Raw genomic sequence first — 48,712 nt, 5'->3', positions numbered from 1 at the left:
TTTGATTCTATAGTTCCTGTGTTGATAATGTTTTCTATGGAGCCACCATTTTCTAGTTTTATACCAGCATGATTACTATAATTACCATTAGATATTATAGTTCCTGAATTTTCAAGAGTTTGTATGATGCCACCAAGTACAAATATGCCAGAAGAGTTACCATTGATAGTTCCATTATTATTAAAACTATTTATAGTTCCGCTAGATAAGCTTACACCTTCACTTCCACTAATAAATCCATTATTGTTAAAGGTTTGTATATTAACTCCGCTAACTATGTTAACACCTTTACCATTATTACTTTTAATAGTTCCACTATTAGCAAAACTTGATATATTAATATTACTAAAATAAATACTTTCGCCAGCATCAGAGTGAATAGTTCCACTATTATTAAAATTATTAATAGTAGATTTATTATCAGAATTTCCCCAAACTGTTATACCAAATTTAGAAGAACCATTGCCTATGATACCTTGATTGTCAAAGGTTTCTATGGTAACACCGTTATTTTTATTTGCTCCTAGTTGAACGCTAGCAGCATTGCTTCCACCTATAAGAGTTCCTTGGTTTAAAAAGGTAGTTGTTGAAGAACTTTGAGTGAAATTGACCGCTTGTTTCCCACCATCAGAAATAGTAATAGTTCCACTATTTCCTATAACTAGAGTATTGCCGGTGCTACTTATGGTATGAGTATCATTTTGCAATGTATTTATACTTGTGCTAGTTCCACTTTGAGAACTATAAACACTTGCTGATCTAGTTTTAACATTTTTATTTATTTCATCATAAGTTTTTATTTCAGAATTTAATTTAGCATTAGCACAACTTGCCAAAAAAGAAATAGTAGCTAAAGATAAAACTATCTTTTTAGAATTTAAACAGGGTTCTTTGCCCTCTCCTATAGGTATTTTAGTTAATGTGATATTTTTCATAAGATTTTCCTCCCTTTATAATTTGTTCTATATATTATATTTTTTAAAAATAATATAAAATACAAAAATAAAATAGCGGAATAATAAAATATTTATACTTAAAATATTATTAAATACTTATTATTATAAAACTATATGGTTTGAATTTGTATTTTATTTTAAAGTTAGATTAAGAGTAAATTTTTTTAGACTTTTATTGTTTTGTGTGTTTAGATTATAATCACTTCATTTTCTAAGTTTGTGCCAAATTCTTCAAAGACTTTTTTTCTAGCCAATTCGATAAGAAAAAACGCATCTTCAAAACTTGCATTTTTTTTATTGATTAAAAAATTTGCGTGTTTATCGCTTAACATAGCATCTCCTTTGCTAAATCCTTTAAGTCCTACAGCTTCGATTAAACGTCCTGCAAAGTCGTTTTTCGGATTTTTAAAGATAGAGCCAAAGCTTGGTCCACTAGGTTGGTTGCTTCTTGCATTTTTTAAAGCTTCATCTTTAAGGGTATCAAAGCCAAAGTTTAGTTTAAATTCAGCCCAAAAAAAAGGCATATTTAAAGGACAAAAACGATAATCAAAATTTATATTTGCTCTTAGAATTTCACCTTCAGAAGTGGCAATTTTGATTAAATTTTGACTGATACACTCTCCTTTAAGTCCTGCATTCATTTTCAAAAGCCCGCCAAGTGTACCAGGAATTTTGCTTAAATACTCAAAACCCTTAAGATTGTTTTCTTTGGCAAAACGATACATTTTGCTTGATTTTGTTTTGCAGCCTATGCGAAGATGTATAAAATCTTTATTTTGATCTAAAATTTGTATAAAATCAAAACTATCTCCTAAAATTCCTATATTTTTAGGTTTTGGGCTGACTAAAAGGTTATTTGCGCCGCCTATTAAAAAACCATCAAAATCACAAATTTGATCCAAAACCAAAACTTCAAATTTATTTCCTATACGCACAGAAGAGTATTTTTTAAAATCAATGATCATTTGATAAAAGTTGGAATTTGATTTAGTATGTTTTCGGTAAAGTCAATCATAGTTGTAGTCATCCAAGGCATTAAAAAGATTAAAATAACTACAACCAGGATGATTTTAGGAACAAAAGAAAGTGTCATTTCGTTAATCTGTGTAGTTGCTTGAAAAATACTGATTACAAGCCCTGCAATAAGCCCTGCTAAAAGCATAGGCAAGGAAAGTAAAAGTGTGATTTTAAAGGTTTGCACTCCAAGAGCAACCAAGGTACTTTCATCCATTTTTATCCTTTTTAAGAATTTCTAGCTTCTTCGTATTCGCTAGGGATAAGATAATCATTTACATGTATGATTTTATCATAAAATTTATAATCATATCCTAGTTTAAAAAGCGTATCTACAGCTAAAAGTTGAGTTTGATTCATGCTAATGGAGTTTTTATTGGCATATAGATTAAGATAAGTATCCAGTTTTTCTTCATCAACACGGATAAGTTTTCTTTCTATAAGCATAGGGGTTAAAATTTTACGATTTGCATCGGCGATTTTTACAGCATTGGTTAAATCCTTTTCGATCTTAATCGCATCGCTTAAAGGCAAAGAGCGACGCAAAGCCATTCCACCTAAAGGCAAAGGTAAATTTTCTTTAGCAAATTCAAGCCATATATCCCAAAGTTCTGCTTCCACGCAAAGACTTTGATCAAATTCTAAAATGCTTTCATGGATCAAAACTCCTGCATCTACTTCACCACTTAAAATTGCATTTTCAATATCTAAAAAATTCTTATAAATAATTCTAGCTTCAGGGTATTTCATACGAAAAATCAAAGCATTGGTGGTATTTGCTCCACTCAAAGCGACTTTAAAATTTCTTTTTAAATGCGTGTCTTTTTTCTTGATGAGTTTTGGCCCATAACCTTCGCCAAAACTCACTGCTGTGCGTAAAAGCGCATACTCAGAAGCAATTAAAGGATAAAGCCCAAAAGAAATAGCCGTAGTATCAAATTCATTTTTCAAAGCAAATTCATTTAAAGTTTGTATATCTAAAGCTGTATTTTCATAAGCAAAATCATTCCCTATCCACCCAAATTTAATAGCCATATACATAAAAATATCATCAGCATCAGGAGAATGCGCAATAGTAATTTTTTTCATCTATGCTTCCTTTAAATCTTTGCTTTAATTCTAGCAAAATAAACCATTATTTAATTTTATTTTGTTAAAATTCTAACTAAAAATTTAGAAATTTCAAGGAAAGTTATGGATGATAATAAAAGAAAATCCCTAGATGCTGCCCTAAAAAGTTTAGATAAAACCTTTGGAAAAGGCACTATCTTAAGACTAGGGGATAAAGAAGTTGAGCAAATCGATAGCATAGGCACAGGTTCAGTTGGGCTTGATCTTGCTTTAGGTATAGGCGGTGTTCCAAAAGGAAGAATTATAGAAATTTATGGGCCTGAAAGTTCAGGTAAAACCACTCTAACTTTACACATTATCGCAGAATGCCAAAAAGCAGGTGGAGTTTGTGCTTTTATCGATGCAGAACATGCGCTTGATGTAAAATATGCTAAAAATTTAGGTGTAAATACAGATGATTTGTATGTTTCTCAGCCTGATTTTGGAGAGCAAGCCTTAGAAATTGTAGAAACTATAGCAAGAAGTGGTGCAGTAGATCTTATCGTAGTAGATAGTGTTGCAGCACTTACCCCAAAAGCAGAAATTGAAGGCGATATGGGCGATCAACATGTAGGACTTCAAGCAAGACTTATGTCTCAAGCTCTAAGAAAACTTACAGGTATAGTTCATAAAATGAATACCACAGTAATTTTCATCAACCAAATTCGTATGAAAATCGGTGCTATGGGTTATGGTACTCCTGAAACCACAACAGGTGGAAATGCGTTAAAATTTTATGCTTCTGTGCGTTTAGATGTTAGAAAAGTAGCAACCTTAAAACAAAACGAAGAACCTATAGGAAATCGTGTAAAAGTAAAAGTAGTTAAAAATAAAGTTGCTCCTCCATTCAGACAAGCTGAATTTGATGTGATGTTTGGAGAGGGTTTAAGCCGTGAAGGTGAGTTGATTGATTACGGTGTAAAACTTGATATCGTAGATAAAAGTGGCGCGTGGTTCTCTTATAAAGATAAAAAACTTGGACAAGGTAGAGAAAACTCAAAAGCTTTCTTAAAAGAAAACCCTGAAATTGCAGATGAAATCACAAAAGCGATTCAAAATTCTATGGGAATAGAAGGTATGTTCAGCGGTAGCGAAGATGACGAAGGAGAAGAATAATGTTAGTAATTGAAGATGTTAGAGCCTATGAAGTTCTTGATAGCAGAGGAAATCCAACTGTAAAAGCCGAAGTTACGTTAAGCGATGGAAGTGTAGGTGCGGCCATAGTTCCAAGTGGTGCAAGTACAGGTTCAAAAGAGGCTTTAGAATTGCGTGATAATGATGAAAGATTTGGCGGAAAAGGCGTTTTAAAAGCTGTTGCAAATGTCAATGAAACCATTGCAGATGAAATTTTAGGGCTAGATGCTTTTAATCAAACTCAACTTGATGATACTTTGCGTGAGCTTGATGGAACAAAGAACTATTCAAATTTAGGTGCAAATGCGACTTTAGGCGTATCTATGGCAACAGCTCGTGCGGCTGCGGCTGCTTTGGGAATGCCTTTGTATCGCTACTTAGGTGGTGCAAATGCGAGCATTTTACCTGTACCAATGTGTAATATCATAAATGGCGGTGCTCATGCAAACAACAATGTAGATTTTCAAGAATTTATGATCATGCCTTTTGGTTTTACTAGTTTTAAAGAAGCTTTGCGTTCAGTTTGTGAAATTTATGCGATATTAAAAAAAGAACTCGCAAATTCTGGACATTCTACAGCTTTAGGTGATGAAGGCGGTTTTGCTCCAAATTTAGCTAATAACACAGAACCTATCGATCTTTTAATGACTTGTATCAAAAAAGCAGGTTATGAAAATCGTGTAAAAATTGCTCTTGATGTAGCAAGTACAGAATTTTTCAAAGATGGTAAATACCACATGGAAGGCAAGGCTTTTTCAAGCGAGGATTTGATCGAACGCTATGTAGAACTTTGTGCAAAATATCCAATTTGCAGTATCGAAGATGGCTTAGCTGAAAATGACTTTGAAGGTTGGATTAAGCTTACTGAAAAATTGGGCAATAAAATTCAGCTTGTAGGCGATGATTTGTTTGTAACTAATGAAGATATTTTAAGAGAAGGCATCATCAAAAAAATGGCAAATGCTGTGCTTATTAAACCAAATCAAATCGGAACTATTACCCAAACTATGAGAACTGTGCGTTTAGCACAAAGAAATAACTATAAATGCGTGATGAGTCATAGAAGCGGCGAAAGTGAAGATGCTTTTATAGCAGATTTTGCCGTAGCTTTAAATACAGGACAAATCAAAACAGGAGCCCTAGCAAGAGGCGAAAGAACTGCAAAATACAATCGCTTGCTTGAAATTGAACTTGAAAGTGATGAATACTTAGGAGAAAAGCTCTGAGCGATTTACTTAAAGAATACGACGAAAGCACAAGAAAAAAAAGTTTTTATACCCATGTTATAAAAATGATTTTTTGGGCTTTTCTTGTTGTAATTGGAGCGATTTATTTTGGCAATATGTTTTTTGGACAGTATTCTTTAGATACTTTATTGAGCTTAGAAAATACCAAAGAAGAGCTTAATAAAAAGATTATTTTGCTCAAAGAACAAAATGCTAAAGCACAAAAAGATTATTTTGAATTAAAAGGATTATACCCAAATGAAAACTAGAATTTTAGCAATATTTTTTATTTTTACCTCTCTTTTATATGCTGATGAAAATCCTTTCAAGACAGATCAAAATATAACCTTGGTTGCTCCACCTGAATTTCAAAAAGAGGAAGTTAAATTTAATTCTAGTGCAAGAATTTTAAAAAGCATTACTTTTAATTATATCAATTTAGACGGAAGTGAAGATAAGATCGATTTAGATGTCAATAAAAGTATTGATTGGCACGATACTTATACTATATCAAGATTTAAAAGCCCTGATCCTTCAAAAGTACTTGATGTTTCAGTTACTATACCTGAAAAAAATAGTTCTAAACAAGAATCAAACTCAACAGCCAATGTTGAAATACCTTTACAGGTTGCAAAGATTTATGATTTTATTTCTTACGCGGTTTATAAAAACAAAATAAAACTTAACACTAGTGATGAAATGATCACAGATTTTTCAGTAGGAAATCCAAGCAAAATCGTTATAGATTTTAGATCTAAAATGATTAGCTCTACAAAAAACATACGCCTTAGCAATTCTATTTTTAAACGCATAGACTTTGGATCTCATAAAGGATATTATCGACTTGTAATATATCTTGATGGAACTTATAATTATAATATTCAAAAAGATGCAACTGGATATATGATTAATCTGCTTTGATGAGATTTATTTTTTTAATATGTTGTGCTTGTTTAGTTTTTGCTAATGAAATTTTACTTCTTAGCAAATTCGATAAGCAAGATTTTAACTCTAAAGATTTTAATGCTTATTTGATGAGCGAAAAACTTGATGGAGTGCGTGGAATTTGGGATGGAAAATATCTAAAAACTCGCCAAAATTACCAAATAAAAACTCCTGACTTTTTTACAAAAAATTTCCCTCCTTTTGCTATTGATGGTGAGCTTTGGATAGCAAGAAATAAATTTGATGAAATTTCAGCTTTAATTCGTAGCGGAGATAGCAATTTGACCTTATGGAAGGAAGTAACTTATAATATTTTTGATGTACCAAATGCTTGTGAAGAATTTCAAATTTCTACTTGCACTCTTAAAAATCGTTTGGCTGTTTTAGAAGAGTATTTGCAAAAATATCCTAGTGCCTATATAAAAATTATTCCTCAAATTCCAGTTGAAAATCAAAATAATTTAAATCAATTTTACGAAAGCATTATAAAAAATCAAGGTGAAGGTATTGTCATACGCAAAAATTTAAGTCCTTATGAAAAAGGCAGAAGTAAAAATGCTATGAAATTAAAACCCTATGATGATGCAGAGTGTGAGTTAGTAGGATTTCGCAAGGGCAAGGGTAAATTTGAAAATCAAGTAGGTGCCTTACTTTGTAAAATGCCTAATGGACAAATCATTAAAATAGGCAGTGGTTTAAAAGATGAAGATAGAAAAAATCCTCCAAAAATTGGTAGTATTGTGACTTATAAATTTAATGGATTAACCAAAAATTCCTTACCTCGCTTTCCGGTGTTTTTAAGAATAAGAGATGAAAATCCTTGACTTTAAAATTATTTTGTGATAAAATATTTCCTTTTATTTATTCGGGGTGTAGCGCAGTCTGGTTAGCGCACTTGGTTTGGGACCAAGGGGCCGAAGGTTCGAATCCTTTCACCCCGACCATTTTTTATAAATTTATACAAAATGGTGAGTGTAGCTCAGTCGGTTAGAGCATCAGATTGTGGTCCTGAGGGTCGTGGGTTCAATTCCCATCACTCACCCCACTAGCGCTCGTAGCTCAACTGGATAGAGCGACAGACTTCGGATCTGTAGGTTATGGGTTCGATTCCTATCGGGCGCACCACCAAGATTTTATATGCGTTCATAGCTCAGCTGGATAGAGCAACGGCCTTCTAAGCCGTAGGTCAGAGGTTCGAATCCTCTTGGGCGTACCACTTTAGCGGATGTGGTGAAATTGGCAGACACGCCAGACTTAGGATCTGGTGCAGCAATGCGTGAAGGTTCAAGTCCTTTCATCCGCACCACTTACTTTTATCATTTTCAAACAAGAGTTGATCTCTCATAAATTTTTTACTTCATTTTAAAATTTCTTATGATTACTAGATAAAATGCAAATTTAATTTAGATAAATTTAAAAATTATCTTGCAAAAGATTTGAAAAATAATTAAAATATACAAAATTCAATTCAAGGAGATAAAATGAAAAAATTAGGTTTAGCTTTAGCAGCTTTAGTTGCTTTAAATGTGTCAGCATTTGCAGATTTGATAGTTATCAATAAAAAAGATTTAGTTCCAGTTTCAGCAAGCGAAATGCAAAACAAATATTTCCAAGAGAGTGTAAAATCAACTTTAGGTGAGCCACTTTTTAAAAAGGCAACTTTTTATGAAGCAGATATTGTTGCAAAAGTTGATCCAAGAACTTATAATTCAACTCAAGCTATAATACAAAAAATATATTCAGATAAAAGCAATTATGTTTATTATAAACAAGTTCTTATATTAACTAGTGATGGTAAAAGAGCTAGATTATCTACTCTTTCTTGTGAAATTGCAAGTTTTGATAAGAAGGGGTATTTATGTGGAAGCACAGCTGATCATAATTATTCTATTAAGTAAATATTGCAAATAAAAATCCGCCTTGAGTTTTCACTCTTGGCGGAAATCCAACTTTAGGACATACTATGAAGCGACATAGTAAGCGTCTTAAAGTAGCATTATATCTAAATTTTAGGTTTTTAAGTTAAAAATTTCTAGTTTTTTAAATCGTTTTATCTTTTATATCTTTGCTGTAAAGACAAAATCAGCACTCATTAAAAATCTTTTCTTGATTAAATTTTTGTAAATTTATTTTTAGTGTTAAAAATGTGATGATATTAACTTTATAAAAGTATTATTATATATTTTTTACTTAGGATAGCGATTATGAAAAAAACAATTTTAACCATTCTTTTTTTACTCACTCTTACGCAGGCTAAGGAAATACAAGTTTATGAAAGTCCTACTTGTGGCTGTTGTGATCTTTGGGCTGATTATATGAAAGCTAAGGGTTATGAGGTTAGTGTTCATAAAACCAATGATTTTCTTAAAATCAAAGAAAAAATGGGTATAAAAGATGAGTATCAAAGTTGCCATACGGGTGTGATCGAAGGCTATGCTATTGAAGGGCATGTTCCTGAAAGTGCTGTAAGCTGGTTGCTTGAAAACAAACCTAAAGATGTTATAGGAATTTCAGCTCCTGGCATGCCGCAAGGAAGCCCAGGAATGGAACAAGGTTATAGTGAAAAATATCCTGTAATTTTGATGAAAAAAGATGGAAGCTATGAGCTTTATGGATATTTTATAGGAGATAAAAAGCTTTAAAGTAAATTTTTAGCTTTTTACTTTTTTGATTTCTTTTTCAAGTATGCTATAAGGAGTTAAGCCTATGAATTTTTCATCCATTTTTCCTTCTTTGAAAAAACTAAGCACAGGCACTCCATATATTTCCCCAATGGCACTTGAAAGGTATTTAGCTGCTCTTTTTTCATAAAACATTGCTAAATTAGATAAACCTTTTTCATCAGCCCAAGCTTTTGCATCGTTTGCATCGTTTGCATCGCCTAAAACCACAAAGATATTAAAATCATAATTTTTAGCCAAATTCTGTAAAATAGGAATTTGTTCTTTACAAACTCCACAATCTTTTGTGAAAAATACTAAGGCAAAATTTTGTGCTTTATCATTTATTTTTAGGCTTTTTTCAAAACCATTGTAGGCAAAATTATAGGTTTTATCACTATTTAAAGCTTTAAAATTTTCTCCACTATCACAAGCTACAAAAAATAAAGCTATGATTAAAGCAAAGAAATAAGCTTGGATTCGAAAAATTCCCATGGTTTTTCTCCTAAAATTCTATCTTTTATCATCCCATCTTTAATGATGATGGTAGTAGGGGTTGCAAACACAGCATAACGATCATTGGTGATTTTAAGATCGTCTTTTAAAACTTTTACATTTTTAAAGTCAAATTGTTCGGCTAAAACCTTAACCACATTGACATTATCGATGGAATTTATAGCATAAACACTGATTTTATTGGGATGATTTTGTATGAATTCATCTAAAGAAGGGAGTTCTTTTAAGCAAGAAGGGCAGCCATTTTGAAAAAAGACCAAAACTTTTAAACTTGTATTATCATCAGCAAGTTTTACAGCTTTTCCTAAGGTATCTTTAGCTGAAATTTCAGCGCTTTTTTCTCCAACTTTTCCAGTATCTTTTGAATTTTCAAAAGAACAAGCATTGAGCAAGAACAAAATGCTTAAGATTAAAAGGCTTTTTTTCATTTTAACACCCCATGTTGTAAGATAAGGGTTCGATCTGCGAATTTGGCTAAATCAGGATTGTGTGTGATTAAAACTATGGTTTTGCCTTCATTTTTTAATTTTTGCAAGGTTTGAAGAACGATTTGTTCATTGGCTTCATCTAAATTTCCTGTGGGTTCATCTGCGAGTAAAAGCTCTGGGTTGTTGATCAAAGCTCTTGCTATACAAACTCTTTGTTGTTCTCCGCCACTTAATTGGCTAGGTAAATGAGTGAGTCTATGTGAAAGTCCTACTTTTTCAAGAACCATTTTAGCATCTTCTTCATCTACGCTTGAGTGATAATACTGAGAGAGCATAACATTTTCTAAGGCGTTAAGATAGGGGATAAGATGAAATTGTTGAAAGACAAGTCCTATTTTTTCACGACGCAAGGTGATTTTTTGCTCTTCATCCATTTGCTCTAGGTTTTCATTGTCTAAGATATACTCCCCAGAGCTTGGAGTATCCATGAGTGATAGTATGTTTAAAAGTGTTGATTTTCCACTTCCTGATGGACCCATGATGGCAAGCCATTCTCCTTCATAGACGCTTAAGTTGATATTGTTTAAGGCTTTAACTTTGCCAAATTCTTTATTTAAATTGTTTATTTTAATAAGTTCTTTTTTCATCATTCACCTTTCAAATTTTCACACACATTGATTTTTAATGCTCTTTTTATAGGAAAAAATGCAGCCAAAAAGGCAAAAATCAAAGAAATGATTAAGGCTATAAAAACAGCTATAAATCTAAAATCAATACTAGAATTAAAAATCAAATAACCAAAGACATTGGCTAAAAATATCCCACAAAAAGCTCCGATTAAACTAGCAAAAAAACTTACTATAAAGCATTCACTAGCAAAAAGTTTAAAAATTTCACTTTTTTTTGCACCCAAGGCTAAACGCAGTGCGATTTCTTTTTTGCGAGAAAATATAATAGAACTTAAGGTCGTATTAACGCTAGTAGTGACTATGATCAATACTACAAGTATGATTAAAAACATTAAAGCTTTGATTTTTCCAAGTACTAAACCTTCGCTTAAGGATACTGAAGATATAGGTTTTGCATCGATGAATTCATTGTTGATTGCTTGTGTTTTGGCTTTAACTTCATCAAAATTTCCATAAACTACAGCATTAGCATAGTTAATACCGGCTCTATCGCTTAAATTTTGCACCACGCTTAAAGGGGCTAAAACAATGCTATCAAATTCATCATTGCTTGAAAGTATGCCTTTTATGGTAAGTTTTATGCTTTTTCCGTTGTTTGGATTGTAAATTTGAAGTTCATTGCCTGTTTTTAGGCCTAGTTGCTTGGCTAAATTAACCCCTAAAAAGGCTGAATTTTCATCAAAATCATTTAGAGAAAAGCTTCCTTCTTTAACTTCTAAAAAAGGTTTAGTGATTTTTAAAGCTCTAAAATCAGTGCCTAAAACCACTCCGCTTGTACTGCCTAAATTTAAAAAATCATACAAAAAAGGAGTTAAAGCTCTAGCCTTTAAATTTTCTTTTACTTTTTCATACTCAGCATTGGAGATAAAATTTTCATCCTGTTTAGGGCTTATCATTACATTTGCTCCATAGGCTTTTAATTCTTTAGAAAGTTTGGTGTCAATATCAAAATAAATATTTAAAAAAGCTGAGCAAGTAAGTGCTCCTATAAAAACACTTAAAACTATTATAAAAAGTCTTTGATAAGAAAAGCTAATGCTTTTAAAAAGCTCATTAAGGAAAAACTTATCTACCATAAAGCACTCCTGCAGCTGAAAGTTGTGTGATATTTTTGATAGGAAGCAAGCAACCTAGTAAGGCAATAAGTCCTGCAAAAATAAAGCTTAAAGGTAAAGCTATAAAGGCTATATCAATAAAATATCCAAAAATGCTAAGGCTGATGATTTGAGAAAGGGCTGTGCCAAAAATAAATCCAAATAAAGCAGCAAATAAAGCTACGATTAAATTTTCACTAGCAAAGATGAGATAAATTTGAAAAGTATTAGCACCAAGTACTTTTAAAAGTCCTATTTCTTTCTTTCTGCGATGAATTTCAGAACTCATTAGACTTGAAATCGCAATGCTTGCAACAATAAGACAAATAATGCAAGTAATGCCCATTAGGGATTGGATCTTTTTAACCACCAAGCTTTGAGCATCACTTATAGCATTTAGAGCTTTTGCATCAGCACCTGGTAAGCCATCGCTAATTTGACTAGCGATTGAGCCTACATAGGCTGAGCAATACCATTTGTCATATTCTAACTGATCTAATTTTTCTTCTCCCATGCGACGCACTTTTTCAGAAAGGGCTGATTCAGGTATGGTAAAAGCTCTTACTTCTGCACTTGAGTAAAGCCCTTGTTTGTTGAGTAAATCTTGAGCTAAATTTAAAGGAGCGATGATTTTATTTGACATTTTAGGATTGGCATGAAGTAAAATGCCTACGATTTTTACTTCTTTGCTTTGATTGTTTTCTCCTATGAGTTTGATAGTATCTCCTAATTTTAGTTTATTGTTTTTAGCAAAGTCTTCGCCTAGCATGATTTCATTGCTATCATCTTTTGCCCATTCTCCTTGCACTGCTAAATAAGGATAAAGACTTTTTATACCTGTGATAAAATCATCATCATCTTTAATTTTTATGGCTTTTTGAAAATAAGTGCCATAAATAAGTGCTTTTTGCTGGGAGTTTTCAATGGTGATTTTACCTTCTAAAAAAGGAGCAAGTGCGGTGATGTTGTTACGCCAATAAATGTCTTTAATCATATATAAATTTTTTTCTTCTAGGTAGTTTTTGTTTTTTAAGGGTTCATAAAGTTCATTACCTATTTCTATACTAAGACTTGAGCCTTTGGGTAAAACAAGGATATTAGAGCCATAGCTTTTGAGTTGTTTAGTTACTTCATCGCCTATACTTAGGGTAATATTTAGCATAGTAGAGAGCAAAAGCGTGGCTAAAAAACAAGTAAGAAAGGCTAAAAATTTTTGAATTTTGTTTTTAAATATAGAGTTAAAAATCATTTTAGCCAACATCGTTTCTCCTTTGGATTAAAAACTTCGCTTCATTTTCTTCTACATATTTTGTAGGATCTTTTTTAAATTCTTCATAGTTGTTTTGATTTGAAAAATAATAAGTAATCCCTTTATAACTATAAGAAAAAGGAGCTTGGGTGTTTATAACCTTTGTTTTTGATACAGGATCTTGCACTTCAATTTCTTTGATTTGACTAAAATAATTAGATCCTGCTATTACATCTTTAACATCTATGGTAATTTTTTTACCATCGTATTCGTATTTGAGTGGGATAGGATTGCAACCCCCGCTTTTGCCTACACTAGGCAAGAAAATACGCACATTGCAAGAAATGCAAATGAGTTGTCCATCTTTTTTGATATAGCCCATATCTCCACAAATCATACAAGCATCAAAAACAGCTACAGGAGAATCCCTATCTTCTCTTTTGTTGATAAGAAAAAACCTTATCACTTTGCCTTCAGCGCTGATATAAGCAAAGCGGTGGAGTTTGTTGTCCCTTAAAAGAGCTATATCAAAGATAAATTTGCCATTCTTATCGGGTAAAATTTCTTTAGGCTCATCTATGGTTAAAGGCTTAGAGCTTACCATAAAAAAGTATAAAATAATGCAAAAACTTATAACACAGGAGATAAAAACACTGGAAAAATAACGATTAATAAGACTTGTTTTAGCTTCGTTTTTGCGATAATTTATATCTAAAATTTGTTTTTTGCTTATATTTTTTTTGCGAATTTTTAAGCTTAAGAATGCTAAAAAAGCGATGAAAATTAAATAAACATAAATTCCAAAAACACCAAAATAATTACTTTTTCCTACAAAACTCACCAAAAAAGTATGAGTTTCTATGATGGAATTTCGCATTAAAGTAAGCAAGATATTGGCTAGAGCTTTATCGCTTTCTATAAGGATAAGCAGTAAAAACAGCATAAAGCTTGTTTTTTGATTAAAATTTTTTTGCCATTTTAAAAAGAAGAAAATCAAAATACAAACAAGCAAGGCTAAAGCAATAAAACCTAAAGAACTTATACCTTCGCTATCGATTAAAGAGCTAGTAAAAATAGGGAAATCTTGACTTAAAAAATAATAATGCAAAGCGGTGCAAAAACTTAAAATTCCCAATAAGATAAAATTTAAAATTTCAATTTTTTTCCAAAAATAAAATATAAAGCTTACTAGCAATAAACCTATAAAAACAAAATCAAAATTAAAGATTAAATTTTCAGTTTTTAAAAATTGTGCTGCGATAAAAAAAGCAAAATATCCAAATAAAAAGCCCAAAAAAACTACTAAAAAACTTTTAAAAATATATTTTTTATCAGGAGTGATAAAGGCCATTAAAATACTTAGCGGTAAAACACTGATAAGAAAATGCACAAAATATATACTCATAATTTACTCTTTAAACATTGTTATTTTAATTTTTCAAATAAAAATAAAAATATTTAAACACTCGGAAAATCCGAGTGTAAAATCATTTTGGCGTGCCTGTGTATTTGAATTTATAATCTACTTTAAAAGGTTCAAACCACTTACCCACGCCTGTTTCTTCATCAACATGGCGTCCAAAACCTTGTTTTTCTGGATTTGAGATATAAAAAGTAAGTTCATAATTTCCTACGCCAAAGCCACCTTTTTTATCTTTTTCCATAGCGATATTTGCGCCATAGTGAGGACCATCATCAGCCACCATAGGCATCAAAGTTCCGCGTTTAATCGCACCTGTGTCGGTATTTTTAAGTTCATAGGCTATGGTTAAATAAGGCATCCAAAAACCTTCTGGAAAACCATTTGGATTGTTTTTAAGTGCGTGAATATCAGCTTCTAGGTGAATATCTGCTAAAGACGCAGCTAAATCAATACCTCTTGGTTCCATTTCAATAGGTTGTAAATAAACAGCGGCTATTTCCATACCATTAAGTTCTTTTGGATCACCGATTGGCACTTCGCCTGCAAATAAATTTGTGCTAATAACCGCAGCTGCAGCAACTACTGATAAAACTTTTTTTATCATGATTTCACTCCTTTTTTTGAAATTTGTTTTGTTATCAAAATGCCAATAATTAGCATGATCAAAACTATAAATTGAGGGATTAAAGTCTCATAGTAAGGATAAATTCCAAGCCATAAAATCGGTTCAAAATTCATAGGTATAAGACTAGGAATGATGATTTTTCCTTCTATGAGTTCAGCTATGCCTTTGCCTGTAAAAACAAAAACCATGTAAAAAATAATGTAAGAAGTGATATAGAAAAATTGTTTTACAGGTATGCGAATGGCTCCTGCTTTTAAAAGAAAATATAAAACAATAAGTATTAAAATTCCAAGTCCAAGCCCACCAAAAACAGCACTAAAATCAGTGCTTGTTTTAGCATCAAAAAGCAAGGCTTGATAAAAAAGCACAGTTTCTGCACCTTCTCTATAAACAGCTAAAAATACGGTGATCCAAAGGGTTTTTGCGCTATTATTTGATATGGCATCTATAGCACCTTGTTTGATAAAGCTTGTCCATTTTTTATTTTGTGCGTTTGAAAGCAGCCAAAAGCCCACATAAAAGAGTAGCAATACGGCTATAAGCATGGTAATACCCTCTATAAGCTCTCTACTTTGTCCTGCGTTTTCTTTAAACAGCCAAGAAACTCCAAAAGCGGTAACAAAACTTAAAATCACTCCTGTAAAAAGAGCGCTATAGGCGATATTTAGGCGATTTTTATTACCACTTTGCACAAGATAAGAAACAATGGCTACAACGATAATCAAAGCTTCCAATCCTTCACGGATAATAATGCCTAAAGCCCATATAAATAGCGAATAAGGAGTAGAATCTTGAATTTTGTCCACGCTGCTTGCTATGAGTTGTTCTAAGTCATTAAAAGTGGCTTCAAGCTCTTTTTTATCTGCGCTTGCTTTAATCAGTGCCACACCTTTGGAAAATAAACTTTCTATTTTAAGTTTTAAGCCGCTATCTACAGCACCGATTTTATTTTCCATACCGCTTGCTTCAAAAATATCTAGATAAATTCCTTGTAAATCATCTACTATAGAAGTGCTAAAGCCATCATAATTTTTTAAAATTCCATCTAAAGCAAGTTTGATATCATTAGAAACTTTGGCATAATCTTTGCCTTTTGTTTCATCATTAAAGCCTGAAATTTGCAAACTTGAAAGTTCTGAATTTGGAATTTGCAAGAAAACATCAAAAATTTGTTCTTCTATGTTATCTAAGCCATCTCTTAAGCCTTTTTCATCTATTTTTGTATCGTTGATTTGGCGTATAAGGGTGCGTATGGCTTGTTGAATTTTTTGATCGTTTCCTGCTTTGGTAAATTTATTTACTAAAATTTCTACTTTGGTATTGCGATAATCACTAAATAAGGCATCATTTAAAAAATCTTTACTAGCTTGGTAGTTTTTTTCTTTAAAAGCATTAGCTGCCTGTGAAAATTTGGTAGAGATATTATCTAGTATAAATTGCAATCTTGCGTCCATTGCAGCGGCAGCTTGTAAATCAGCGCTTGCATTATCATCTGTAAGTTTGCTTGTGTCGTCGTTTGCAGGTATAGGAGCTTGGGTGGTTAAAGAACTTTGTGCTAAATCTTTTTTATCCACGCCCATCATTTGTGCGATTAAAGCTTCTGCATCAGCTTCGCGTTTGGCATTGGCTTCTAGGCTTGATTTTTCAGCTTTAGCCTTATCATAGTTTGTATCGCTTGCTTCTGCTTTTAAACGATATCCATTTTGTAAGATTGGGGCTACTTCATCAAGATCATAATAAAGGCTATCCACTAAAGCATTAATTTGTGTCAAAGGAGCTTCATCTTTATACATGCGACGCAAATTTACAAATTTACGCTCCATGGTGATGGCTTTTCTTCCTATGTTTCTTCCTATAGGGCCTTCCATATTTTCAAAATGTTGAAAATACGCATCTTCACTAAGCTTTTTAGCACCTAGATTATCGCCCTTTTTGTAAGTTTCTATGCTTTGTTTTAGCATATCTTTGATAAGATTTGCTTCATTAATATAATCATCTACTCTAGCAAAAGCTGAGCTTGATAAAAAAATACTTATAATTAAAAATATAATTTTAAAAATTTTCATTATCATTATCCTTGGTTTTTGATAAAAATAATATTTATTATCAAAATAAATAATGGCTAGTATAATATTAAAAATCTTAAATAGAACTAAAAAATAAGCTTTTGTATCGATAATATTTTTTATTAATTATATTTAAGATATATTTTAATAAATTTTTAAATATATCTTATTTTTGTGATTTAATATGGGTTATTTTTAAGTATCGCAAGGCTTTCTTCTAAGCTATGCACTTTGGGATATTGTTTTTGTATTTTTAATTTTTCCTTTTTTAGTGTTAATAAAAATCAAAAAATCATTTATTGTGTATTCTTCAAGGAGATGGTTATAGCATATTTTAGATTAAGTAGATATATCCAAAAGTTTATCTTTTTTGTTGGTATCTGTGTTTGTAGAATCGCTATTGTCTTTATTTGCTTCTTCTTTCTCAGCTTTAGCTTCTACTTTTTCTTTTTTTTCTTGAGATTTTAAAGAAAAATCTATAGTTTGCCTATTTACTTCACTTTTGCCAAAATTTGTGGTATCCATAACGCCACAAGGTGTTACCAGTATCATTTCATTAACCTCTTAGTTTACAATGTTTACTAAACTTAAGATATTTTTTTCATTTTTTTCTTAAGTTGTAATTTTTGATTATATTATAAATATTATAAAATAAGATAAAACTTAAATTTATTGAAGTAAAATTTTATCTATTTAATTTGCTTCTAAAAGTATCAACCATTTATATTTTGCTTATTGCTTCATAGTGTAAAATTTTTTAAAATAGGATTTTATTTTAAAAAATTTATGATTTTTAATTCCAGATATTGGTTTCCTTAAAAATTTTAAAAAGTTTAGTAAAAAATATTAAGTTTTAAAAATATCATCCGATTTAAATAAAGTCTTAAGACTCAATCTAAAAGGAGGATGATATGGTTTCAGATGTTTCTATGGGTAATGCTAATTTAATGACTGCTGTTAATACTTCAGTTTTGAAAAAATCTATGGACACAAACGAGGCATTGATGAATGAACTCATCGAAGGTATGGAAGGTGTCTCTCAAGCCTCCGCTCCACAAGTTTCTAGCTCTAGTGGTTTGGATATTTACGCTTAAATATCTTAAGAACAAGCTTAAGAACTTGTTGGTATCTTGGGCTTGTTTTTTTAAATAATTATTTCTTTAGTATTTTTTCGTTATAATTTTGCCATTTTATTTATCGTATTAAATTTTTATAATATTTATTTAGGAGCAAGGATGCAAATGATAAAGAAGATGGTTTTAAGTGAAACTTTCCCTGGTATTTTGCTTATATTTTTTACATTTTTAGCCTTATTGTGTAAAAATTCTTCTTTAAGTGTTATTTATACAGATTTTTTTCATGCTAATTTTACAGTAGGATTTGATCATTTTCAAATTTCAAAATCGTTGGATTTATGGATAAATGATGGTTTGATAGCTATATTTTTTCTATGTATAGGGCTTGAGTTAAAATATGAAATTTTACGCGGACAGCTTAAAAATATAAGAGCTGTATCTTTACCTATATTTGGAGCTTTGGGGGGTATGATTACTCCTGCTTTAATTTTTGCTGCTATTAATTATTCCCATGATTTTGCTATGAAAGGTTGGGCAATACCTACAGCAACCGATATAGCTTTTGCAGTAGGCATTTTGATGCTTTTAGGAAATAAAATTCCTACAAGTTTAAAGCTTTTTTTACTTTCTTTAGCTATTTTTGATGATTTGGGCGCTATTGTTATTATTGCTTTATTTTATACAGACCAGCTTTCAGCTTTGGCGATTATTATTTGTTTGTTTTGTATATTTGCTCTGCTTTTGTTAAATTATTATCACATCACCCATCTTTCTTTGTATGTGTTAGTAGGTGTTGTATTATGGATAGCTATGCTTAAAAGTGGAGTACATGCGACTTTGGCTGGTGTGATCATTTCTTTATTTATACCACTTGATACAAAAAATAAAAAACCTTATTTGCATGAAGTTCTTAAGGATTTAAATCCTTGGGTGGTTTATTTTATCTTGCCTTTATTTGCTTTTGCTAATGCTGGGATTGATATCAGAGATATGCATCTTGGTTCGGTATTTTCGCCTGTAAGCCTTGGAATTATTCTAGGATTATTTTTAGGAAAGCAACTAGGTGTTTTTACTTTTTGTTTTATTGCTATCAAACTTAAGCTTGCAAAACTACCTGAAAATATTAAATATGGAAAATTTTATGGTATATGTATTTTAACAGGCATTGGTTTTACGATGAGTTTGTTTATTGATGGTTTGGCTTATAAAAATAGTGATATTTTTGAACATGCGGATAAACTTGCTATTTTAATAGCTAGTTTTTTAAGTGCCATTGTTGGTTTTATTTATCTTAAGATTGTTAAATGAATAATATAGTACATAAATTAAAAACTTTAGTTTTAAACGAGGCTTTTGGTGGTGTTTTACTTATAGTTTGTACTTTGCTTGCTTTGCTTGTACAAAATGGATCTTTTAGCGAACATTATCGAGAATTTCTAAATTTAAAAGTCGGATTTAGTGTAGGTGAATTTGAGCTTAATAAACCTTTTTTGCTTTGGATAAATGATGGGCTTATATCTATATTTTTCTTTGCTATAGGGCTTGAGCTTAAGAAGGAATTTTTGCATGGGGATTTTAAAAATCCTAAAAATATTGTTTTACCTTTTATGGCTGCTTTAGGGGGTATACTCATACCAGCAATGTTGTTTGCTTTGGTGAATATAGGAGATGCTTATACCTTAAAAGGTTGGGCTATACCTACAGCTACAGATACAGCGTTTGCCTTAGCGATTTTAATGATGTGTGGTAAGCATATTCCATCAAGTTTAAAAATTTTCTTACTTTCTTTGGCTATTTTTGATGATGTGGGTGCTATTTTAATTATAGCTATTTTTTATACGACAAAATTATCAATAGTTGCTTTTGTCGTTGCAGGAATTGCTATTTTGGTAATGCTTGTTTTAAATATTTTAGGAATAACAAGAAAGTCTTTTTATTTTATTTGCTCAGTTATTCTTTGGATTAGTGTTTTAAAAAGTGGTGTGCATGCAACTTTAGCTGGAATCATAACAGCATTTTTTATACCGATGCAAACTAAAAATGGAGAAGCATTTTTAGAAGAAATCTATGAAAGTCTAAAATTTTGGCTCGCTTTTGTTATCTTGCCTTTATTTGCTTTTGCTAACGCTGGGGTAAATTTATCCAATATCGATATGGGAGCAATTTTTTCAGGTGTAAGTATAGGTATTTTTTTGGGGCTTTTTGTGGGTAAACAAGTGGGTGTATTTTTGTTTTCTTATTTGGCAATCCGCTTTAAATTTGCAGCCTTGCCCCAAGGTTCAAATTTGAAACAACTTTATGGGGTTTGTATACTTACAGGTATCGGTTTTACAATGAGTTTGTTTATCGATGGTTTGGCGTATGAAGTCAGTGATATTTTTAATTATGCAGATAATTTAGCTATTCTCATAGCTTCATTTTGTTCTGGGATTTGGGGTTTTATTTATCTTAAATTCTTTGCTACTCGATCTTAAGGGGACTGATGAGACATATTTTTTTCATCATCGCGATTGTATTCTTTATAAGTGGATGTAGTTTTTATCAGAATTTAAACTATACTCGCCCGATTTATAATACAAATAAAGAAACAAAACTTAAGACTATAGCAAATGAATGGAAAAAAACTCCTTATGTTTTAGGTGGAACTACTAAAAAAGGTGCTGATTGTTCAGGATTTACGCAGAGTGCATTAGCTCAGCTTAATATACGCATACCTCGCACTACAAAAACTCAATTAGGTTCTGGGAGAAAAGTTTCTAAATCAAAATTGCAAACAGGAGATTTGGTATTTTTTAAGACAGGTAGAGGGCCAAATGGTATGCATGTTGGTATTTATACGAGCAAGGGAAAATTTATACATTTATCTACTAAAGGTGGAGTAAAAGAAGTCGAGTTAAATAGTTCTTATTGGAAGGCTCGTTATATAGGAGCAAGAAGGTATTAAAGTGAAAATAGGTGTATTTGATAGCGGAGTAGGGGGGCTTAGTGTTTTAAAATCTCTTTATGAAGCTAGACTTTTTGATGAAATTATCTATTATGGAGATACCGCAAGAGTTCCTTACGGGGTAAAAGATAAAGATACTATTATCAAGTTCTGTCTTGAAGCATTGGAATTTTTTGAACAATTTCAAATTGATATGCTTATCATTGCATGTAATACTGCTAGTGCTTATGCTTTAGATGCTTTAAAAGCAAAAGCACATTTTCCAGTATATGGCGTAATTGATGCAGGGGTTGAAGCAACGATAAAAGCTTTACATGATAAAAATAAAGAAATTTTAGTCATTGCAACAAAAGCAACCATTAAATCAGAAGAATACCAAAAGCGTTTATTATCTCAAGGATATACAAATATAAATGCTTTAGCTACAGGGCTTTTTGTGCCTATGGTTGAAGAAGGTATTTTTGAAGGAGATTTTTTGCAAAGTGCTATGGAGTATTATTTTAAAAATATCACAACTCCAGATGCTTTGATACTCGCTTGTACTCATTTCCCTTTACTAGGTCGTTCTTTAAGTAAGTATTTTGGCGATAAAACAAAATTAATTCATTCAGGAGATGCTATAGTTGAATTTCTTAAAGAAAGAGAAAATATAGATTTGAAAAATCATAAAGCAAGATTGCATTTTTATGCTTCAAGCGATGTTGAATCTTTAAAAAATACTGCTAAAATTTGGCTAAATTTATAAGGAAATAAAATGATAGAATTGAAAAAACCAGATGAAATAGAAAAATTAAGAATAGCAAATCAAATTGTAGCAAAAACTTTAAATTTTTTAGAGAATGAAATTAAAATAGGAATGAGTTTAAAACAAATTGATAAAATGGCAGAAGATTATATTTTAAGCCTTGGTGCCAAGCCATCATTTAAGGGGCTTTATGGTTTTCCAGGTGCCATTTGTACATCTTTAAATCAAGTTTGTATCCATGGAATTCCAGATGATAAAATTATCAAAGAGGGTGATATTTTAGGTCTTGATGTGGGAAGTTTGATTGATGGGTATTATGGGGATGCAGCAAGAACTATTGCTATAGGAGAAGTTTCACCCACTGATAAAGCTTTAATCTCTTGTGCTAAAGACGCGTTATATCATGCTATAGATATTATTCATGATGGAATGCGTTTTAAGGAACTTTCAGCTGCTTTAGGCGAATTTATCCATGCAAGAGGTTTTGTCCCGCTTCGTGGATATTGTGGACATGGTATAGGACGAAAGCCCCATGGAGAGCCTGAAATTTTAAACTATTTAGAAAAAGGTGCGAGTGCAAAAAGTGGCCCTAAAATTAAAAATGGAATGGTGTTTTGCATAGAGCCTATGATATGCCAAAAAGATGGAACACCAAAACATTATAATGGAAAATGGGATGCTGGAAGTATTGATGGGCTTAATGCGGCTCATTATGAACATTGTGTTGCTGTGATTAATGGGCGTGCTGAAATTCTTTCTATGATATGATATTAAATTATAAAAATAATATTTTTTTCTTAAAATCCTAAAAATTTAAAATTTTTTAAATAATATTGTAGTAATATTCTTTAATAATTTAAGTTACTAAATAATATTTTTATCATATATTAAGTGTTATTAGAATAAAGTGTCACATCGTATTAAACTAAAACATAAATATGGTTTAGATAATTTAATAAAAATTGTTAAATTATCTAAATATTTATTTTAGTTTAAAGAGATCTTTTAAGATCTCGTTTGGGTTAGGCTATTTCCCTCCCCCTTTTTATTCGTAGCCTAACTCTCTTTTAGAGTTTGGAAAATCTCTTTAAGCTAAAATATATTATATTCGCTTAAAGAGAACAAATGATTACTATTCTTATTTAAATAAATTTTTAAAATCCATTGTAGAGTTATAAATTCCAGCATTATCCATAGTTTCGCCCATGGTGATTGCGGTTGCTAACTCTGATAGAATGATTTTTATTTCATCTCTTTTATCTTGTATATAGGCCAATACACCTTCGTAATTACTTGTTTGAAGAATTAAAAGTGGATTAGCAATTTCAAATTCAAAAAGTTTTTTACCAACATAAACATTGAAAATATTTCCAAAAAGGGCTGTTCCCATGAAAGAGCAGTTTTGTATAAGTTGTGATGCTGTGGCATCAAGAGTTCTTTTTTGCATATCATCTGAATTTTCATCTATTCTTTCTAGAATGCTTTTTTCTATTTTTTTTAAAGACATATCAAGTACTTGAAGTGCTCCTATAAAATCATTTGCATCATTGATTTGAGAGCAAATTTGATTTGCTTTAAATTCATTCACGCTTTGAATTTCGCCTAAGTGTTTTTTAAATATATCTAAATCACTTTTCATTGTTTACCTTTCAAAAATATTGCTAAATATTTAAAAAGCAAAAAGTGTTCCTAAATTAGGATAAATTAGAATTTACCCAAAAAACAATCTCATTTCCAATTTTATTTAAGGCTTTTTGAAAAGCATTATAAGTAGAGCGGATATCTTTTTTTTCTATTTTTTCTTTAGTATTGAAAATTTTATGAGCTATTATTTGATTATTTTCAAGATTTATGAAATTTACGCTTATAGAAATTTGAGCGTAGTTTTCATTGTTGTTAAGAATTTGTTCAAAAGAGTTAATCCTGCTTTCAAGGGCATAATCCGCATTTAAAGAGCTTGTTGAAGAAAGTAAGGTTGTAAAAATATTGCTTTGTTCAAATTTTGACAAAATTAAAAAAGAATAAAGATTGCTTGGTAAGTCTCCCCAGAAATAATGTGCGTATTTGTTGCTAAAACCATTATCTATATAAACAATAGCTCGCGAGTTTAAATACAAAGGTGCATTTGCATTGCGAATTTTAAGAATTTTACCGGTTTTTTTAAAAAAAATATTTGAGTCTATTCCTTCATCTTTTAATATGATATTTTCATTTTTGTTGATGGTTTCGTGTCTTAAAGAGCATCCGCATAATATAAAAGTAAAAGTCAAAATATAGAATAATTGCTTTAGCATTATTTTTCTCCTGGTCCTAGTTTAGGTTTAGTTTCTTTAAAAATCAAATCAGCAGGGCTATTTTGTAAATTTTCTATTAGAATATTGCTTTCAATTAAAACTCGTTTAAAAAGCTCTAAATTTTGCATCAAAGATGCTTTAATATCATCATAAGTGTTTAATTTTTCATCAGCTTTTTTTATGAAATTTTTTAAAATCATCGTGCTTTCTTTTATGTCTTTAAGACTGGAGTTGAAATTTTGCGCACTAAGGCTTATATTATCAGCCATTTTTCCTATTTTTAAACTTGTGTTTGAAAGATTAAGGCTTAAATTTTTAGAATTAGCATTTAAATTTGCACTTAATTCTGCTAGATTTTGCAAAAAGATTTCTAGATTTTTAAGATTTTTTTCGCTTAAAAGTTCTTTTGATTTATCATCGGCCGTTTTAACCAAAGAAAAAATATGTTCACTTTGTCTGTCTATGGTTGCTAAAAAACTTTCTTTAAAAGGAATGACTGGAAGTTTTCCCTGTATAGATACTAAATCTTTGCTATTTTTGCTTCCGCCTTGAAGTTGGACAAATTTAAGTCCTGTGATACCTTGAAGTTGCAAAGTAGCAAAGGTGTCTTCTTTTATAGGGGTATTGTTTTTGACCTTAATGCGTATGTTAACGCCGAGTTCATCTTGATTGTAAATGCTGATTTCTTCTACGCTACCTACTTCCACGCCCAAAAGCCTTACGGGTGCTTTTATGCCAAGTCCTGCAACGGATTCTTGTGTGTGAATTTCATAATACTTAAAACTTTCTTCTTTAGAGTATCCACCAAGCCAAAGTATGAAACCAAGACTTGCAAAAAATACTCCAAAAACAAAAAGTCCTACAAAAAAATAATTTGCTCTATTTTCCACTTTTACTCCATAAATCTTTTAAAAAGTCGTTTATTTTGCAGGCGTAATTCTTCATAAGTACCGCAAAATCCAACTTTTTTATTTTCTAAAATGATAAAGCGATCGAGTAAATTTTTCATACTTTCTTTATCATGTGTAACCAAAATGATATTTAAATCAAAACTTTTTTTTAATTCTAAAACCAAATCGTCAAATTCGCGACTACTATGAGGGTCAAGTCCTGAGGTAGGTTCATCTAAAAAAAGTAACTTACTATCAAGTGCTAAAGCTCTAGCAATTACCACTCTTTTTTGCATACCACCACTAAGTTCGCTTGGAAATTGTTTTAAAACACTTTCGTTTAAACCTACCATTTTTAACTTCATTAAAACCAGTTCTTGTATGCTATTTTCATCTAAATGAGTGTATTCTTTTAAAGGAATGGCGATATTTTCATAAACATTAAAAAAGCTAAAAAGTGCAGCAAACTGAAAAACTACACCCCATTTTTTACGCAAAGCAAGTGCATCTTCTTCGTTGATATTTTTAAGCTTATAGCCTAAAATTTCATATTCTCCACCATCAAAATGTTCAAGCATAAGCATTTGTTTTAAAAGGACGGATTTTCCACTTCCGCTACCTCCTAAAATACCAAAAATTTCGTTTTTTTTGATTTCAAAACTTACGCCATCATGGACGATTTTTTCTCCAAATTTTGTAATGATATTTTGCGCTTTAATAACCATTTAAATTCCTGCAGAAGTTAAAATAACAGAGAATAAAGCATCAAAAGCTATCACCCAAAAAATAGCATTTACAACGCTTTTTGTGGTATAAATTCCTATGCTTTGTGTAGTGTTTTTTACCTCAAAACCACGAAAACAAGCAATAAGCCCTATTAAAAATCCAAAAATAGGTGCTTTTGCAAGTCCTATAAAGATATGTTTTATATCTACAGCTTCTCTAAAGCGTCTTAAAAATTCGGCAAAAGAAATATCAAGATTTAATTTTGCAACCATCATTCCGCCTATAATACTGATCGCATCGCTAATGGCAACGATTAAAGGCATAGCCACTACCAAAGCCATAACACGTGGAATAATAATAAATTCAAAAGAACGAAAACCCATAGTATTCATAGCTGCAATTTCATCAGTAATTTTCATCACTCCAATTTGTGCGGTATAAGAGCTTGCACTTCTTCCTGCGATCACTATGGCAGCGATTAAAGGTGCAAGTTCTCTAGTGGCTGAAATTCCCATCAAATCTACTATGAAAATATTGGCTCCAAATTGTGCGAGTTGATAAGCGGCCTGATAGGCTAAAACCACTCCTACTAAAAGAGCGGTTAAAATAACTATAGGCAAAGCTTTAAAAGCAGAATTTTCTATATGATATAAAAAAGCAATAAAGCGAAAATTTTTAGGATTTTTAAGGCATAAAAAAAGACTTGTGAAAAAAGCTCCTGTGAAATTGATGAATTTTCTTAAAATTTTTAAAAGTTCCAAACTTAATTTTCCAAGATCGATAAAGTATTCACTGAAATTTTTATGTGATTTTTTTGTTTTGCTTAGTCTTTGGTAGTTTTTTTCACAAAGTTCAAAAAGGGTTTGAAAGCGTGAATTTAAGCCTTCTTTGGTGATTTTAATATTTTTATCTTTAAGATCATTTTCCAAAGCAAGGAAAAATCTCACTCCAGCGGTATCGATTGCTTTTAGATCTTTAAAATCAAAAATCACTTCCTTGCTTTGGATCAAAGCTAAAAAATCTTTTATTTTTAACTTATAAATGCTTGTTTTATCCCAAATTCCAAAGATAAAAAGAGTGTTATTTTGAAATTTGAAATTTGTATTCATTTTATTTGCTAAGGATAAAATTTACAAGCTTTGAAACGCTAAAGCCAAAGTGTTCAAACACATCTTTGTCTTTGCCACTTTCTCCAAAACTTTCTATGCCATACACTTTATGGCAAAATTTATAAAGTTCATTAGAGTGTGCTGCTTCAACGCCTATAACTTCACCTTTTAACAATCTTTCTTGATAAGCTTTATCTTGTTTTTCAAAAAGTTCAAAACAAGGCATAGAAACAACATTACAAGCAAAACCTTGTTTTTCAAGTTCATTCGCACTTTCTAAACAAAGCCAAACTTCACTTCCGCTCGCTAAAAGTGTAAATTTAGCATCTTTGCTTTCTTTGAGTAAATACGCTCCATTTTTTACATCTCCAAAAACAGGTTCATTTAGGGCTTTGAGTTTTTGGCGTGAAAGTACAAAAGCACTTGGAATACCTGCATTTAGAGCTATTTGCCAAGCTTTGACATTTTCTACCCCATCAGCAGGTCTAAAGGTTAAAAAATTTGGCATAGCTCTAAAAGTGCTAAGTTGTTCTATAGGCTGGTGTGTTGGCCCATCTTCGCCCACGCCTATGCTATCGTGCGTGAAAATAAAAAAATGTTTGATTTTCATTAGAGCTGCTATTCTTGCGGCAGGTTTTAAGTACTCACTAAAGATGAAAAAAGTTGCTGAAAATGGTAAGAAAATTCCATATCTTGCAAAAGCATTGTTAATCGCTGCCATAGCGTGTTCTCTGATACCAAAATGGATATTTTTACCTTCTATAAAGTCTCCCATACCGTGAAGTTCTGTTTTATTTGAAGGGCCTAAATCCGCACTTCCACCTAAAAATCCTTCTAAATTTTTAGCTAAAACATTTAAAATTTCACCATTGCTATCTCTTGTAGCAAGATCTTTTCCTTTAAAATCAGGATAAACTATCTTACTAAAATCGGGATTTAATAGCCTTTCTAAAAGTTCTTTTTTACCACTTTTTTCAAGCTTATCTTTCCATTTTGCTTCTTCTAAATCCCCAAGTTCTACAGCACTTTCAAAGCGGATTTTGCTTGCTTGTGGGATATGAAAACTGATATTTGGATCAAAACCTGCTTGTGCTTTGGCTTTTTTAATCACTTCTTCGCCCAAAGGTGCACCATGGCTTTTATGACTGCCTTCAAGCTCTCCTGCACCCTTTGCTATAGTTGTTTTTGCGATGATAAGACAAGGTTTTGTGGATTTTTTAGCTTGTTCTAAGGCTTTATTGATTTCTTCATAATCGTGTCCATTTATACTTAAAACTTCAAATCCTTGTGCTTCAAAACGCATTTTTACATTTTCATTAAAGGCTAAACCTACATCGCCTTCTATAGAGATATTGTTGCTATCGTAAATGAGTATGAAATTATCAAGTTTGTGAAGTCCTGCTAAAGAACAAGCTTCATAAGAAATGCCTTCTTGTAAATCTCCATCTCCACAAAGACAATAAATTTTATGATCGATTAAATCACTACCTAGTAAATTTTGTGCTTTTTTTGCTGCCATAGCAAAGCCTACGGCATTGGCAACGCCTTGTCCTAAAGGGCCTGTAGCGATTTCTACTCCAAGAGTTGAAATTTCAGGGTGTCCAGGGGTTTTAGCATGAAGTTGGCGGAAATTTTTAAGATCTTCCAAGCTTAAATCATAGCCACTTAAATGTAAAAAACTATAAAGCAAAGCACTTGCATGTCCACCTGAAAATATAAGTCTATCACGGTTTAGCCAAGTGGGATTTTTAGGATTGTGCTTTAAATGATAACTTAAAACACTTAAAATATCTGCTAAGCCCAAAGGTGCACCTGGGTGTCCTGAGTTTGCTTTTTGCACCATATCGGCACTTAAAAATCTTAGAGTATTTGCCTGTTCTTGTAAAATTTGAATGTCCATTTTTTGCCTTTATAAGTATTGAATTATTAAATTTTGTATCATTTGTGCGAGTTTTTCATTAAGTTTTTCTAAGTCTTGTTCGCATTCACTAAGAAGATTTTCTTTTGTTTTTATGGCTTGTTCAAGTCCAAGCAAATTGACAAAAGAATTTTTATGAATATCGTTGTTAGTAGGCTTTCCGCTTTGTTCTTGACTTGTAGTTACATCGATAATATCATCATTGATTTGAAAAATCAGTCCTAGTTTTAAACCAAGTTTGTAAATTTGATTGCTTTCTTCGTTGTTAAGTTCGCAAATTTCACAACCCATTTTTAAAGCTGCAGCGATTAATCTTGCGGTTTTGTGTGTATGTAAAAACTCAAGTTCATTTAAACTCAGTCTTTTGTCTTCAAAAAAACAATCAATAGCTTGTCCTATGACCATTCCATTAAGCCCTGCATTAAAGGCAAGGGTTTTGATGAGTTTGATTTTGATTTCATCTTTTAAATGAGCATGACTTAGAACTAAAAAAGCTTCAGTATTTAAAGCATCGCCCACTAAGATGGCTGTAGTTTCATCGTAGCTTTTGTGTAAGGTTGGAATTCCTCGTCTAAAATCCGCATTATCCATAGCGGGTAAATCATCGTGTATGAGTGAATAAGTATGGATAAATTCCAAAGCCAAAGCCACATCTAAAGCTTGATTTAAAAGTTCAGGTTTATTGCTTTGTACTACGCTTAAAAGCAATTGTGCACGAAAATGCTTTCCTCCTGCTTTTAGCATAAGGGCTAAAGCTTCATTAAAAAAAGGATGAAAGCTTTCAACCTTAGGTAGATTTTTTTCTAAGTGATGGATAAAAAGTTCTTTTAAATTCACTTAGTAAGCCTTATGAAAAATTGAAATTTACCATCGCCACCTGAGTTGGCATTTCCGCCTAGTTCATTGTTGAAATTTGATAAAGGTAATTTAGTACTTTTGCGTTCAATTAAGATGCTAAAGTCATTACCAGCGCTTAAAATATTTTGTAATTCTTTAAAATTATTTAAAATAATATTATTAACGCGTAAAATTTTATCTCCTACCATAAATCCTGCATTTGATGCTTTTGATTTTGGATCTATTTTGGTTACAATAAGACTAGTATTAACCGTTAAACCAAGATTGCTTGTGAAATTTGTAATTTTTGGTTTTGGTTTAGAATCAGGAAGGTTAAATTTGCTCAAATCTTTTGCAAAAACTTCAGTAGAAATATTTAAATCCATATTATCACGCAACACTTGAAAATAAAGAGTGCTTCCGCGATCTGCAAAAAGAATTTTTTCATTGAGTTTTCTTAAATCATTGGCGGGCAAGCCATCAACACTTATAACTTGATCGTTGATTAAAAATTGTGGATTTTTTCTTACATTGTTAACATAAATTTTATTTTCTCGAACAACAAAATCAACGCCAATATCCCCCCAATAAACATCGTTATATTTCATAAAATGTTTTAAATAGCGATTGCCTATAAAAGAGCTATTATTTAAAGCAATCCCCATCATTTCACAGCATGGAGTCCCTAAAAGTCCTATTTTAGAATTAAAATCAAGTTGATCTTTTTCATCAATATTTTGAGCTAAATACTTAATATGCCCTATATAAGGTTTATTAGGATCCCAAATTCCAACCCAATCATTACGAGTAAGTTTTTCTTCATCACCCATAGGAGTAGGGATTAGGCTAAAGTCAGTTCTTACAAGATATAAATTTAAAAATGGATCGTATTTTACATATTTGTTAAGCTTAGCATTAGGTTGTTTTAATACAGCAAGTAAATTTTCACTGAGTGCAAAAGCTGGCATTCCTTCATAGTTGAGCATGCTTGCCTTATTTCTTTCATAACCTGCTAAAAAATCTTCAAATTTAGGTCTTTCTATACCAAAAGATAAAGTAAAAAGCATGCAAATAATTAAAATTTTTTTCATAATTTCATACCTCCAAAACCGCCTAAAACATCATTCGCTATATTGGAACGATTTTGCGCAACCATAGCCAAAACATCATTAATTGCAGAAATAAGTAAAATTTGCAAGGACTCTTTATCTTCAAGTAAAGAATCATCAATGCTAACATCGATAATTTCACCTTTTCCATTGGCGCTTACTTTAACAAGTCCTGCTCCACTTTTGGCGCTAAATTCACGATTTGCAAGTTCTAGTTCTATATTTTTTGCTTTTTCTTGAACTTGATTTAAAAGTTCTCCCATTTTAGAAAAATCCATATTTTCAAACATTGATTATCCTTGATTTTTTAAAATTTCATTAACAACTATTTTATCGCTAAAAGGATATTTTATCCCTTTAATTTCTTGAGTAGTTTCATCACCTTTTCCTAAAATAACGACTAAATCGTCATTTTCTTTTAGTTCTAAAGCTTTTTTTATGGCTTCTTTTCTATCTTCTATCATTAAAACTTTTTCTTTTTTAGCAAAGCCTGATAAAATTTCTTCCATGATGGTTTTTGGTTCTTCGTTGCGTGGATTGTCACTTGTAATGATAGCAATTTTTGCAAAATGTTCGACGATTTTTCCCATTAAATGGCGTTTGGTTTTGTCCCTATCTCCACCTGCTCCAAAAACAACGATGAGTTTTTTATTTTTAAGAGTGTCAAGCACTTTTTCAATGCCATCAGGTGTATGAGCAAAATCTACAATCACACCTTTTGCTACTTGTTCTACCCTGCCACAAACCCCACCAAATCCACTGATAGCATTTTCCAAGTCTTTTAAATCAGGCTTTACAAGTTCATTCACACAAGCGCTAGCAACTAGAAGATTGTAAAGATTAAAAAGTCCTAGCAAGGGCGAGTCTATGTGAAAAGTTTGATTTTTATTTGTTACAATAGCACTAATGCCTTCTTCTAAAGAATAAGCTTTGATTTGATATAAAGCAGGATTTTCTATGCCATAAGTAAAAGCATTACGCACATTAAATTTAATAGCCAAAGCATCTTTGTTGATAAATTTTAAACTCTCATCGGTAAAAAAAAGCTCTTTTGCTTCTTTGTAATTTTCAAAAGTACTGTGAAAATCTAAATGATCTTGAGTGATATTGGTAAAAATTTTAGCAGCAAAATTTAAACCTTCGATACGGTTTTGAATTAAGGCGTGTGAGCTTACTTCCATGATGAAAAAATCACATTTTTTTTGAGTGGCTATTTGTAGGTATTCTAAGGTTTTAAGAATAGGGGAGGTGGTTAAGGATTTTTCATCAATTTGTTCATCGTTGATAAAAGCTCCTCTTGTTCCGCAAAGCCCACACTTATAACCTAAATCTAGTAAGATAGAATAAATCGCTGCTGCGGTTGTGGTTTTGCCATTGGTTCCTGTGATTCCTATGATTTGAATCTTTTCATCGATTTTTAAAAGTTTTTTACACTCATTTACATCAATGATTTTCGCACCTTTTTCTAAGGCTTGAGCGTGAAATTTAGCATTTTGTGTGGTTTGTAAAAAAAAGCATTCTTTTTCACACTCTAAGGTATTATCTGTAATGAATGAATTTTCAAGTTTTAATTTCACTTTTAAATCCTATGAGTTTTTCTTGGAGTTTGATAAATCTATCATTTGCCCAAAAATGAGGCATAACATTTTCTATATAATTTAAAGTCATATCTTTATAGCCATTATCAAGTAATTTTTCCAAAAAATCTAAAAAATCATCACGATTATCAATAACTAATTTAGTGCTGTTAATGATATTTTCAAAACTTTTTTGAAAGCCAAGTTCTTCTTCGCTTTTTAAAAAATCTTGATAATTTAACGCATACCCATCTTCAAATTCGTTTTCCTGTTTGTTTTCTTGTTTTTTAAATTCAATTGTACTTAAAATTTCTTCTAAGTCTTTATCAATGCTAGAGATTTTGTAATGTTCTATATAAAAATCAAAGAGTAAAGAAGCTTCTTTAGGAGATTTTAAAGCAAGATCGCAAAGGCAGATAAAATTTAGCAAGCGTTTATTTTTGCGTTTTTCATAAGCCATAGAAAAATACATTTTTGCAGTTTTAAAATCTTTCTTGTAAAAATGTTCAATTCCAAGTTTTTTATAATTTTGCAAATTCGTCTGCTCCGCCGTTTAAATTGATTATAGTGATTTCTGGATGAATATCAATCTTAAGTTGCCTTTCAAGACCGTATTTTAGCGTTGTTCCACTCGATGCACAGCCTTTACAAGCTCCTATTAAATGGATATAAACGATCCCATTTTTAATTCCTAAAAATTCAAGCCCTCCGCCATCACGTTCAAGCATAGGCAAACTCTTTTCTAAACTTGCTTTAACAGGATTTATAAGCTCTTCATCACTAAAAGGCATCATAATTTATCCTTAAAAATTTTTATATACTTTAGCGTGATTGTGTTTAAAAAAAGGTAAATTAAGGCTTGAAATTTAAATAAATTAAAAAGGTTCGTCATTATCTTGCGCGCTAAATCCTAAATCATAAACTGTAAAGTTTTTATTGCCAAAAATTCCATTTAAATTTCTAAATGATTGTTGCAGAATTTCTTCGTTTTTTTCATATTTTAAGAAGCTTAAATATTCTTTTAAAAAATTATTTAATTCTTCGGTATTTAAATTTTTAATTAAAAGATTTAAATTTTTATCAATAAGCGTAAAAAGTTGTTTTTTTAATGCGAGTGTAGAATTTTTAATTTTTACATTGTTTAAAAAAGCTAAATTAACCTTGCAAATACCTAACAAGAATTCGCTATAGTTTAAATTTTTTCGAATATTTTTACTTTCAAATTCTCTAATATCACTATCTTCATAACCTTTTTTTTCTAAAATTTTATCCAATAAAATCTTATGCTTAAAACAAACACTATCACTAATTTGCTTAAAATCGTTACATATATCTGGATGCTGTTTTAAAAAAGCTATAAGTTCTAATTCTGCAATGTGAATTTTTTCTTTAGGAAAATTGTATTTATTTTGAGAAATTAAAGGGGTTTGTATGATTTTTTTTGAATTTTGTGATAAGACAATAAATTTTTCATCCACTTTTAATAAATTTGAAACTAGACTAGTGTAAGAATTTGCCACTAAAGGTTCAAGATTAAAGGTGAATTTTTGTATAGTTTCTAAAGCTTTTTGTTTATCAAGAGCAGAAATTATGGAATGAGTGGATATTAAGCGTCTGATATAAAATTCACCGAGCTCTATTCCTTCATCGAGTATATTATGAAGTTTTGTGCTTTCATTTTTTGCTACGAGCTCAGCAGGATCTTTTCCGCCTTGTAAAATTGCCACTTTACCGTCTATTTTGTTTGTGCTCAATAAAAATGCAGATCGTGTCGCAGCTTTTAATCCTGCCTTATCATTGTCAAAACATAAAATCACTTTTGCATCATAACGGCGGATTAAGGGTAAATGATGTTCGGTTAATGCTGTTCCAAGAACTGCTACAGCATTGTTAAACCCTGCTTTGTGAAAAGCTATTGCATCCATGTAGCCTTCACATACTATTATTTCTTTTTTTTTGGCTATATTTTCTTTAGCGATGTTAAAAGCATAAAAAATTCTACTTTTATCAAAAAGTATATTTTGGGGTGAATTTACATACTTTGCCGGTACATTGGGATTTAAAGTACGCCCTCCAAACCCTACTAATAAGTCTTTATGATCGTAGATTGGAAAGGTGATGCGCCATATAAAACTTGCGTAAAATTCATTATTTTCATCTTTTTTTAAAGCTCCAACATTCATAGCATCTTCTAAAGGAATTTTTTGATTTTGCAATAATCTTATACTATCTTCACTTGCTCCTGCAAAACCTAATTCGAATTTGGCTATATCTTTGTCATTTAAAGCTCTTTGGTAAAGATAGGTTAAAACTTCTTTGTGGTGTTTGAGATTATCTTTAAAATACGCATTTAAGATCGGTAGTATAGATTTTAGCTCTTTTTTATTTTCTTGTTTTTCTTTTGTATAACTCAAAGTAAAATTACTAAGGCTTGCAACTTTTTCAACTGCATCGGAAAAACTTAATTTTTCATAATCCATTACAAATTTAAAAACATCTCCACCAGCCTTGCAAGCAAAACAATGATAAAAACCTTTGGTAGGATTGATATGCATAGACGGGTTTTTATCTGCATGGAAAGGACAGATACACACAAAACTTGAGCCTTGTTTTTTTACTTCAATATAATTTTCTATAATATCAACAATATTAAGTCTTTGGGATAAATTTTCTATACTTTCTTTAGTTATCATTTTATAAACCTTGTTAAAATTATACAAAGATTTGGCTATAATTTGGCATAAATTTTTTTAGAGCGAGACTATGGATTTTTTCTTTGTAGAATACAGAGACCCTTTAGTAGGGCTTATAATTTTAACCATTTTAGTATTTGTTGTAGCTGTTGCAAATTATATTTGGAAAATATTTGCTAGCAAAGATGAAGAACAAAAGCTTGAAAAATTTATAAAAAAATTTGAAATGGATAATGCTCATAAAGAGTTGTTAAGAAATAGTAGTTTGAGTTTTGGAAATTTAAGTTTTTTGGCCGAAATTTTTACTAAAAGCGGGGAATTTGAAAAAGCAACTCAAATTTATTTGATTGCTCTTGAAAAATGTAAAGATAAACAAGAAAGAGAATTTATTTTCCTTTCTTTAGCAAAAGTTTATTTTAAAGCAGGATTTTTAGAGCGTGCAAAAGAAGTTTTATTACAAGCTTTAAAACTGCGTCCAAGAAATATACAAGCCTTAAAACTTTTAAAAATTGTTTATTTAAAACTTCGTTCTTATAAAGAAAATTTAGAACTTTTAGAATGTCTTTTTGAGCTTAATGAAGATGTGCAAAAAGAGCATGATTTTATCAAAGCTTTGGAACTTTGTACTTTTAATATCACTGATGAAGAAAAAAAGAAAAAACTTTTAGAATTTAAAATAGAAGATAATCCTATGTTAGGGCGTTTAGTTTTTGAAAAATATCATATGTTTTTAGGGCAAAATTTTTTTGATATTTGTGATTTGCTTTATAGAGAAAATGAAGCGTTTAATTTAGAAAATCAAGATTTTTTAGAATTCTTTTATGCTTTGGGTAAAATTTCAAAGCATGATGATACGCATCAGTTTGTTTTTAAAAATTCTAATTTTAAAATGTTAAAAATTTTAAAAGATAATTCTTTTAATGCGGGGTTAGAATTTTCATATCGTTGTTCTGAGTGTAAAAATGTTATGCCTTTGTTTTTTTATCACTGTCCTGTTTGTTATGAGTTTAATACTTGTAAAATTATTTATGAAGTGAAAAACAATGAAACACATTGAAATTTATACAGATGGTTCATGTCTTAATAATCCGGGTTTTGGCGGATGGGCTTATATTTTGCGTTATAAGGAGTATCAAAAGGAAGGTTTTGGAGCTGAGGCTAATACCACTAACAATAGAATGGAGCTAATGGCAATTATTGAATCTTTGAAGGCTTTAAAAGAGCCTTGTGAAATTTCGCTTTTTACAGATTCTAACCTAATGGTTCAAAGTATTAATGAATGGCTAGAAGGATGGATAAAAAAGGATTTTAAAGGTAAAAAAAATATAGATTTATGGAAGGAATATATTAAAGTGGCAAAATCTCATAAGATTAAGGCTTTTTGGGTAAAAGCACATAATGGACATTTGGAAAATGAAAGGTGTGATACATTGGCGCGTGAAGCTGCTTTGAAAATTGCAAGGGAAAATGATGAAAAACATTGAAAAACTAGAGCAGAGTTTAACTTATGAATTTAAAGATAAAAATCTTCTTATACATGCTTTAACCCATAAAAGTTTTAAAAAATCTTACAACAATGAACGCTTGGAATTTTTAGGTGATGCTGTGCTTGATTTAGTTGTGGGTGAATACCTTTTTCATAAATTCGCCAAAGATGCCGAAGGAGATTTATCTAAGCTTAGAGCGGCTTTAGTGAATGAAAAGTCTTTTGCAAAAATTGCAAATAGTTTAAATTTGGGCGATTTTATTTTTATGAGTGTTGCTGAGGAAAACAATGGAGGAAAAGAAAAGCCTTCTATACTTTCAGATGCGTTAGAAGCCATTATAGGTGCTATACATTTAGAAGCTGGGTTTGAGTTTGCAAAAACTATTGCTTTAAGACTTATAGAAAAAAATTTCCCTCAAATTGATGCAAAAATTCTTATAAAAGATTATAAAACAAAATTACAAGAGATTACACAGGGAAAAATCGGACAAACTCCGCAGTATGAAACAGTGCGTGCTTTTGGTCCTGATCATTTAAAGCAATTTGAAATCGCTTTAATACTTGATGGTAAAGAACTTGCAAGAGCTATTGCGGGAAGCAAAAAAGAAGCACAACAAATGGCAGCAAAAATTGCACTTGAGAAATTAGGAGCTTTATAGTGAATACCTTTGGTACGAGATTGAAATTTACAAGTTTTGGTGAGTCTCATGGTGTGGCTGTTGGATGTATTATTGATGGAATGCCTGCTGGAGTTAAATTTGATGAAGAATTTTTACAAAATGAGCTTGATAAACGCAAAGGCGGAAGTAAATTTGCAACACCAAGAAAAGAAAGCGATAAAGCTCAGGTTTTAAGCGGAGTTTTTGAAGGATATACAACGGGTCATCCTATAGCTATAGTAGTTTTTAATGAAAATGCTCATTCTAAGGATTATGATAATTTAAAAGATCTATTTCGTCCTGCTCATGCGGATTTTACTTATTTTTATAAATATGGCATAAGAGATCATAGGGGTGGGGGTAGATCAAGCGCTAGGGAAAGTGTTGCTAGAGTGGCTGGTGGCGCAGTTGTAGCGATGCTTTTGCGTGAATTTGGTATTTGTGTTCAAAGTGGTGTTTTTGGAGTAGGAGCTTTTGTATCAAATTTGAAAGAAGAAGAATTTGATTTTGAATTTGCTAAGAAAAGTGAAATTTTTTGCCTTGATCCAAAACTAGAAAGTGACTTTAAAAGTGAAATTTTAAATGCTAGAAATTCAAAAGATAGTGTAGGTGCTGCTGTTTTTACAAAAGTTAGTGGTATGCTTGTGGGACTTGGAGAAGTTCTTTATGATAAGTTAGACTCTAAATTAGCTCATGCTTTAATGGGAGTTAATGCTGTTAAAGCAGTTGAAATAGGCGAAGGTATTAATGCAAGCAAAATGCGCGGATCGTGTAATAATGATGCTTTAAAAGATGGTAAGTTTTTAAGCAATCATAGCGGAGGAATTTTAGGAGGAATTTCAAATGGAGAAAATCTTATTTTAAAAACTTATTTTAAACCTACTCCTTCTATTTTTGCCAAGCAAGAAAGTATAGATAAATTTGGCAATAATTTGGAATTTGAACTCAAAGGTAGGCATGATCCTTGTGTAGGTGTTAGAGGAAGTGTTGTAGCTAGTGCTATGGTACGTTTAGTTTTGGCTGATTGTTTGCTTTTGAATGCGAGTGCGAATTTAAACAATTTAAAAAATGCTTATGGATTAAAATAAAAAAAGCCCATTTTCATGGGCTTGATTGCAATATTTTGAAAAGATTCAAATACTATATCGCTTGTTTTGCTAAATACTTTATACTTTAACTAATAAAAAATTGATTAATATCAGCCTTATTTTCAAAAGCTATACTTGTATAAGCTTGATTTTTAAATTTAAGTTCATAGCTTTTTCCTACTTCGTGTTTAGTATAGGTAAGGGCTATTTTTAAGGCAAGTTCTAAGTCTTTTTCTGAAATTTTTTCATCTACCAAAGAGTAAGCTCCGATTAAATCTCCAAGTTCTATTACTTCATATTTAGGAGTTTTTAAACCTTTTAAAAGAGTATTTTCAAGTTCATTTCTACCTATGATCATTTTAGCTCCATTGGGTAATCTTAAATGACGACCATATTTTAAAAGTTGTGCGTCATTAACCTGCATATCTTTGTCAAATTCTATAAAATCTCGAATTTTTTTAGCAAAACTATCAAGAGTTAGCAAACAACCTCCACCTGGACTTTCAAAGTCTTCTAAGCCAAATTTAGCTGCAAGTTCAAGTTGTCTTTTGCGACTTCTTCCACTAATACCTTCGAGTTTTTCTCTATCTACCCAACCTTCTCTTTCGGGTTTGGTTAGTGGTAGGTTTTTTGCACACATAGGACGCAAGATTAAATCTTCTTCATCAAGGGCAAGTTTTTTAACCTTTGCCATCGCATCACTTCTTTGACTCATAGGGCGTTGTCCTAAAACTTCTCCTGTGATGATAAAACTTGCATTTTCTTCTTTTAACATAGCAAGAGCAGTTTTAAACATAAAAGCATGACAATCTATACAAGGATTAAAATGTTTGCCATAGCCATATTGTGGATTAAAAAGCACTTCTTGAAGATAGGAATTTCTTACATCTATCATTTCAAAATCTGCACCTACCATTGCCGCACGCTTTTTCATGATTTCGCTTTTATCACTTGTGCTTCCAAAACCTATGTTGATATTTAGAGCTTTAACTTCTATGCCTTGTGCAGTGATGAGTTTCATTGCAAGCATACTATCAAGCCCACCGCTAAAAAGAGCTAATGCTTTCATTTATGTTCCTTTTTTAAAAAATAATTTTGTTAGTATAAATAAATTTGATTTTTTTGCCGATATGAAATTTGTAATTGTATCAAATAATTTTAAGATTACAATTATTTTTGAAGGTTTACTATGAGAAAATTACTCTCTGTTGCACTAGTTGCTTGCTTTATTGGTTCTTTTGCTTATGGCAAAACTGAGAATAATAAAAGCCCACAAGTTAGAAGTTCTTGCGTTGATTATGAAATAAGATTGAAACGATGCAATTCTTTGCCTACTCAATATCAAAGACAAATGTGTCGTTTGGGCTTATTTGCAGCTTGTAAATAAAATAAACAAGTCCAAGTTAAATGCTTGGGCTTTAAAATTTCTAAGGAGTTATTATGGATAAATTAACAATCAATGATTTTAATGTTTCTTTACCAAGTTCTCAAAATGTTACAAATCGTAAAGAAATTTTAGAATTAAAAAAAGAAGAGAAAGATAAAATTCCCGTGCAAGATCTTTCGAGTTTAAATAGCGATGGTGTTAAGGTTGTTTTTGAAAATAAGCAAGGTGAACTTATAGCTTTAAATTTAAGCGATGAAAATTATAGTAGTTTGCAAAAAAATTTCGGTTCTTATACGAATTATGTTGCTAGAAATGATGGTAGTATAAGGCTTAATGGCGAAGCAAATCAATTTGTTTCAAATTGGTTTGAAAGTGTAAAAGATAATTTCGGTTCTTTAAATTCAAATTTAAATAATAAACAACAAAGTGTAAAATTAAATTTTAATACAAGTACCCTTCAACAAAGTATGCAAAATTTAGGCTTTAAAACAAGCGATGAAAAAATATCTGATGATGCAAATATAGAAGAAAAATTAAATTTTTTTATTGATAAAGATGTAAATAAAGATGGTAAAGTTGATGATAGTGATGTTAAAGAACCTAGCATGAGAGAAATTTTAAGCGACATTAAAGAAGCATCAGGTGGTGGAGCTAATGCTATGAAAACCATAGATCCGCAAAAAATCAATAAAAAAGATGATAAGGAAAATAATATCAAAGAAAAAGAAGACGAAGATTTGCTTCAAAAAGCTCAAGAAAAAGGTTTAAGTGCTTTAAGTGCTGATGAGCAGGCAAAGCTTGAGGCTAGCAATCCTGAAGAATTTGAAAAACTGAAGCAAAAATCTTTGCAAGAATTAAGTCAGAATTTAAGTAAAGATTTTCAAAATAAAATTGAAAATCAAGAAGCACAAATTGTAGATAAGAGAGTGTAGTAAATTATAATTTTACCCTCTTAAGATTTTAAAATCATATATAATAGGTAGTGTAATTCTTAAATCCCCGTTATAGTATGGAAAATTTAAAGAAGCTTTTCTTATGCTTTCTAAAGCACTTTTATCTAATAAATCATATCCTGAGCTTTCTATGATTTTTAAATCTGCTAAAGTTTTATTTTCTTTCCATAAAAATTCTACTTTTACAGTTCCTTGCATACGCATTTTTTTTGCTTGCCTTGGATAAAATTGTGCTTGTTGTATAGCTTTTTGGATTTCTTTTAATACAGGGTGATTATCTTTTCCTTGTGTCAATTGGGTGATTTTAGGTTTGACATTTGTATCAGTTGTTTTTGTAAAAGTTTTAACTTCTTGAGTTGGTGCTATTGGGGTTTTATTTGGTATTGGATGTGAAAGTGTTTTTTTTATCTTTTTTTGCATTTTTTCAGGAGTTTTTTTAATAACTTTTGGCTGAGGTTTTGGTTTGATAGGTTCTATAATGGATTCTGTTGGTTTAGTCTCATTTGTTGGATTAGTTTGGGTAAACTGTTTTATTGCTAAAGAAAAAGAATCTTCATTTTTAATTTCCATTTTAAAAAAGTCATTTGAGTGAAAAATGACAAAAAGCAAAGGTATAAAGACTATAAAAGTTATATAAGAAGCTTGGTATTTATGATTTAAAAATAAAGTTTTCATTTGTTTTTCTCAGTAAGAATTTGAAAATTTTCATGTTCTTTGGCTTTTAAAAAATCTATAATTTTTACAAAGCTTTCAAATTTAGCATTTTTATCGCTTTTTAGTTCTACTATGGTTTTTTTATCAAGTGAAAAAATAGCATTTTGAACTTCATTTAAATCAGCTAATTTATCATTTAAATAAAAAGTATTTTTTTCGTCTATGGTTATAAGAAGTTTTTTTTCATTATTGCTTATATTGGTAGCATTTTCACTTGAAGGAAGTGAGATTTGAATTTTTCCATGCGCAATAAAGGTTGAAATACTAAGTACTATAGCAAGCAAAACAAGCATAATGTCTATAAATGGAACTATATTTAAACCTTCATTTTTTGGTAGTTTAAGCATTTTTATTTGCCTTATAAGCATTGCTTAAGAGGGAAACTTTTCTAAGTAAGGCATTATAAGCCATTAAAGCAGGAATAGCAACCAAAAGTCCCAAGGCTGTAGCTTTAAGAGCTAAAGAAAGTCCTACGACTATAGATTTGACATCTATATTGCCCGCTAAGCCCATTTCGTAAAATGTAACCATGATGCCTATTACAGTGCCTAAAAGTCCTATATAAGGGGCATTGGAATAGATGATATATATAGTGGTTAAATTTTCACTAATCGCATCATCAAATTGCTCTTGATTCTCATAATTTTTAAAGTTAATTTTTCTAAAAAATAGCATTCTTTCTACGACACACCAAAAAGCTATAAATCCCATAATTCCTAGAATTAAAAAGATAATTAAATCGATGTAATCTTTTAGAAATTCCACATTTTTCTCCAAAAATATATTTACTAAATTTTAAAAGATTATACTATATAAAAAATAAATTTATAATTAATATCAATTATCATAATTTTTAAGAAATTCTTGTTTATAGTTTTTATTTTTATTAGGTTATAATTTATAAAAATTTAAATAGGATTTAACATGACTATAGATTTAAATCACAATTTTACCTCTTTTGTTCTTCTTGATGAAGTTGATTTTAATTTTTCGGAGTTAAAAAGCATTTTAGAAGATAAATTTAATATAAAAATAGCTGATGAAAATTTTACCAAAGAGGGCGTGATTTTTTCATATGAAAATATGTTGGTTACTCTAAATTTGATTAAAAATCCTATACCTAATCACGAAGCAGAATACTATGCAAATTTTAATTTTATGTGGAAAGATGCCTTAGAGCAAACTAAAAAACATAAAGCTCATCTTCTTATAGCGGTGCTAAGTCAAGATCAAAGCAAATTAGAACAAGCTAAAATGTTTACGAAAATTGCAGCTTTATGTTTGGATAATAAACATGCTTTAGGTTTTTATACAGGTGCAGTTGTTTTAGAGCCCAGTTTTTATATAGAAAATGCAAAAATGTTAGATGATAATCGCTTGCCGGTATATAATTGGATATATGTTAGTGTTTATCCTAGTGAAAATGGAGTTAATGCTTATACTTATGGGCTTAGAAATTTTGATAAATTAGAACTTGAAGTTTGTGATTTAAACATAGAAGAAAAAGAACTTTTCTTTTGTATTTATGATATTGTTTTACATATTTTAACTTATGATATTAATCTAAAAGATAAAGATATTTTAAAATTTGAAGATGGAAAAGAAATAAAATTTATAAAAAGTCAAGGCATAAGTGTTGAGAACGAAATCTTGAAAATTATTTTTTAAGTTTCACATTCACTTCACAGTTCTGAGTTAAACTTTCGCCAACCAAAACACAAAAGGAGAAATTATGAAAGCAAAATTAACTTTACTTGCTTTGTTGGGCGCTACGGTGCTTTTAGCTAAAGATATGGTTGTTCCTGCTAGCGAACTTCCAAATAATGCCAAAGAATTTATTTCTAAAAATTTTAAAACCGCTCAAATTGGTTTAGTGAAAAAAGATATAGATTCTTATGATGTAATTTTAAATGATGGAACTGAAATTGATTTTACGATCAATGGAGATTGGAAAGAAGTTGATGGAAAATACAAGGCTTTACCGCATACTATTTTACCTAGTGTTATGAAAAAAGTGAGTGCAACTCAACCAAATGCTCAAATTATTGAAATAGATAAAGAAATTAATGGTTATAAATTTAAGTTTAATAATAACATGAAAGTTTATACGGATATGCAAGGAAATGTCCTAGGTCAAAAATTAGATTAATTTTTGAAAATTTAACCTTCTTAATTTGGAAGCATAGTCTTCCAAATTTTTATTTTTTGATTGTAAAACCCAAAATATATTTAGTTTTAAAATAATACTTTATTGATACAAGTGATTGTTTTTTTATAAAATTAAATTTACAAAATGTTACATAAAATTTAAAATATTTTTTAAAAAAAAATAATTATTTATAAATATTTTGCTAAAATAAAAGAGATATAATCTTACAATTTTAAGGAAGAATAATGAATACTCCTAAATGGACTAGTCACGATACAAGGTGGGTTTTATCTCTTTTTGGAACAGCTATTGGAGCCGGTGTACTTTTGTTACCTATTAGTGCTGGGCTTGGTGGATTGATACCTTTGTTAGTTATACTTGTTTTAGCTTTTCCTATGACTTACTTAGCTCATAGAAATTTATGTCGCTTTGTGCTTTCAAGTTCTAATCCAAAAGATGATATTACTTTTGTTGCAGAAGGTTATTTTGGCAAGGGTGGTGGATTTTTAATTACGCTTTTGTATTTTTTTGCTATTTTGCCCATTTTATTGGTTTATAGTGCTAATCTTACAACAACTTTACTTGAATTTTTAGTCAATCAGTTTAATTTCAATGCAGATCTTACTCATGCTGCTCGTTGGTGGGTAAGTTTTTTGATTGTTGGGGTTTTGGTTTTGATTTCTATTCTTGGTGAAAATGTTGTAACAAAAGCAATGAGTTTTCTTGTTTTTCCTTTTATTATATTTTTATTTATTTTTTCATTGCTTTTAATTCCACAATGGAATTCATCATTATTTACAAATGTTGATTTTTCTGTAATCTCAACAAGTAATTTTTGGGTTACTTTATGGCTTGTTGTTCCTGTGATGGTGTTTAGTTTTAATCACTCTCCTATTATTTCTTCGCTTGCTTGTTATTGTAAAAAAGAATATGGTGATTATGCTGAACCTCGTGCTAGAAAAATTATTTCTTTGGCAATTATTCTTATGGTTTTTGTTGTAATGTTTTTTGTTTTTTCTTGTGCTTTAACTTTTACACCAGAAGATTTTGCATCAGCAAAAGATCAAAATATCAATATTCTTACCTTTATAGCAAATAAATTTCCTGAAGTTTCCTTGCTGACTTATGTTGGGCCTATTGTTGCACTTGTGGCCATTAGTAAAAGTTTCTTAGGGCATTATCTTGGTTCTCAAGAAGGCTTAAATGGCATTTTATATAAAGCAAGTAATGGTAAAATTCAAGGTAAATTCGCTCAAACTTTAACAGCGATCATTACCTTTGCTATCGCTTGGCTTGTTGCGTATAAAAATCCAAGTGTTATAGGAATTATTGAGGCTATTGGTGGTCCTGTTTTGGCTATTTTGCTTTTCTTGATGCCACTTTATTGTATTTATCGTTTTGATATTTTGGCAAGATTTCGTAATAAATTTTTAGATCTTTTTATTTTGGTAATGGGAATAGTTGCAATTTCTGCTGCAATTCACAATCTTTTATAAATTAAGGATAAAAAATGAGTAATTTAAGCATTTTTAAAATAGGTGTCGGTCCTTCTTCTTCTCATACTTTAGGGCCTATGCTTGCTGGAAATTTATTTTGTAAAAAAGTTGCTAAAAAGCTTGATGAAATTGATAGAGTTGAAGTCATTCTTTATGGTTCTTTGTCATTAACAGGTAAAGGACATTTGAGTGATAAGGCTGTAATTTGGGGGTTAAATGGCCTAGAAGCTAAAAATTTAAGTGCGGCAATACAAGATGAAGTAAATAAAAATGCTATTGAAAATGCTCAAATTGATTTTTGTGGAGAGAAAAAACTTTGTTTTAATTATGAAAAAGATTTGATATTTTCCAAAGATTTTCTACCTTTGCATGAGAATGGTATGAAAATTAAAGCTTATGATTGCAAAGGTGGGTTAGTTGATGAAGAAACTTATTATTCTGTAGGTGGAGGCTTTGTTTTAACAGCTGCACAATTAGAAAAAAAAGGCAAAAATTCCAACCAAAACAAAAAGAAAAAACTAGATATAGAGCTTAACAATGCAAAAGAAGCTTTAGAGCTTTGTGATAAAAGAGATTGGGATTTAGCAGAGCTTTCTTATCGTTATGAATTGCAATTTCACACTAAAGAGGAAATTCGTGCTTATTGTCTTGAAATTTGGGAAGTAATGCAAGAAGTGTATTATAATGGTACACATCCAAATGAAGATTATTTGCCTGGAAAACTTCATTTAAAACGTAGAGCTAAAGGGCTTAAAGAAAGAGTGGCGATGACAACTGATCCTATGGGCATTATCGATTTTATTTCTTTATATGCTATTGCGATTGCTGAAGAAAATGCTAGCGGAGCAAAGGTTGTAACCGCGCCAACAAATGGAGCATGTGCTGTTATCCCTGCTGTTATGCTTTATCTTAAAAATCATACTATAGGTTTTAGTGATGAAAAGGCTATAGAGTTTTTATTAACAGCAATGCTTATAGGTTCTTTTTATAAGAAAAATGCAAGTATTAGCGGAGCAGAAGCAGGCTGTCAAGCAGAAATTGGTAGTGCTAGTTCTATGGCAGCTGCAGCTATGGCAACAGTTTTAGGAGCCAATGCTTTTAAAGCATGTAACGCTGCTGAAATGGCAATGGAACATCATCTAGGTTTAACTTGCGATCCAGTTGCAGGACTTGTGCAAATTCCTTGCATAGAAAGAAATGCCTTTGGAGCTATTAAAGCCATAAGTGCTGCTAGAATGGCAATGACACGTAAATCTACTCCTATGGTAAGCCTTGATGAGGTTATAGAAACCATGTACGAAACAGGAAAAGATATGAATTATAAATACAAAGAAACTTCTTTAGGTGGTCTTGCTACAAATTTAAAAACAGTATGCTAAAGTGTTTTTACACTTTAGTGTATTTTTTCATCCTTTGACTTAAAAATTCTTTCATTTCTTCTTTGGAAAAACTTTTAAGAATACGAATTTGCTTAAAAAGCAAGCCAAGATTGATTGCTCCCATCACTAAAAGCAATAAGCAAATCATTAAAAAAACAAGATCTATGGCTCCAAATTCATTAATCATAGCCAAACTTGCAAAAAATACACTCGCTAATAATAAAAAAAATAAAAGCAATATTTGTTTTAATTTTGCCTCATTAAAATTATCACAATTTTGAGTGAAATTTCTAAAAAGTATGATCTTTTTACCCAAATTTGAAACTAAAATTTCATCATTTTCTTTAAATAAGCTTTCTTTTAAACTTTTATAAAAAAAGATTTCATTGTTTAAATTTAGAGCATCTTTGTAGCTTGATAAGGTGTAGTCTTTGTAAAAAAAGGATTTTAATTCATTTTTCTTTTCTATTTTAAATAATCTTAAATCATTTCTTGCATAAAAAAATCCACTAAAGTTCATAAATGCCATAAGTATCACTCCCTAAAAAATTCCTATAAAGTGGCTTGAAATTTAAAGGTATTGTAACATTTTTTTCATCATTTAAACTTGAACTTTGGAAAATCAAAAACATATCTATTTCATCTTTAAAGATTTTGAGAAAATTTTCTCCACCCTCATACATTAAAAATTTAGCCTCACTTGGAATTTGGGTATAAATTTGGCGGTTTGGAACTTTAAATAAAGGGATATTTTTATCAAAATTATCTATATTTTGACGGCTTAAGATACAAAGATTAGGCGCTTTTGCTTTGCAAAGTCTAGCATCTAATATAGGGCGATCTTTTCTTATGGTTTCTCCACCGACTACAAGCAAATCAATCACCGCTCTAATTTTATGCGCATAAGTGCGACTTAGATCATTGCTTACGATTTTGCCAAGAGGCGAGCCATTCATAGAAAGGGCTAATTTAAAAAGTTTAAATTGCCCTTTTTGCCATTTTAAAAAAGGTTTTAAAAGTTTTTTTCCTTCTTCTTTAAGTATGTCAAATTCAACCTCTATGCCTTGTTTTTTTAAAAATTCAGCCCCACCACTTGCGATTTTATTTTCATCTTTAACGCTGATGAAAATTTTTTTAAAACCTAGCTCGCTAAAGAGTTTTGCACAAGGAGGTGTTTTTCCTTGATGAGAGCAAGGCTCAAGCGTTATAAAAGCTATGCTATCTTTAAATACACCTTGATGGTTTTTGCAAATGAAATGATGTAAAGCGTTTGCTTCTTTGGGCAATGAAATTTCAGGTCTTAAGCTTTTAAAAGCATGAGCTATGGCATTAAGTTCTGCATGAGCTAATCCAGCTTTTTCATGAGCTTTTATGGCTAAAATTTTTCCATTTTTATCTAAGATTACACAGCCTACAGCCGGATTTGGATAGGTTAAAAACTGATATTTCCAAGCCTCATTTAAGGCTAAAATCATATAAAATTCTTTCATTTGCCTACCTTGTATTTTAAAATTTGACATATTTTTAAAATTTTATATTTTTGTTTTAAGATAATAAATTCTAAATTTTCCATTTGTATTTCTTATTTTTAATTATATTAGCCATAGTTTTTCTAAGTTTTTTAGGATATAACAAAAATAGTAAGACTGAAGTATTATTTTTCATTTGTAGTATCCTTTATAATTTCAGGAATGATATAAGCTTGATAAACTAGAAAGTTTTGGTGGCCGGGAGAAAGGGATTCGAACCCCTGGAGGTGTGACCCTCAACGGTTTTCAAGACCGCCGCTTTCGACCACTCAGCCATCTCCCGATAAAGTAAAGTTTTGCCTTTTGGAGGCGACATCCGGATTCGAACCGGAGATCAAGGCTTTGCAGGCCCATGCCTTACCGCTTGGCTATGTCGCCCTGATAATGTTGAAAAAGTGGTGCCCGAGGCCGGACTTGAACCGGCACGGAAGAAAAATTCCGAGGGATTTTAAGTCCCTTGTGTCTACCAATTCCACCACCCGGGCGGGTGATTATGGAGCGGGAAACGAGATTCGAACTCGCGACCCCAACCTTGGCAAGGTTGTGCTCTACCCCTGAGCTATTCCCGCATAAATTTCTGAAAGAATTGAAGATAAAAGTATAGCAAAATAAACTTAAAAGGAGTTTATTTTGCCTTAAGTTATTTGCAAATAAATAAAGCTTTTGCACTTAAAATTTGTTCTTTTTCGCTGATAATTGGAGATGAAAGTTCTATATTATCAGATTTCGCATTTAGCATTCTAGGTGCGATATTGGCATTTATATTTACTTGTAAATTTTTCAATACACAAGTTTTATTAAGATCTAAAGAGTAAGTTT

The 48,712-nt window shown here is 30.9% G+C and carries 55 protein-coding genes, 9 tRNA genes and 1 pseudogene (1 of these 65 running past the window's edge); 28 read left to right on the top strand and 37 right to left on the bottom strand.

Features of this window, described 5'->3' with window-relative positions; genetic code table 11:
• The 4 genes and pseudogenes from ELQ11_RS10095 to ELQ11_RS06680 all read right to left on the bottom strand — a co-directional run.
• Positions 1–935, bottom strand: a pseudogene (locus ELQ11_RS10095) (hypothetical protein); the annotation flags it as partial.
• A 209-nt stretch (positions 936–1,144) separates the two neighbouring features.
• Positions 1,145–1,921 carry a UDP-N-acetylmuramate dehydrogenase gene (locus tag ELQ11_RS06690; protein ID WP_126213778.1) on the bottom strand — a complete coding sequence of 259 codons (777 nt, stop codon included), beginning with the start codon at positions 1,919–1,921 and terminating at the stop codon, positions 1,145–1,147.
• Positions 1,918–2,187, bottom strand: a complete 270-nt coding sequence (gene fliQ, locus ELQ11_RS06685; protein ID WP_002851290.1) for a flagellar biosynthesis protein FliQ — start codon at positions 2,185–2,187, stop codon at positions 1,918–1,920. The genes ELQ11_RS06690 and fliQ overlap by 4 nt, the downstream gene beginning before the upstream one ends.
• A gap of 11 nt (positions 2,188–2,198) precedes the next feature.
• Entirely contained in the window at positions 2,199–3,059 is an 861-nt protein-coding gene (locus ELQ11_RS06680; protein WP_044794074.1) for a menaquinone biosynthesis family protein, read from the bottom strand.
• 105 nt (positions 3,060–3,164) lie between these two features.
• Here ELQ11_RS06680 and recA point away from each other — a divergent pair, with 105 nt between their 5' ends.
• The 12 genes from recA (at position 3,165) to ELQ11_RS06620 (ending at position 9,027) form a co-directional block, all read left to right on the top strand.
• Positions 3,165–4,196 (top strand): recombinase RecA, encoded by a 1,032-nt coding sequence (gene recA / locus ELQ11_RS06675; protein WP_002862302.1) that lies wholly within the window; start codon positions 3,165–3,167, stop codon positions 4,194–4,196.
• On the top strand, positions 4,196–5,440 hold the full coding sequence (gene eno, locus ELQ11_RS06670) for a phosphopyruvate hydratase (protein ID WP_002862301.1): 1,245 nt from the start codon (positions 4,196–4,198) through the stop codon (positions 5,438–5,440). The genes recA and eno overlap by 1 nt, the downstream gene beginning before the upstream one ends.
• Before the next feature lie 65 nt (positions 5,441–5,505).
• A complete protein-coding gene (locus ELQ11_RS06665) occupies positions 5,506–5,709 on the top strand; it encodes a hypothetical protein (protein WP_002839177.1) in 204 nt (67 codons plus the stop codon).
• Positions 5,699–6,361, top strand: a complete 663-nt coding sequence (cgpA, locus tag ELQ11_RS06660; RefSeq protein ID WP_134225211.1) for a glycoprotein CgpA — start codon at positions 5,699–5,701, stop codon at positions 6,359–6,361. The genes ELQ11_RS06665 and cgpA overlap by 11 nt, the downstream gene beginning before the upstream one ends.
• Positions 6,361–7,209: a DNA ligase gene (locus tag ELQ11_RS06655; protein WP_070261512.1), complete on the top strand. Its 849-nt coding sequence runs from the start codon at positions 6,361–6,363 to the stop codon at positions 7,207–7,209. Before cgpA ends, ELQ11_RS06655 begins: the two co-directional genes overlap by 1 nt.
• Before the next feature lie 42 nt (positions 7,210–7,251).
• Positions 7,252–7,329 (top strand) — tRNA-Pro (locus ELQ11_RS06650).
• A 24-nt stretch (positions 7,330–7,353) separates the two neighbouring features.
• Positions 7,354–7,430 (top strand) — tRNA-His (locus ELQ11_RS06645).
• 3 nt (positions 7,431–7,433) lie between these two features.
• Positions 7,434–7,510: transfer RNA gene (locus ELQ11_RS06640), tRNA-Arg, on the top strand.
• A 14-nt stretch (positions 7,511–7,524) separates the two neighbouring features.
• Positions 7,525–7,601, top strand: a tRNA-Arg gene (locus ELQ11_RS06635).
• A 5-nt stretch (positions 7,602–7,606) separates the two neighbouring features.
• Positions 7,607–7,691, top strand: a tRNA-Leu gene (locus ELQ11_RS06630).
• A gap of 175 nt (positions 7,692–7,866) precedes the next feature.
• The gene (locus ELQ11_RS06625) at positions 7,867–8,283 is read left to right on the top strand and encodes a hypothetical protein (RefSeq protein ID WP_053872186.1); all 417 of its coding nucleotides are present in this window, start codon (positions 7,867–7,869) and stop codon (positions 8,281–8,283) included.
• Between the two features lie 306 nt (positions 8,284–8,589).
• Positions 8,590–9,027 (top strand): DUF411 domain-containing protein, encoded by a 438-nt coding sequence (locus ELQ11_RS06620; protein WP_044778617.1) that lies wholly within the window; start codon positions 8,590–8,592, stop codon positions 9,025–9,027.
• Between the two features lie 9 nt (positions 9,028–9,036).
• Here the strand turns inward: ELQ11_RS06620 and traF are convergent, their stop codons facing one another.
• The 9 genes from traF to ELQ11_RS06575 all read right to left on the bottom strand — a co-directional run bounded on the left by traF (position 9,037) and on the right by ELQ11_RS06575 (position 17,687).
• On the bottom strand, positions 9,037–9,540 hold the full coding sequence (gene traF / locus ELQ11_RS06615; protein ID WP_134225210.1) for a conjugal transfer protein TraF: 504 nt from the start codon (positions 9,538–9,540) through the stop codon (positions 9,037–9,039).
• A complete protein-coding gene (locus ELQ11_RS06610) occupies positions 9,501–9,989 on the bottom strand; it encodes a TlpA disulfide reductase family protein (RefSeq protein ID WP_002873246.1) in 489 nt (162 codons plus the stop codon). Before ELQ11_RS06610 ends, traF begins: the two co-directional genes overlap by 40 nt.
• Complete coding sequence (locus tag ELQ11_RS06605) at positions 9,986–10,639, bottom strand: ABC transporter ATP-binding protein (RefSeq protein ID WP_002860103.1); 654 nt, start codon at positions 10,637–10,639, stop codon at positions 9,986–9,988. The genes ELQ11_RS06610 and ELQ11_RS06605 overlap by 4 nt, the downstream gene beginning before the upstream one ends.
• Positions 10,636–11,754 carry an FtsX-like permease family protein gene (locus ELQ11_RS06600; RefSeq protein WP_002870592.1) on the bottom strand — a complete coding sequence of 373 codons (1,119 nt, stop codon included), beginning with the start codon at positions 11,752–11,754 and terminating at the stop codon, positions 10,636–10,638. Before ELQ11_RS06600 ends, ELQ11_RS06605 begins: the two co-directional genes overlap by 4 nt.
• Positions 11,744–13,033 carry an ABC transporter permease gene (locus ELQ11_RS06595; RefSeq protein WP_052858743.1) on the bottom strand — a complete coding sequence of 430 codons (1,290 nt, stop codon included), beginning with the start codon at positions 13,031–13,033 and terminating at the stop codon, positions 11,744–11,746. Before ELQ11_RS06595 ends, ELQ11_RS06600 begins: the two co-directional genes overlap by 11 nt.
• The gene (locus ELQ11_RS06590) at positions 13,023–14,426 is read right to left on the bottom strand and encodes a Fe-S-containing protein (protein WP_070252315.1); all 1,404 of its coding nucleotides are present in this window, start codon (positions 14,424–14,426) and stop codon (positions 13,023–13,025) included. Before ELQ11_RS06590 ends, ELQ11_RS06595 begins: the two co-directional genes overlap by 11 nt.
• Positions 14,427–14,508: 82 nt before the next feature.
• The gene (locus ELQ11_RS06585) at positions 14,509–15,048 is read right to left on the bottom strand and encodes an iron transporter (protein WP_002778842.1); all 540 of its coding nucleotides are present in this window, start codon (positions 15,046–15,048) and stop codon (positions 14,509–14,511) included.
• Positions 15,045–17,135 carry an FTR1 family protein gene (locus ELQ11_RS06580; RefSeq protein ID WP_126237564.1) on the bottom strand — a complete coding sequence of 697 codons (2,091 nt, stop codon included), beginning with the start codon at positions 17,133–17,135 and terminating at the stop codon, positions 15,045–15,047. Before ELQ11_RS06580 ends, ELQ11_RS06585 begins: the two co-directional genes overlap by 4 nt.
• Positions 17,136–17,474: 339 nt before the next feature.
• Positions 17,475–17,687 (bottom strand): hypothetical protein, encoded by a 213-nt coding sequence (locus ELQ11_RS06575; protein WP_126233051.1) that lies wholly within the window; start codon positions 17,685–17,687, stop codon positions 17,475–17,477.
• Positions 17,688–18,046: 359 nt separating this feature from the next.
• Between ELQ11_RS06575 and ELQ11_RS06570 the strand changes: the two genes are divergently transcribed.
• The 6 genes from ELQ11_RS06570 (at position 18,047) to map (ending at position 22,668) form a co-directional block, all read left to right on the top strand.
• Complete coding sequence (locus ELQ11_RS06570; protein WP_002856010.1) at positions 18,047–18,229, top strand: YjfB family protein; 183 nt, start codon at positions 18,047–18,049, stop codon at positions 18,227–18,229.
• 141 nt (positions 18,230–18,370) lie between these two features.
• Positions 18,371–19,519, top strand: a complete 1,149-nt coding sequence (nhaA, locus tag ELQ11_RS06565; protein ID WP_002855944.1) for a Na+/H+ antiporter NhaA — start codon at positions 18,371–18,373, stop codon at positions 19,517–19,519.
• Positions 19,516–20,685 carry a Na+/H+ antiporter NhaA gene (nhaA, locus tag ELQ11_RS06560; protein WP_032603390.1) on the top strand — a complete coding sequence of 390 codons (1,170 nt, stop codon included), beginning with the start codon at positions 19,516–19,518 and terminating at the stop codon, positions 20,683–20,685. The genes nhaA (ELQ11_RS06565) and nhaA (ELQ11_RS06560) overlap by 4 nt, the downstream gene beginning before the upstream one ends.
• 8 nt (positions 20,686–20,693) lie before the next feature.
• A complete protein-coding gene (locus tag ELQ11_RS06555) occupies positions 20,694–21,155 on the top strand; it encodes a C40 family peptidase (RefSeq protein ID WP_002871265.1) in 462 nt (153 codons plus the stop codon).
• A gap of 1 nt (position 21,156) precedes the next feature.
• The gene (gene murI / locus ELQ11_RS06550; protein ID WP_002871264.1) at positions 21,157–21,900 is read left to right on the top strand and encodes a glutamate racemase; all 744 of its coding nucleotides are present in this window, start codon (positions 21,157–21,159) and stop codon (positions 21,898–21,900) included.
• A 9-nt stretch (positions 21,901–21,909) separates the two neighbouring features.
• Positions 21,910–22,668: a type I methionyl aminopeptidase gene (gene map / locus ELQ11_RS06545; protein ID WP_002856112.1), complete on the top strand. Its 759-nt coding sequence runs from the start codon at positions 21,910–21,912 to the stop codon at positions 22,666–22,668.
• Between the two features lie 370 nt (positions 22,669–23,038).
• On the opposite strand, the gene ELQ11_RS06540 is transcribed toward map, so the two are convergent.
• The 13 genes from ELQ11_RS06540 to dnaG all read right to left on the bottom strand — a co-directional run bounded on the left by ELQ11_RS06540 (position 23,039) and on the right by dnaG (position 35,053).
• Positions 23,039–23,539, bottom strand: a complete 501-nt coding sequence (locus ELQ11_RS06540) for a flagellar FLiS export co-chaperone (RefSeq protein ID WP_002871263.1) — start codon at positions 23,537–23,539, stop codon at positions 23,039–23,041.
• 55 nt (positions 23,540–23,594) lie between these two features.
• Positions 23,595–24,194 (bottom strand): ABC-type transport auxiliary lipoprotein family protein, encoded by a 600-nt coding sequence (locus tag ELQ11_RS06535; protein ID WP_002871262.1) that lies wholly within the window; start codon positions 24,192–24,194, stop codon positions 23,595–23,597.
• Positions 24,194–25,084, bottom strand: a complete 891-nt coding sequence (locus ELQ11_RS06530; RefSeq protein WP_002871261.1) for an MlaD family protein — start codon at positions 25,082–25,084, stop codon at positions 24,194–24,196. The genes ELQ11_RS06535 and ELQ11_RS06530 overlap by 1 nt, the downstream gene beginning before the upstream one ends.
• Positions 25,085–25,086: 2 nt before the next feature.
• Positions 25,087–25,809, bottom strand: a complete 723-nt coding sequence (locus ELQ11_RS06525) for an ATP-binding cassette domain-containing protein (RefSeq protein WP_134225209.1) — start codon at positions 25,807–25,809, stop codon at positions 25,087–25,089.
• A complete protein-coding gene (locus ELQ11_RS06520) occupies positions 25,810–26,919 on the bottom strand; it encodes an MlaE family lipid ABC transporter permease subunit (RefSeq protein WP_002871259.1) in 1,110 nt (369 codons plus the stop codon). It lies immediately after the preceding gene.
• A 1-nt stretch (position 26,920) separates the two neighbouring features.
• Positions 26,921–28,819: a transketolase gene (tkt, locus tag ELQ11_RS06515; RefSeq protein ID WP_070292835.1), complete on the bottom strand. Its 1,899-nt coding sequence runs from the start codon at positions 28,817–28,819 to the stop codon at positions 26,921–26,923.
• A gap of 9 nt (positions 28,820–28,828) precedes the next feature.
• Complete coding sequence (locus tag ELQ11_RS06510) at positions 28,829–29,674, bottom strand: polyprenyl synthetase family protein (RefSeq protein ID WP_002851379.1); 846 nt, start codon at positions 29,672–29,674, stop codon at positions 28,829–28,831.
• Complete coding sequence (locus ELQ11_RS06505) at positions 29,671–30,765, bottom strand: PDZ domain-containing protein (protein ID WP_052858758.1); 1,095 nt, start codon at positions 30,763–30,765, stop codon at positions 29,671–29,673. The genes ELQ11_RS06510 and ELQ11_RS06505 overlap by 4 nt, the downstream gene beginning before the upstream one ends.
• Positions 30,762–31,073 carry a YbaB/EbfC family nucleoid-associated protein gene (locus tag ELQ11_RS06500; protein ID WP_002871256.1) on the bottom strand — a complete coding sequence of 104 codons (312 nt, stop codon included), beginning with the start codon at positions 31,071–31,073 and terminating at the stop codon, positions 30,762–30,764. Before ELQ11_RS06500 ends, ELQ11_RS06505 begins: the two co-directional genes overlap by 4 nt.
• Positions 31,074–31,076: 3 nt before the next feature.
• The gene (locus ELQ11_RS06495; RefSeq protein ID WP_126264513.1) at positions 31,077–32,360 is read right to left on the bottom strand and encodes a UDP-N-acetylmuramoyl-L-alanyl-D-glutamate--2,6-diaminopimelate ligase; all 1,284 of its coding nucleotides are present in this window, start codon (positions 32,358–32,360) and stop codon (positions 31,077–31,079) included.
• Positions 32,344–32,895, bottom strand: coding sequence for a hypothetical protein (locus tag ELQ11_RS06490; RefSeq protein ID WP_002871254.1), 552 nt, complete (start codon positions 32,893–32,895; stop codon positions 32,344–32,346). Before ELQ11_RS06490 ends, ELQ11_RS06495 begins: the two co-directional genes overlap by 17 nt.
• Positions 32,882–33,154, bottom strand: coding sequence for a NifU family protein (locus ELQ11_RS06485; RefSeq protein ID WP_002871253.1), 273 nt, complete (start codon positions 33,152–33,154; stop codon positions 32,882–32,884). Before ELQ11_RS06485 ends, ELQ11_RS06490 begins: the two co-directional genes overlap by 14 nt.
• 81 nt (positions 33,155–33,235) lie before the next feature.
• A complete protein-coding gene (gene dnaG, locus ELQ11_RS06480) occupies positions 33,236–35,053 on the bottom strand; it encodes a DNA primase (protein ID WP_072224108.1) in 1,818 nt (605 codons plus the stop codon).
• Positions 35,054–35,123: 70 nt separating this feature from the next.
• Between dnaG and ELQ11_RS06475 the strand changes: the two genes are divergently transcribed.
• The 4 genes from ELQ11_RS06475 to aroC are packed head-to-tail and all read left to right on the top strand — an operon-like array spanning position 35,124 to position 38,286.
• Entirely contained in the window at positions 35,124–36,110 is a 987-nt protein-coding gene (locus ELQ11_RS06475) for a CDC27 family protein (RefSeq protein WP_002868888.1), read from the top strand.
• Positions 36,097–36,537, top strand: coding sequence for a ribonuclease HI (gene rnhA, locus ELQ11_RS06470; RefSeq protein ID WP_002851277.1), 441 nt, complete (start codon positions 36,097–36,099; stop codon positions 36,535–36,537). The genes ELQ11_RS06475 and rnhA overlap by 14 nt, the downstream gene beginning before the upstream one ends.
• Complete coding sequence (gene rnc, locus ELQ11_RS06465) at positions 36,524–37,198, top strand: ribonuclease III (protein ID WP_002871251.1); 675 nt, start codon at positions 36,524–36,526, stop codon at positions 37,196–37,198. Before rnhA ends, rnc begins: the two co-directional genes overlap by 14 nt.
• Positions 37,198–38,286 carry a chorismate synthase gene (gene aroC, locus ELQ11_RS06460; RefSeq protein ID WP_072224107.1) on the top strand — a complete coding sequence of 363 codons (1,089 nt, stop codon included), beginning with the start codon at positions 37,198–37,200 and terminating at the stop codon, positions 38,284–38,286. The genes rnc and aroC overlap by 1 nt, the downstream gene beginning before the upstream one ends.
• An 85-nt stretch (positions 38,287–38,371) precedes the next feature.
• Here aroC and ELQ11_RS06455 read toward each other — a convergent pair whose 3' ends face one another.
• Positions 38,372–39,355, bottom strand: a complete 984-nt coding sequence (locus tag ELQ11_RS06455; RefSeq protein ID WP_002858967.1) for an MnmA/TRMU family protein — start codon at positions 39,353–39,355, stop codon at positions 38,372–38,374.
• A 120-nt stretch (positions 39,356–39,475) separates the two neighbouring features.
• On the opposite strand from ELQ11_RS06455, the gene ELQ11_RS06450 reads away from it, so the two are divergent.
• Complete coding sequence (locus tag ELQ11_RS06450; protein WP_002781938.1) at positions 39,476–39,673, top strand: hypothetical protein; 198 nt, start codon at positions 39,476–39,478, stop codon at positions 39,671–39,673.
• A gap of 53 nt (positions 39,674–39,726) precedes the next feature.
• Positions 39,727–40,605, top strand: coding sequence for a hypothetical protein (locus ELQ11_RS06445; protein WP_002883125.1), 879 nt, complete (start codon positions 39,727–39,729; stop codon positions 40,603–40,605).
• A gap of 12 nt (positions 40,606–40,617) precedes the next feature.
• On the opposite strand, the gene ELQ11_RS06440 is transcribed toward ELQ11_RS06445, so the two are convergent.
• Genes ELQ11_RS06440 through exbB form a run of 3 tightly spaced genes read right to left on the bottom strand, consistent with a single transcriptional unit; the run spans position 40,618 to position 42,105 of the window.
• Positions 40,618–41,301 (bottom strand): energy transducer TonB, encoded by a 684-nt coding sequence (locus tag ELQ11_RS06440; RefSeq protein ID WP_126264515.1) that lies wholly within the window; start codon positions 41,299–41,301, stop codon positions 40,618–40,620.
• A complete protein-coding gene (gene exbD, locus ELQ11_RS06435; protein ID WP_002851470.1) occupies positions 41,298–41,687 on the bottom strand; it encodes a TonB system transport protein ExbD in 390 nt (129 codons plus the stop codon). The genes ELQ11_RS06440 and exbD overlap by 4 nt, the downstream gene beginning before the upstream one ends.
• The gene (gene exbB / locus ELQ11_RS06430) at positions 41,680–42,105 is read right to left on the bottom strand and encodes a TonB-system energizer ExbB (RefSeq protein WP_126264516.1); all 426 of its coding nucleotides are present in this window, start codon (positions 42,103–42,105) and stop codon (positions 41,680–41,682) included. The genes exbD and exbB overlap by 8 nt, the downstream gene beginning before the upstream one ends.
• Before the next feature lie 159 nt (positions 42,106–42,264).
• Here exbB and ELQ11_RS06425 point away from each other — a divergent pair, with 159 nt between their 5' ends.
• From ELQ11_RS06425 to ELQ11_RS06410, 4 genes are all read left to right on the top strand, one after another.
• Entirely contained in the window at positions 42,265–43,008 is a 744-nt protein-coding gene (locus tag ELQ11_RS06425; protein ID WP_126264517.1) for a DUF4261 domain-containing protein, read from the top strand.
• Positions 43,009–43,072: 64 nt separating this feature from the next.
• Positions 43,073–43,489: a PepSY-like domain-containing protein gene (locus tag ELQ11_RS06420; protein ID WP_002871244.1), complete on the top strand. Its 417-nt coding sequence runs from the start codon at positions 43,073–43,075 to the stop codon at positions 43,487–43,489.
• 245 nt (positions 43,490–43,734) lie between these two features.
• Entirely contained in the window at positions 43,735–44,985 is a 1,251-nt protein-coding gene (locus ELQ11_RS06415; protein ID WP_126214435.1) for an aromatic amino acid transport family protein, read from the top strand.
• A gap of 14 nt (positions 44,986–44,999) precedes the next feature.
• A complete protein-coding gene (locus tag ELQ11_RS06410) occupies positions 45,000–46,364 on the top strand; it encodes an L-serine ammonia-lyase (RefSeq protein WP_126224416.1) in 1,365 nt (454 codons plus the stop codon).
• Between the two features lie 7 nt (positions 46,365–46,371).
• On the opposite strand, the gene ELQ11_RS06405 is transcribed toward ELQ11_RS06410, so the two are convergent.
• The 7 genes from ELQ11_RS06405 to ELQ11_RS06375 form a co-directional block, all read right to left on the bottom strand.
• Complete coding sequence (locus ELQ11_RS06405; protein WP_052949868.1) at positions 46,372–46,893, bottom strand: hypothetical protein; 522 nt, start codon at positions 46,891–46,893, stop codon at positions 46,372–46,374.
• Positions 46,874–47,884 (bottom strand): bifunctional diaminohydroxyphosphoribosylaminopyrimidine deaminase/5-amino-6-(5-phosphoribosylamino)uracil reductase RibD, encoded by a 1,011-nt coding sequence (gene ribD, locus ELQ11_RS06400; RefSeq protein ID WP_134225208.1) that lies wholly within the window; start codon positions 47,882–47,884, stop codon positions 46,874–46,876. Before ribD ends, ELQ11_RS06405 begins: the two co-directional genes overlap by 20 nt.
• Before the next feature lie 204 nt (positions 47,885–48,088).
• Positions 48,089–48,176, bottom strand: a tRNA-Ser gene (locus ELQ11_RS06395).
• Positions 48,177–48,197: 21 nt separating this feature from the next.
• Positions 48,198–48,271 (bottom strand) — tRNA-Cys (locus tag ELQ11_RS06390).
• Positions 48,272–48,289: 18 nt separating this feature from the next.
• A tRNA-Leu gene (locus ELQ11_RS06385) sits at positions 48,290–48,378 on the bottom strand.
• 9 nt (positions 48,379–48,387) lie between these two features.
• Positions 48,388–48,462 (bottom strand) — tRNA-Gly (locus tag ELQ11_RS06380).
• 71 nt (positions 48,463–48,533) lie between these two features.
• Positions 48,534–48,712 carry the final stretch of a hypothetical protein gene (locus ELQ11_RS06375; RefSeq protein ID WP_126264519.1) on the bottom strand. 574 nt of this gene lie beyond the right edge of the window, so the window shows 179 of its 753 coding nt (coding positions 575–753); its start codon lies beyond the right edge, outside the window — the gene reads right to left on this strand; it ends in the stop codon at positions 48,534–48,536.

The organism is Campylobacter sp. US50a (assembly GCF_004379015.1).
In the GTDB taxonomy this organism is placed as follows: Bacteria; Campylobacterota; Campylobacteria; order Campylobacterales; family Campylobacteraceae; genus Campylobacter_D; species Campylobacter_D jejuni.
The sequence above is the reverse complement of the archived record's forward strand: the minus strand, read 5'-3'. Positions and strand labels throughout refer to the sequence as shown.

Bases quoted from the DNA above. Each gene is read 5' to 3' on its own strand.
- ELQ11_RS06690 (WP_126213778.1), bottom strand. From the start codon at position 1,921: ATGATCATTGATTTTAAAAAATACTCTTCTGTGCGTATAGGAAATAAA.
- fliQ (WP_002851290.1), bottom strand. From the start codon at position 2,187: ATGGATGAAAGTACCTTGGTTGCTCTTGGAGTGCAAACCTTTAAAATC.
- ELQ11_RS06680 (WP_044794074.1), bottom strand. From the start codon at position 3,059: ATGAAAAAAATTACTATTGCGCATTCTCCTGATGCTGATGATATTTTT.
- recA (WP_002862302.1), top strand. From the start codon at position 3,165: ATGGATGATAATAAAAGAAAATCCCTAGATGCTGCCCTAAAAAGTTTA.
- eno (WP_002862301.1), top strand. From the start codon at position 4,196: ATGTTAGTAATTGAAGATGTTAGAGCCTATGAAGTTCTTGATAGCAGA.
- ELQ11_RS06665 (WP_002839177.1), top strand. From the start codon at position 5,506: ATGATTTTTTGGGCTTTTCTTGTTGTAATTGGAGCGATTTATTTTGGC.
- cgpA (WP_134225211.1), top strand. From the start codon at position 5,699: ATGAAAACTAGAATTTTAGCAATATTTTTTATTTTTACCTCTCTTTTA.
- ELQ11_RS06655 (WP_070261512.1), top strand. From the start codon at position 6,361: ATGAGATTTATTTTTTTAATATGTTGTGCTTGTTTAGTTTTTGCTAAT.
- ELQ11_RS06625 (WP_053872186.1), top strand. From the start codon at position 7,867: ATGAAAAAATTAGGTTTAGCTTTAGCAGCTTTAGTTGCTTTAAATGTG.
- ELQ11_RS06620 (WP_044778617.1), top strand. From the start codon at position 8,590: ATGAAAAAAACAATTTTAACCATTCTTTTTTTACTCACTCTTACGCAG.
- traF (WP_134225210.1), bottom strand. From the start codon at position 9,540: ATGGGAATTTTTCGAATCCAAGCTTATTTCTTTGCTTTAATCATAGCT.
- ELQ11_RS06610 (WP_002873246.1), bottom strand. From the start codon at position 9,989: ATGAAAAAAAGCCTTTTAATCTTAAGCATTTTGTTCTTGCTCAATGCT.
- ELQ11_RS06605 (WP_002860103.1), bottom strand. From the start codon at position 10,639: ATGATGAAAAAAGAACTTATTAAAATAAACAATTTAAATAAAGAATTT.
- ELQ11_RS06600 (WP_002870592.1), bottom strand. From the start codon at position 11,754: ATGGTAGATAAGTTTTTCCTTAATGAGCTTTTTAAAAGCATTAGCTTT.
- ELQ11_RS06595 (WP_052858743.1), bottom strand. From the start codon at position 13,033: ATGTTGGCTAAAATGATTTTTAACTCTATATTTAAAAACAAAATTCAA.
- ELQ11_RS06590 (WP_070252315.1), bottom strand. From the start codon at position 14,426: ATGAGTATATATTTTGTGCATTTTCTTATCAGTGTTTTACCGCTAAGT.
- ELQ11_RS06585 (WP_002778842.1), bottom strand. From the start codon at position 15,048: ATGATAAAAAAAGTTTTATCAGTAGTTGCTGCAGCTGCGGTTATTAGC.
- ELQ11_RS06580 (WP_126237564.1), bottom strand. From the start codon at position 17,135: ATGAAAATTTTTAAAATTATATTTTTAATTATAAGTATTTTTTTATCA.
- ELQ11_RS06575 (WP_126233051.1), bottom strand. From the start codon at position 17,687: ATGATACTGGTAACACCTTGTGGCGTTATGGATACCACAAATTTTGGC.
- ELQ11_RS06570 (WP_002856010.1), top strand. From the start codon at position 18,047: ATGGTTTCAGATGTTTCTATGGGTAATGCTAATTTAATGACTGCTGTT.
- nhaA (WP_002855944.1), top strand. From the start codon at position 18,371: ATGCAAATGATAAAGAAGATGGTTTTAAGTGAAACTTTCCCTGGTATT.
- nhaA (WP_032603390.1), top strand. From the start codon at position 19,516: ATGAATAATATAGTACATAAATTAAAAACTTTAGTTTTAAACGAGGCT.
- ELQ11_RS06555 (WP_002871265.1), top strand. From the start codon at position 20,694: ATGAGACATATTTTTTTCATCATCGCGATTGTATTCTTTATAAGTGGA.
- map (WP_002856112.1), top strand. From the start codon at position 21,910: ATGATAGAATTGAAAAAACCAGATGAAATAGAAAAATTAAGAATAGCA.
- ELQ11_RS06540 (WP_002871263.1), bottom strand. From the start codon at position 23,539: ATGAAAAGTGATTTAGATATATTTAAAAAACACTTAGGCGAAATTCAA.
- ELQ11_RS06535 (WP_002871262.1), bottom strand. From the start codon at position 24,194: ATGCTAAAGCAATTATTCTATATTTTGACTTTTACTTTTATATTATGC.
- ELQ11_RS06525 (WP_134225209.1), bottom strand. From the start codon at position 25,809: ATGGTTATTAAAGCGCAAAATATCATTACAAAATTTGGAGAAAAAATC.
- ELQ11_RS06520 (WP_002871259.1), bottom strand. From the start codon at position 26,919: ATGAATACAAATTTCAAATTTCAAAATAACACTCTTTTTATCTTTGGA.
- tkt (WP_070292835.1), bottom strand. From the start codon at position 28,819: ATGGACATTCAAATTTTACAAGAACAGGCAAATACTCTAAGATTTTTA.
- ELQ11_RS06505 (WP_052858758.1), bottom strand. From the start codon at position 30,765: ATGAAAAAAATTTTAATTATTTGCATGCTTTTTACTTTATCTTTTGGT.
- ELQ11_RS06500 (WP_002871256.1), bottom strand. From the start codon at position 31,073: ATGTTTGAAAATATGGATTTTTCTAAAATGGGAGAACTTTTAAATCAA.
- ELQ11_RS06485 (WP_002871253.1), bottom strand. From the start codon at position 33,154: ATGATGCCTTTTAGTGATGAAGAGCTTATAAATCCTGTTAAAGCAAGT.
- dnaG (WP_072224108.1), bottom strand. From the start codon at position 35,053: ATGATAACTAAAGAAAGTATAGAAAATTTATCCCAAAGACTTAATATT.
- ELQ11_RS06475 (WP_002868888.1), top strand. From the start codon at position 35,124: ATGGATTTTTTCTTTGTAGAATACAGAGACCCTTTAGTAGGGCTTATA.
- rnhA (WP_002851277.1), top strand. From the start codon at position 36,097: ATGAAACACATTGAAATTTATACAGATGGTTCATGTCTTAATAATCCG.
- rnc (WP_002871251.1), top strand. From the start codon at position 36,524: ATGAAAAACATTGAAAAACTAGAGCAGAGTTTAACTTATGAATTTAAA.
- ELQ11_RS06455 (WP_002858967.1), bottom strand. From the start codon at position 39,355: ATGAAAGCATTAGCTCTTTTTAGCGGTGGGCTTGATAGTATGCTTGCA.
- ELQ11_RS06450 (WP_002781938.1), top strand. From the start codon at position 39,476: ATGAGAAAATTACTCTCTGTTGCACTAGTTGCTTGCTTTATTGGTTCT.
- ELQ11_RS06445 (WP_002883125.1), top strand. From the start codon at position 39,727: ATGGATAAATTAACAATCAATGATTTTAATGTTTCTTTACCAAGTTCT.
- ELQ11_RS06440 (WP_126264515.1), bottom strand. From the start codon at position 41,301: ATGAAAACTTTATTTTTAAATCATAAATACCAAGCTTCTTATATAACT.
- exbD (WP_002851470.1), bottom strand. From the start codon at position 41,687: ATGCTTAAACTACCAAAAAATGAAGGTTTAAATATAGTTCCATTTATA.
- ELQ11_RS06425 (WP_126264517.1), top strand. From the start codon at position 42,265: ATGACTATAGATTTAAATCACAATTTTACCTCTTTTGTTCTTCTTGAT.
- ELQ11_RS06420 (WP_002871244.1), top strand. From the start codon at position 43,073: ATGAAAGCAAAATTAACTTTACTTGCTTTGTTGGGCGCTACGGTGCTT.
- ELQ11_RS06415 (WP_126214435.1), top strand. From the start codon at position 43,735: ATGAATACTCCTAAATGGACTAGTCACGATACAAGGTGGGTTTTATCT.
- ELQ11_RS06410 (WP_126224416.1), top strand. From the start codon at position 45,000: ATGAGTAATTTAAGCATTTTTAAAATAGGTGTCGGTCCTTCTTCTTCT.
- ELQ11_RS06405 (WP_052949868.1), bottom strand. From the start codon at position 46,893: ATGGCATTTATGAACTTTAGTGGATTTTTTTATGCAAGAAATGATTTA.
- ribD (WP_134225208.1), bottom strand. From the start codon at position 47,884: ATGTCAAATTTTAAAATACAAGGTAGGCAAATGAAAGAATTTTATATG.